Origin of the sequence: Streptosporangium roseum DSM 43021, assembly GCF_000024865.1 — a bacterium.
Lineage (GTDB): Bacteria > Actinomycetota > Actinomycetes > Streptosporangiales > Streptosporangiaceae > Streptosporangium > Streptosporangium roseum.
In genome coordinates this window covers 6,570,657-6,628,172 of the sequence record NC_013595.1, presented here as the reverse complement: position 1 = coordinate 6,628,172, position 57,516 = coordinate 6,570,657, and the positions used below count along the sequence as shown (strand labels likewise).

At 71.5% G+C, this 57,516-nt stretch carries 51 protein-coding genes and 1 pseudogene (2 of these 52 running past the window's edge); 35 read left to right on the top strand and 17 right to left on the bottom strand.

The features are described from left to right. Together SROS_RS29160 and SROS_RS29155 are read right to left on the bottom strand one after the other, a co-directional pair. Nucleotides 1-217: the start of an MBL fold metallo-hydrolase gene (locus tag SROS_RS29160; protein ID WP_012892515.1), read on the bottom strand. The gene continues 425 nt to the left of window position 1, outside the view; only the first 217 of its 642 coding nucleotides appear in the window; its start codon is at nt 215-217; the stop codon falls past the left edge of the window. Continuing rightward, nucleotides 214-1,026: a maleylpyruvate isomerase family mycothiol-dependent enzyme gene (locus tag SROS_RS29155; protein WP_012892514.1), complete on the bottom strand. Its 813-nt coding sequence runs from the start codon at nt 1,024-1,026 to the stop codon at nt 214-216. Before SROS_RS29155 ends, SROS_RS29160 begins: the two co-directional genes overlap by 4 nt. A 232-nt stretch (nt 1,027-1,258) precedes the next feature. Here SROS_RS29155 and uvrA point away from each other — a divergent pair, with 232 nt between their 5' ends. The 13 genes from uvrA to SROS_RS29090 all read left to right on the top strand — a co-directional run bounded on the left by uvrA (nt 1,259) and on the right by SROS_RS29090 (nt 16,155). After that, nucleotides 1,259-4,099 carry an excinuclease ABC subunit UvrA gene (uvrA, locus tag SROS_RS29150; protein ID WP_012892513.1) on the top strand — a complete coding sequence of 947 codons (2,841 nt, stop codon included), beginning with the start codon at nt 1,259-1,261 and terminating at the stop codon, nt 4,097-4,099. Nucleotides 4,100-4,207: 108 nt separating this feature from the next. Beyond that, complete coding sequence (locus tag SROS_RS29145) at nt 4,208-4,609, top strand: Rieske (2Fe-2S) protein (protein ID WP_148269239.1); 402 nt, start codon at nt 4,208-4,210, stop codon at nt 4,607-4,609. A 145-nt stretch (nt 4,610-4,754) separates the two neighbouring features. Further along, nucleotides 4,755-5,210, top strand: a complete 456-nt coding sequence (locus SROS_RS29140) for a Rieske (2Fe-2S) protein (protein WP_012892511.1) — start codon at nt 4,755-4,757, stop codon at nt 5,208-5,210. Nucleotides 5,211-5,348: 138 nt separating this feature from the next. Next, the gene (gene uvrC, locus SROS_RS29135; RefSeq protein ID WP_086012374.1) at nt 5,349-7,262 is read left to right on the top strand and encodes an excinuclease ABC subunit UvrC; all 1,914 of its coding nucleotides are present in this window, start codon (nt 5,349-5,351) and stop codon (nt 7,260-7,262) included. Continuing rightward, nucleotides 7,259-8,131 carry an RNase adapter RapZ gene (gene rapZ, locus SROS_RS29130; protein WP_012892509.1) on the top strand — a complete coding sequence of 291 codons (873 nt, stop codon included), beginning with the start codon at nt 7,259-7,261 and terminating at the stop codon, nt 8,129-8,131. The genes uvrC and rapZ overlap by 4 nt, the downstream gene beginning before the upstream one ends. Further along, nucleotides 8,128-9,063 (top strand): gluconeogenesis factor YvcK family protein, encoded by a 936-nt coding sequence (locus SROS_RS29125; RefSeq protein ID WP_012892508.1) that lies wholly within the window; start codon nt 8,128-8,130, stop codon nt 9,061-9,063. The genes rapZ and SROS_RS29125 overlap by 4 nt, the downstream gene beginning before the upstream one ends. A gap of 93 nt (nt 9,064-9,156) precedes the next feature. After that, entirely contained in the window at nt 9,157-10,137 is a 981-nt protein-coding gene (gene whiA / locus SROS_RS29120) for a DNA-binding protein WhiA (protein WP_012892507.1), read from the top strand. 381 nt (nt 10,138-10,518) lie between these two features. Then, nucleotides 10,519-11,523 (top strand): type I glyceraldehyde-3-phosphate dehydrogenase, encoded by a 1,005-nt coding sequence (gene gap / locus SROS_RS29115; protein WP_012892506.1) that lies wholly within the window; start codon nt 10,519-10,521, stop codon nt 11,521-11,523. Then, nucleotides 11,523-12,710 (top strand): phosphoglycerate kinase, encoded by a 1,188-nt coding sequence (locus SROS_RS29110; RefSeq protein ID WP_012892505.1) that lies wholly within the window; start codon nt 11,523-11,525, stop codon nt 12,708-12,710. Before gap ends, SROS_RS29110 begins: the two co-directional genes overlap by 1 nt. 130 nt (nt 12,711-12,840) lie before the next feature. Next, nucleotides 12,841-13,602, top strand: coding sequence for a triose-phosphate isomerase (gene tpiA, locus SROS_RS29105; RefSeq protein ID WP_043656970.1), 762 nt, complete (start codon nt 12,841-12,843; stop codon nt 13,600-13,602). A gap of 133 nt (nt 13,603-13,735) precedes the next feature. Next, entirely contained in the window at nt 13,736-13,966 is a 231-nt protein-coding gene (gene secG, locus SROS_RS29100; protein ID WP_012892503.1) for a preprotein translocase subunit SecG, read from the top strand. Between the two features lie 95 nt (nt 13,967-14,061). Next, nucleotides 14,062-14,409 carry an RNA polymerase-binding protein RbpA gene (locus SROS_RS29095; RefSeq protein WP_012892502.1) on the top strand — a complete coding sequence of 116 codons (348 nt, stop codon included), beginning with the start codon at nt 14,062-14,064 and terminating at the stop codon, nt 14,407-14,409. A gap of 576 nt (nt 14,410-14,985) precedes the next feature. Then, nucleotides 14,986-16,155, top strand: a complete 1,170-nt coding sequence (locus SROS_RS29090; RefSeq protein ID WP_012892501.1) for a UDP-N-acetylglucosamine--N-acetylmuramyl-(pentapeptide) pyrophosphoryl-undecaprenol N-acetylglucosamine transferase — start codon at nt 14,986-14,988, stop codon at nt 16,153-16,155. A gap of 237 nt (nt 16,156-16,392) precedes the next feature. Here the strand turns inward: SROS_RS29090 and SROS_RS29085 are convergent, their stop codons facing one another. Both SROS_RS29085 and SROS_RS29080 read right to left on the bottom strand, forming a co-directional pair. After that, the gene (locus SROS_RS29085; protein ID WP_012892500.1) at nt 16,393-17,049 is read right to left on the bottom strand and encodes a response regulator; all 657 of its coding nucleotides are present in this window, start codon (nt 17,047-17,049) and stop codon (nt 16,393-16,395) included. 5 nt (nt 17,050-17,054) lie between these two features. After that, complete coding sequence (locus tag SROS_RS29080) at nt 17,055-18,071, bottom strand: sensor histidine kinase (RefSeq protein WP_012892499.1); 1,017 nt, start codon at nt 18,069-18,071, stop codon at nt 17,055-17,057. Between the two features lie 269 nt (nt 18,072-18,340). Here SROS_RS29080 and SROS_RS29075 point away from each other — a divergent pair, with 269 nt between their 5' ends. Further along, nucleotides 18,341-18,613, top strand: coding sequence for a cation:proton antiporter regulatory subunit (locus SROS_RS29075; protein ID WP_012892498.1), 273 nt, complete (start codon nt 18,341-18,343; stop codon nt 18,611-18,613). 43 nt (nt 18,614-18,656) lie between these two features. Here SROS_RS29075 and SROS_RS29070 read toward each other — a convergent pair whose 3' ends face one another. Next, nucleotides 18,657-19,016, bottom strand: coding sequence for a DUF488 domain-containing protein (locus SROS_RS29070; protein WP_012892497.1), 360 nt, complete (start codon nt 19,014-19,016; stop codon nt 18,657-18,659). Nucleotides 19,017-19,375: 359 nt separating this feature from the next. Between SROS_RS29070 and SROS_RS29065 the strand changes: the two genes are divergently transcribed. Continuing rightward, nucleotides 19,376-20,668 carry a serine hydrolase domain-containing protein gene (locus SROS_RS29065; protein WP_148269238.1) on the top strand — a complete coding sequence of 431 codons (1,293 nt, stop codon included), beginning with the start codon at nt 19,376-19,378 and terminating at the stop codon, nt 20,666-20,668. Nucleotides 20,669-20,859: 191 nt separating this feature from the next. Here the strand turns inward: SROS_RS29065 and SROS_RS29060 are convergent, their stop codons facing one another. After that, the gene (locus SROS_RS29060; RefSeq protein WP_012892495.1) at nt 20,860-23,742 is read right to left on the bottom strand and encodes an ATP-binding protein; all 2,883 of its coding nucleotides are present in this window, start codon (nt 23,740-23,742) and stop codon (nt 20,860-20,862) included. A gap of 318 nt (nt 23,743-24,060) precedes the next feature. On the opposite strand from SROS_RS29060, the gene SROS_RS51275 reads away from it, so the two are divergent. After that, the gene (locus tag SROS_RS51275; RefSeq protein WP_012892494.1) at nt 24,061-24,513 is read left to right on the top strand and encodes a hypothetical protein; all 453 of its coding nucleotides are present in this window, start codon (nt 24,061-24,063) and stop codon (nt 24,511-24,513) included. A gap of 103 nt (nt 24,514-24,616) precedes the next feature. Continuing rightward, on the top strand, nt 24,617-24,829 hold the full coding sequence (locus SROS_RS51270) for a hypothetical protein (protein ID WP_043653181.1): 213 nt from the start codon (nt 24,617-24,619) through the stop codon (nt 24,827-24,829). A 3-nt stretch (nt 24,830-24,832) separates the two neighbouring features. Here the strand turns inward: SROS_RS51270 and SROS_RS29045 are convergent, their stop codons facing one another. Together SROS_RS29045 and SROS_RS29040 are read right to left on the bottom strand one after the other, a co-directional pair. Next, a complete protein-coding gene (locus SROS_RS29045; RefSeq protein WP_012892493.1) occupies nt 24,833-26,446 on the bottom strand; it encodes an amidohydrolase in 1,614 nt (537 codons plus the stop codon). 43 nt (nt 26,447-26,489) lie between these two features. Then, a complete protein-coding gene (locus tag SROS_RS29040) occupies nt 26,490-27,890 on the bottom strand; it encodes an NAD(P)/FAD-dependent oxidoreductase (RefSeq protein ID WP_012892492.1) in 1,401 nt (466 codons plus the stop codon). Between the two features lie 166 nt (nt 27,891-28,056). Between SROS_RS29040 and SROS_RS29035 the strand changes: the two genes are divergently transcribed. Beyond that, entirely contained in the window at nt 28,057-29,091 is a 1,035-nt protein-coding gene (locus SROS_RS29035; RefSeq protein WP_012892491.1) for a GNAT family N-acetyltransferase, read from the top strand. A gap of 290 nt (nt 29,092-29,381) precedes the next feature. Here the strand turns inward: SROS_RS29035 and SROS_RS29030 are convergent. After that, nucleotides 29,382-29,837 (bottom strand): annotated as a pseudogene (locus SROS_RS29030) (Clp protease N-terminal domain-containing protein); the annotation flags it as partial. A 358-nt stretch (nt 29,838-30,195) separates the two neighbouring features. On the opposite strand from SROS_RS29030, the gene add reads away from it, so the two are divergent. Further along, nucleotides 30,196-31,224: an adenosine deaminase gene (gene add / locus SROS_RS29025; RefSeq protein WP_012892488.1), complete on the top strand. Its 1,029-nt coding sequence runs from the start codon at nt 30,196-30,198 to the stop codon at nt 31,222-31,224. A gap of 55 nt (nt 31,225-31,279) precedes the next feature. Here add and pgl read toward each other — a convergent pair whose 3' ends face one another. The 6 genes from pgl to tkt all read right to left on the bottom strand — a co-directional run bounded on the left by pgl (nt 31,280) and on the right by tkt (nt 39,507). After that, nucleotides 31,280-32,053, bottom strand: a complete 774-nt coding sequence (gene pgl / locus SROS_RS29020) for a 6-phosphogluconolactonase (protein WP_012892487.1) — start codon at nt 32,051-32,053, stop codon at nt 31,280-31,282. Nucleotides 32,054-32,120: 67 nt separating this feature from the next. Then, nucleotides 32,121-33,032: a glucose-6-phosphate dehydrogenase assembly protein OpcA gene (locus SROS_RS29015; RefSeq protein WP_012892486.1), complete on the bottom strand. Its 912-nt coding sequence runs from the start codon at nt 33,030-33,032 to the stop codon at nt 32,121-32,123. Next, nucleotides 33,033-34,733 carry a glucose-6-phosphate dehydrogenase gene (gene zwf / locus SROS_RS29010; protein WP_245564312.1) on the bottom strand — a complete coding sequence of 567 codons (1,701 nt, stop codon included), beginning with the start codon at nt 34,731-34,733 and terminating at the stop codon, nt 33,033-33,035. Continuing rightward, a complete protein-coding gene (locus SROS_RS29005) occupies nt 34,734-36,362 on the bottom strand; it encodes a glucose-6-phosphate isomerase (RefSeq protein ID WP_012892484.1) in 1,629 nt (542 codons plus the stop codon). It lies immediately after the preceding gene. 5 nt (nt 36,363-36,367) lie between these two features. After that, complete coding sequence (gene tal / locus SROS_RS29000) at nt 36,368-37,471, bottom strand: transaldolase (RefSeq protein ID WP_012892483.1); 1,104 nt, start codon at nt 37,469-37,471, stop codon at nt 36,368-36,370. 2 nt (nt 37,472-37,473) lie between these two features. Beyond that, nucleotides 37,474-39,507 carry a transketolase gene (gene tkt / locus SROS_RS28995; protein ID WP_245564770.1) on the bottom strand — a complete coding sequence of 678 codons (2,034 nt, stop codon included), beginning with the start codon at nt 39,505-39,507 and terminating at the stop codon, nt 37,474-37,476. A 385-nt stretch (nt 39,508-39,892) separates the two neighbouring features. Between tkt and SROS_RS28990 the strand changes: the two genes are divergently transcribed. Both SROS_RS28990 and SROS_RS28985 read left to right on the top strand, forming a co-directional pair. Further along, complete coding sequence (locus tag SROS_RS28990) at nt 39,893-40,846, top strand: heme o synthase (RefSeq protein ID WP_012892481.1); 954 nt, start codon at nt 39,893-39,895, stop codon at nt 40,844-40,846. A 167-nt stretch (nt 40,847-41,013) separates the two neighbouring features. Further along, entirely contained in the window at nt 41,014-42,258 is a 1,245-nt protein-coding gene (locus tag SROS_RS28985; RefSeq protein WP_043653176.1) for a PrsW family intramembrane metalloprotease, read from the top strand. Nucleotides 42,259-42,262: 4 nt separating this feature from the next. Here SROS_RS28985 and SROS_RS28980 read toward each other — a convergent pair whose 3' ends face one another. Both SROS_RS28980 and SROS_RS28975 read right to left on the bottom strand, forming a co-directional pair. Then, a complete protein-coding gene (locus SROS_RS28980) occupies nt 42,263-42,943 on the bottom strand; it encodes a SanA/YdcF family protein (RefSeq protein ID WP_012892479.1) in 681 nt (226 codons plus the stop codon). Between the two features lie 15 nt (nt 42,944-42,958). Further along, nucleotides 42,959-43,948, bottom strand: a complete 990-nt coding sequence (locus SROS_RS28975; RefSeq protein WP_012892478.1) for a COX15/CtaA family protein — start codon at nt 43,946-43,948, stop codon at nt 42,959-42,961. Nucleotides 43,949-44,156: 208 nt separating this feature from the next. Here SROS_RS28975 and SROS_RS28970 point away from each other — a divergent pair, with 208 nt between their 5' ends. From SROS_RS28970 to SROS_RS28905, 14 genes are all read left to right on the top strand, one after another. After that, complete coding sequence (locus SROS_RS28970; RefSeq protein WP_012892477.1) at nt 44,157-45,296, top strand: NAD(P)/FAD-dependent oxidoreductase; 1,140 nt, start codon at nt 44,157-44,159, stop codon at nt 45,294-45,296. Beyond that, nucleotides 45,293-45,634, top strand: coding sequence for a (2Fe-2S)-binding protein (locus SROS_RS28965; protein ID WP_012892476.1), 342 nt, complete (start codon nt 45,293-45,295; stop codon nt 45,632-45,634). The genes SROS_RS28970 and SROS_RS28965 overlap by 4 nt, the downstream gene beginning before the upstream one ends. Next, nucleotides 45,631-47,004, top strand: a complete 1,374-nt coding sequence (locus SROS_RS28960) for an FAD/NAD(P)-dependent oxidoreductase (RefSeq protein WP_012892475.1) — start codon at nt 45,631-45,633, stop codon at nt 47,002-47,004. The genes SROS_RS28965 and SROS_RS28960 overlap by 4 nt, the downstream gene beginning before the upstream one ends. 4 nt (nt 47,005-47,008) lie before the next feature. Continuing rightward, nucleotides 47,009-47,902 carry a dihydrodipicolinate synthase family protein gene (locus SROS_RS28955; protein WP_012892474.1) on the top strand — a complete coding sequence of 298 codons (894 nt, stop codon included), beginning with the start codon at nt 47,009-47,011 and terminating at the stop codon, nt 47,900-47,902. A 95-nt stretch (nt 47,903-47,997) separates the two neighbouring features. After that, a complete protein-coding gene (locus SROS_RS28950; RefSeq protein ID WP_012892473.1) occupies nt 47,998-48,999 on the top strand; it encodes a proline racemase family protein in 1,002 nt (333 codons plus the stop codon). A gap of 5 nt (nt 49,000-49,004) precedes the next feature. Beyond that, on the top strand, nt 49,005-50,387 hold the full coding sequence (locus SROS_RS28945; RefSeq protein ID WP_218919712.1) for an aldehyde dehydrogenase family protein: 1,383 nt from the start codon (nt 49,005-49,007) through the stop codon (nt 50,385-50,387). A gap of 168 nt (nt 50,388-50,555) precedes the next feature. Then, a complete protein-coding gene (locus SROS_RS28940; protein ID WP_012892471.1) occupies nt 50,556-51,725 on the top strand; it encodes a branched-chain amino acid ABC transporter substrate-binding protein in 1,170 nt (389 codons plus the stop codon). Beyond that, entirely contained in the window at nt 51,722-52,615 is an 894-nt protein-coding gene (locus SROS_RS28935) for a branched-chain amino acid ABC transporter permease (protein WP_012892470.1), read from the top strand. Before SROS_RS28940 ends, SROS_RS28935 begins: the two co-directional genes overlap by 4 nt. After that, complete coding sequence (locus SROS_RS28930; RefSeq protein ID WP_012892469.1) at nt 52,612-53,577, top strand: branched-chain amino acid ABC transporter permease; 966 nt, start codon at nt 52,612-52,614, stop codon at nt 53,575-53,577. Before SROS_RS28935 ends, SROS_RS28930 begins: the two co-directional genes overlap by 4 nt. After that, nucleotides 53,574-54,341, top strand: a complete 768-nt coding sequence (locus SROS_RS28925) for an ABC transporter ATP-binding protein (protein ID WP_012892468.1) — start codon at nt 53,574-53,576, stop codon at nt 54,339-54,341. Before SROS_RS28930 ends, SROS_RS28925 begins: the two co-directional genes overlap by 4 nt. Continuing rightward, nucleotides 54,334-55,041, top strand: a complete 708-nt coding sequence (locus tag SROS_RS28920; protein ID WP_012892467.1) for an ABC transporter ATP-binding protein — start codon at nt 54,334-54,336, stop codon at nt 55,039-55,041. The genes SROS_RS28925 and SROS_RS28920 overlap by 8 nt, the downstream gene beginning before the upstream one ends. Before the next feature lie 14 nt (nt 55,042-55,055). Then, complete coding sequence (locus SROS_RS28915) at nt 55,056-56,066, top strand: proline racemase family protein (protein WP_012892466.1); 1,011 nt, start codon at nt 55,056-55,058, stop codon at nt 56,064-56,066. Continuing rightward, a complete protein-coding gene (locus SROS_RS28910) occupies nt 56,063-56,989 on the top strand; it encodes an ornithine cyclodeaminase family protein (protein WP_012892465.1) in 927 nt (308 codons plus the stop codon). Before SROS_RS28915 ends, SROS_RS28910 begins: the two co-directional genes overlap by 4 nt. Before the next feature lie 11 nt (nt 56,990-57,000). Continuing rightward, nucleotides 57,001-57,516: the 5' portion of a GntR family transcriptional regulator gene (locus SROS_RS28905; RefSeq protein WP_012892464.1), read on the top strand. It continues 165 nt past the right edge of the window; 516 of the gene's 681 nt are visible here — the first part of the coding sequence; the start codon lies at nt 57,001-57,003; its stop codon lies off the right edge, out of view.

Here is a 57,516-nt window from a genome sequence, read left to right as displayed (position 1 = left end):
TAGTGATGATCTTGCTGATCGGCCGGTCGCCGATGAGCGCCAGCAGGCGGTCGGCCTCGGCGGCGGCGTCGATGAGCACGCCGTCGCCGGTGTCGTTGCACCGCACCAGGTAGGCGTTGTTGTCGAACGGGCCGACGGCCAGCTTGGAGATCGTCAGAGCGGGCAGCTCCCGCACGTCGGCGGGGCCGCCGACCTGCACGTCACCGGTGTACGTCACGGATACTCCTCGGGCGGGGCAGCGGGCAGGTGAGAAGGCGCGAGCACGGTCAGCCACGGTGGCGGCGCGGGCAGCGGCCCGGCATCGGCCACGGCAGGCCGGTTGCCGCTGGCCCCCTCCGGCATCACTCTAAGCCCCGCTCCCGACGAGCGGCCGGTCAGCCAGCCCAGCAGGGCCCAGGCGTCGCCCTGCAGCACGGGCCCCGATCCGAGCTCCCGCCAGACCTGGTGGTGCTTGTCGCCGTCCTTGACCTCCTCGACCACGATCTCGCTGACCGTGCTGAGCTCGTGCGGCCAGCAGACCATCGCGTCGTGCAGATCCCTGCGGACGAACACCTCCGGCCAGTCGGCGCACTCGTAGCCCGCCCCCAGGTCCACATGGTGCACCTCGACCTCGCGCAGCCGCCGGACCAGCACATACCAGGCCGGATGGCCGGGCGGGCGCATGCCGCCCACCGTCGCCGACCATCCCTCGGCGGGCATCGCGGCGAGCGCCCCGGCCAGCCGCGCCGAGCTCTCCTCCAGGTCGGCCAGCTGCTCCTTCGCCGGCCGTACGGCTCCCGCCTCGATATCCGCGTCGCGTGTCTCCGGATCGGGGTACTGCGGGGTCCGGACGCCGGTCCTGGCCCACGTGGCCAGGTTGACGAGGCTGTCGGCGTTGCGGGAGAGGTGGGTCAGTAGGTGTCCCCTGCTCCAGCCGGGCAACCGGGAGGGGGCACTGACGTCGGCGTCGGACAGCCCGGCGGCGGTGGCGAGAAGACGGGCGGTGGAGCCGGTCAGCTCGGTAGTGAGCGTTTCTATGACATCCATCTCCTCACTCCATCACCGGGGCGGGGGTGGGGGCCAGGGCATAAACCACCGTGTCCCCGTGGTTGGTACACGTGGTCGAACCATCAAGTGGCCCGTAGGGCCCATGGGAAGGCCGTAGTCTGGAGAGGGCGGGGAAACCCTCGGCCCCGAGACGGTGCTCCGAAATTGTCGGACCCCGTCGCTAGTCTTCCCGCGACCGCTCTTAACCTTCTACAACGACGTCGGGACTGCTGTGGCTGACCGCCTCATCGTGCGTGGCGCACGTGAACACAACCTCAAGGACGTCTCGCTGGACCTCCCGCGGGACTCTCTGATCGTCTTCACCGGACTGTCCGGTTCGGGCAAGTCCAGTCTGGCCTTCGACACCATCTTCGCCGAGGGCCAGCGTCGCTATGTCGAATCACTGTCGGCTTACGCCCGCCAGTTTCTCGGGCAGATGGACAAGCCCGACGTCGACTTCATCGAGGGGCTCTCGCCCGCGGTGTCGATCGACCAGAAGTCGACGAGCCGCAACCCGCGTTCGACGGTCGGCACGATCACGGAGGTCTACGACTACCTCCGGCTGCTCTGGGCGCGCATCGGCAAGCCGCACTGCCCGCAGTGCGGCCGCACGATCGCCCGGCAGAGCCCGGAGCAGATCGTCGACCGGGTGATGGAGCTCGCGGAGGGCACCCGCTTCCAGGTGCTCGCCCCCGTGATCCGCGGCCGTAAGGGCGAATACGCCGAGCTCTTCAGCCAGCTCCAGGCCAAGGGCTTCGCCCGGGCCCGCGTCGACGGCACGGTGGTCCGGCTGGACGAGCCGCCGACGCTGAAGAAGCAGGAGAAGCACGACATCGAGGTGATCGTCGACCGGCTCGCGGTGAAGGAGGGCGCGCGCAGCCGCCTCACCGGTTCCGTGGAGACCGCCCTGCAGCTCTCCGGGGGCACGATCACGCTGGAGTTCGTCGACCTGCCGGACAACGACCCCAACCGTGAGCGCTTCTACTCCGAGCACCTCTACTGCCCCTACGACGACCTGTCGTTCGAGGAGATGGAGCCCCGCTCGTTCTCCTTCAACTCGCCCTTCGGTGCCTGCCCCGAGTGCACCGGCCTCGGAGTGCGGATGGAGGTCGACCCCGACCTGATCGTGCCCGACCCGGAGAAGACCCTGGGCGACGGCGCGATCTCCCCGTGGGCCGGCGGGCACACCAGCGACTACTTCGTCCGCCTCGTCGAGGCGCTCGGCCTCGCGATGGGGTTCAAGCTCACCACCCCCTGGGAGAAGCTCCCCAGGAAGGCGCAGAACGCCCTGCTGCACGGCCACGACGAGCAGGTCCACGTCCGCTACAGCAACCGCTACGGCCGTGAGCGCTCCTACTACACCACCTTCGAGGGGGCCATCCCCTGGGTGCAGCGCCGTCATGCCGAGTCCGAGAGCGACGGCATGCGGGAGAAGTACGAAGGCTACATGCGGGAGATCCCGTGCCCGGCCTGCAAGGGGGCCAGGCTCAAGCCGGTCTCGCTGGCCGTCACGGTGGAGGACCGCTCGATCGCCGACGTCTCGGCGATGTCGATCGGCGAGTGCGCGACGTTCCTGGCCGGGCTCAAGCTGTCCGACCGGGACATGCAGATCGCCGAGCGGGTGGTCAAGGAGATCAACGCCCGGATGGGCTTCCTGCTGGACGTCGGTCTCGACTACCTGACCATGGACCGCGCGTCGGGCACCCTCGCCGGCGGCGAGGCCCAGCGCATCCGGCTGGCCACCCAGATCGGCTCCGGCCTGGTCGGCGTGCTCTACGTGCTCGACGAGCCGTCCATCGGCCTGCACCAGCGTGACAACCAGCGGCTGCTGGAGACCCTGATCCGGCTGCGGGACATGGGCAACACCCTCATCGTGGTCGAGCACGACGAGGACACCATCGCCGCCGCCGACTGGGTGGTGGACATCGGCCCCGGCGCCGGCGAGCACGGTGGTCAGGTCGTCGTCTCGGGCACGGTCGCGGAGCTGCTGGCCTCCGAGGACTCGATGACCGGCGCCTACCTGTCCGGGCGCAGGACCATCGCCATCCCCGCCAAGCGCCGCAAGCGCGACAGGAAGCGGCAGATCACGGTGAAGGGCGCCCGCGAGCACAACCTCAAGGGCGTGGACGTGGAGTTCCCGCTCGGGGTGTTCACCGCGGTCACCGGCGTCTCGGGGTCGGGCAAGTCCACGCTGGTCAACGACATCCTCTACAACGCCCTGGCCAAGGAGCTGAACGGCGCGCGCACCGTCCCGGGCCGTCACTCGCGGGTCAACGGGATGGACCTCGTCGACAAGGTCGTGCACGTGGACCAGTCGCCGATCGGCCGCACCCCCCGCTCGAACCCGGCGACCTACACCGGTGTCTTCGACAAGGTGCGCGACCTGTTCGCGCAGACCACCGAGGCCAAGGTCCGGGGCTACCAGAAGGGCCGGTTCAGCTTCAACGTCAAGGGCGGCCGCTGCGAGGCCTGCTCGGGCGACGGCACGATCAAGATCGAGATGAACTTCCTGCCGGACGTCTACGTGCCGTGTGAGGTCTGTCACGGGGCGCGATACAACCGGGAGACGCTGGAGGTCCACTACAAGGGCAAGACGATCTCCGAGGTGCTCGACATGCCGATCGAGGAGGCCCTGGGCTTCTTCGACGCCATCCCGTCCATCAAGCGCTACCTCCAGACGCTGAACGACGTCGGCCTGGGTTACGTCCGGCTGGGCCAGCCGGCCACGACGCTGTCGGGCGGCGAGGCCCAGCGCGTCAAGCTCGCCTCGGAGCTGCAGCGCCGCTCCACCGGCCGGACGATCTACGTGCTGGACGAGCCGACCACCGGCCTGCACTTCGAGGACATCCGGCGGCTGCTGGGCGTGCTCGGCAAGCTCGTGGACGGCGGTAACACGGTCATCGTCATCGAGCACAACCTCGACGTGATCAAGACCGCCGACTGGGTGATCGACATGGGCCCCGAGGGCGGCTCCCGGGGCGGCAGCGTGCTCGCCACCGGCACGCCCGAGGAGGTCGCCCTGGTCGACGACAGCCACACCGGCCGTTTCCTGAGGAAGATCCTGGGTACCTGAGGCCGGATGCGAGGCCGGGCCTCCGCGTCAATATCCTTGACGCGGAGGCCCGGTTTGGCGGGGGACGTTGCGAGAAGGGCTGCAATGAGCGGCAGTGAAGGTTCCGGCATGCCCACACGCAGGCATGTCATCGGCGCCACGGCGGCAGTGGCGTGCGGGGCCGCGCTCACCGGCTGCGCCGGTGGCGGGCCCGGCCCGGGCATCGTGCCGCCGGGCATCAAGGGGCAGGTCATCGCCCAGACCGCTGACATACCGGTGGGCGGCGGCAAGGTCATCACCCAGTGGAAGATCGTGATCACCCAGCCCACCACGGGGGTGTTCAAGGCGTTCACCGCGAGCTGCCCGCACAAGGGCTGCTCGGTCGCCCGGCCCGAGGACGGGATCATCCGCTGCCCCTGCCACGGCAGCGAGTTCGCCGCCGACTCCGGCAAGTGCCTCAAGGGCCCGGCGGGGGCACCGCTGGTCGAGTTCGCGCTGAAGCTCGACGGCGACGGCATTGTGATCGTCTGAGGCCTTTCATCGGAATGGTCGTCCGGGACGGGGCCGGAGACACGCCGAGGGCGTATTTCTTCACAGTTTCCTGATGCCGGGTACGGCATGCTGAATCGGCACCGGGGGCGGCCGTACCTGAAGACGAGGACTCTGGAGGGTGACCATGACTGATACGACACGTCGCGCGGTGATGCTGGGCGCGGGAGGTGCCGGGATGGCCGCGGTGCTGACCGCGTGCTCGGGGTACGGCGAACCCGCCGCCGACAGCGCGTCGGTGGCCGCGGCGCCGGCCTCCTCCGCTCCGGCGGGTTCGGGCGCGGAGGCGGTGGGGGCGGCGGCGCTGGCCAAGACCGCTGACATCCCCGAGGGGGGCGGCAAGGTCTTCAAGGACCAGAAGGTGGTGGTGACCCAGCCGGCCGCCGGGCAGTTCAAGGCCTTCACCTCCGTCTGCCCCCACCAGGGATGTGACGTCGCGACCGTCTCGGGTGGCACGATCAACTGCCCGTGCCACGGCAGCAAGTTCAAGATCGCCGATGGCTCCGTCGCGAACGGTCCCGCCAACAAGCCTCTCGCCGAGAAGGCGATCAAGGTCGAGGGCGACTCCATCACCCTCGGCTGAGCACCGCCCGCGGCGCCGGCGAGGGAGGGGGGACCCGGCGCCGGCGCCGCGGGGGCCCGCGATGCGGGGACGGGTAGGGGTTCCGGAGAAGGGATCCTGTCGGTGAAGGCCGATAGGCTTTCTGGTGTGGCGAGATCTGTGGTTGGTCCGGCGAGTTTCCGGCCGAGTCCGGGGTCGATCCCCGAATCACCCGGCGTCTACCGGTTCAGGGGCGCCGAGGGCCGGGTCATATACGTCGGCAAGGCCAAGAACCTGCGCCAGCGGCTGAACTCCTACTTCGCCGACTTCGCCGGGCTCCATCCGCGCACCCAGACCATGCTCACGACCGCCGTCGACGTCGACTGGACGGTCGTCGGCACCGAGGTCGAGGCGCTCCAGCTCGAATACTCCTGGATCAAGGAGTACGACCCGCGGTTCAACGTCAAGTACCGCGACGACAAGTCCTACCCCTACCTCGCGGTCACCATGGGGGAGGAGTTCCCCCGGGTCCAGGTGTTGCGCGGTGCCAAGCGCAAGGGCACCCGCTACTTCGGCCCCTACTCCCACGCCTGGGCGATCAGGGAGACGGTCGACCTGCTGCTGCGGGTCTTCCCGATCAGGAGCTGCTCGGCGGGGGTGTTCCGGCGTGCCGGGCAGATCGGCCGGCCCTGCCTGCTGGGCTACATCGACAAGTGCTCGGCGCCCTGCGTCAGCAGGGTCACCGCCGTGGAGCACCGGACGCTGGCCGAGGACTTCTGCGACTTCATGGCGGGCAACACCGGCCGCTTCATGAAGCGGCTGGAGCGCGAGATGCGCCAGGCCGCCGCCGATCAGGAGTACGAAAGGGCCGCCCGGCTGCGCGATGACATCCAGGCGCTGCTGAGAGCCATGGAGAAGCAGGCCGTGGTGCTGGGGGAGGGCACCGACTGCGACGTGATCGCACTGGCGGAGGATCCGCTTGAGGCCGCGGTGCAGGTGTTCTACGTCCGCGGCGGGCGCATCAGGGGCCAGCGCGGATGGGTGGTCGACAAGGTCGAGGAAGCCGGGCCCGGCGAGCTGGTCGAGCAGTTCCTGCTGCAGATGTACGGCGACGCGACCCCCGAGGCGCTGCCCAGGGAGGTGCTGGTGCCCGTGCTCCCGCCCGACGCGGAGGCGGTCGCCGAGCTGCTCAGCGAGCACCGCAAGGCCCGGGTGGAGATCCGGGTCCCGCAGCGCGGAGACAAGAAGTCGCTGATGGAGACCGTCTGGCGCAACGCCATGGAGTCCCTGAAGCAGCACAAGCTCAAACGGGCCAGCGACCTGACCACCCGGAGCAAGGCCCTGCAGGAGGTCGCCGACGCGCTCGACCTGGACCAGGCGCCGCTGCGCGTCGAGTGCTACGACGTCTCCCACATCCAGGGCACCGACGTGGTCGCCTCCATGGTGGTGTTCGAGGACGGCCTGGCCCGCAAGAGCGAATACCGCAGGTTCTCCGTCCGCTCCACCGAGGGCGACGTCGCCTCGATCTACGAGGTGATCTCGCGCCGGTTCAAGCGGTATCTGGAGGAGCGCTCGGCCACCGGTGAGCTCGACGCCGAGCCTGGCGCCGAACCGGGCATCGACCCGGAGACCGGCAGACCGCGCAAGTTCGCCTACCCGCCCAACCTGGTCGTCGTCGACGGCGGTCCGGCCCAGGCGGCGGCCGCCCAGCGCGCGCTGGACGAGCTGGGCGTGGACGACGTGGCGGTCTGCGGCCTGGCCAAGCGGCTGGAGGAGGTCTGGCTTCCCGGCGAGGACCTGCCGGTAATCCTTCCCCGGTCGAGCGAGGCCCTTTACCTCCTGCAGCGCGTGCGTGACGAGGCCCATCGATTCGCCATCACCTACCATCGTTCGAAGCGGTCGAAGAGCGTCAAGGAAAGCGCCCTGGACGAGGTTCCCGGGCTCGGTCCGGCCCGCAGGCAGGCCCTGATCAAGCATTTCGGATCGGTGAAGCGGTTACGGGAGGCGACCGCGGCCCAGATCTGCGAGATTCCCGGGATCGGCCCCGCTACGGCCGAGACGATCGTGTCGGCCTTGAAGGGGGAGAACCCATGAACGGAAAAGAGCCAGCGTTCGTCATCGTCACCGGCATGTCGGGGGCGGGACGGAGCACAGCGGCCAAGGCCCTGGAGGACCTTGGCTGGTTCGTCATCGACAACCTGCCACCCGGCCTGCTGTTCGCCATGGCCGAGGAGGCCGGAAGGGTCAACCTGGCCGCCGACAAGGTGGCCGCGGTGGTCGACGTGCGCAGCCTGGCGTTCACCACCGACCTCAACGCCGCGATCGAGGAGCTGGACGGCCGCGGCGTCGCGGTGCGGGTGGTGTTCCTGGAGGCCAGCGACGAGGAGCTGGTCCGCAGGTTCGAGAACGTCCGCCGTCCGCACCCGCTCCAGGGGGAGGGCCGGCTGGTCGACGGGATCGCCCGCGAGCGCGGCATCCTGCGCGAGGTCCGGGCGAACGCCGACCTGGTCATCGACACCTCCAACCTCAACGTCCACGAGCTCCGAGGCAAGATCGTCGCCTTCTTCGGCGGCGAGGACCGGCCGGGCCTGCGGGTCAACGTGGTCTCCTTCGGCTACAAGTACGGCCTGCCCGTCGACGCCGACCTCGTCGTCGACTGCCGGTTCCTGCCCAATCCCCACTGGGTCCCGGAGCTGCGCCCGATGAACGGGCTCGACGCCCCCGTGCGGGAGTACGTTCTCAATCAGCCGGGCGCGAAGGAGCTGCTGGACGCCTATGACGAGGTGGTCGGCATCATCGCGGCCGGCTACACCCGTGAGGGCAAGGGCTACGCCACGCTCGCCGTCGGCTGCACCGGCGGCAAGCACCGCAGTGTCGCCATGGCCGAGCAGATCGGCGGCCGATTGCGTGACCGAGGAGGCATGGAGGTGCAGGTAAGCCACCGGGATGTGGGCCGGGAGTGATCGAAGGTCTCAAGGTCGTCGCGCTGGGTGGAGGACATGGGCTGTACGCGTCGCTGACGGCGCTGCGCAGCGTCACCTCCGAGCTGACGGCGGTGGTCACCGTGGCCGACGACGGAGGGTCGAGCGGCAGGCTCCGCCGCGAGCTCGGCGTGCTGCCCCCGGGGGACCTGCGGATGGCCCTGGCCGCGCTGTGCGGGGACGACGACTGGGGGCGGACCTGGAGCGAGGTCGTCCAGCACCGGTTCCGGAGCGAGGGCGACCTGCACGGGCACGCGGTCGGCAACCTGCTGATCGTGGCGCTGTGGGAGAGGCTCGGCGACACGGTCGCCGGCCTCGACTGGGTCGGCAGGCTCCTGGGCGCGCACGGGCGGGTGCTGCCGATGTCCTCGGTGCCGCTCGACATCGCCGCGGAGGTGGAGCTGGACGGCGAGGTGAGCACCGTGCGCGGCCAGGTGGCCTGCGCGCTCACCCCCGGCCGGGTCCAGGCCATCTCGCTGGTCCCCGAGGATCCGCCGGCCTGCCCCGAGGCGGTCCAGGCGGTCCTGGACGCCGACTGGGTGGTCTTCGGCCCCGGGTCGTGGTTCACCAGCGTGCTTCCCCATCTCAAGGTGCCCCAGCTGGCCGAGGCCCTGCACTCCACCGCGGCGCGCCGTCTGGTCGCGCTGAACCTCGCCCCGCAGCCGGGGGAGACCGACGGCTTCTCCCCCCAGAAACATCTGGAGGTGCTGCGGCAGCACGCCCCCTCCCTGGAGATCGACGTGGTGCTCGCCGACACCGGGGTGGCCGAGGACGGGGAGGAGCTGGCGAAGGCCGCCGCCGAACTCGGCGGGCGGCTCGTCCTGGCCGCCGTGGCCGACCAGGACGGCTCGCCGCGGCACGATGCGCAACGTCTTGCCTCCGTCCTGGACGAGATTTTCCGTGAGAAGCGTTGATCCTGGTCAGCGGTGCTCAGGAGTGCGAGAAACTTCTGTGAGCCTGGTTTATCTCGGGCCGCATGAGGTCTGTATGGGGGAGGACGAACGCACATGGCGATGACAGGTGTGGTCAAGGACGAGCTGAGCAGGCTGCCGGTCCTGAAGCCTTGCTGCCGTAAGGCCGAGGTGTCGACGCTCCTGCGGTTCGCGAGCGGGCTGCACCTGGTGGGCGGCCGGATCGTGATCGAGGCGGAACTCGACACCAACGTCACGGCCAGGCGGCTCATCAAGGACATCGGCGAGGTGTTCGGTCACAAGGCGGAGGTGCTCGTCCTGGCCCCCGCGGGACTGCGCAAGGGCTCCCGCTACGTGGTGCGGGTCTACCGCGACGGGGAGGCCCTGGCCCGCCAGACCGGATTGATCGACAACCACGGCCGTCCGGTCCGCGGCCTGCCGCGCCAGGTCGTCGCGGGGGCGACCTGCGACGCCGAGGCCGCCTGGCGGGGGGCCTTCCTGGCGCACGGCTCGCTCACCGAGCCGGGCCGCTCCATGTCGCTGGAGGTCACCTGCCCGGGTCCGGAGGCGGCGCTCGCGCTGGTCGGGTCCGCCCGGCGGCTGAAGATCCACGCCAAGGCCCGTGAGGTCCGCGGCGTCGACCGGGTCGTGGTCCGCGACGGCGACGCCATCAGCGCGCTGCTGACCCGGCTGGGCGCCCACGACAGCGTGCTGGCCTGGGAGGAGCGGCGGATGCGCCGCGAGGTCCGGGCGACGGCCAACCGCCTGGCCAACTTCGACGACGCCAACCTGCGCCGTTCGGCCCGCGCCGCGGTGGCCGCCGGGGCCCGGGTCCAGCGGGCCCTGGAGATCCTCGGCGAGGAGGCCCCCGAGCATCTGGTGATCGCCGGCCGTCTCCGGGTCGAGCACAAGCAGGCGTCCCTGGAGGAGCTCGGCCAGCTCGCCGACCCGCCGCTGACCAAGGACGCCATCGCCGGGCGCATCCGCCGCCTGCTCGCCATGGCCGACAAGCGCGCCCAGGACATCGGCATCCCCAACACCGAGGCGAACCTCACGGTGGACATGCTGGCTCCGTAGGCGGGTGCACGGCCGCCGGCGGAGCCCGCTCCCGCGTCTCCGGTCCGGTCTCCTTCCGGTCCCGGGCCGCGCAGGCCCGGGTCGCCTCCCTCCGTTCCACGGGCGGGACCGTCCGGACGGCACCCGGGGCGGGCCGCTTCCACGCCGGGAATTTGCCCGTGTCACAGCAGGTCCTGCGGGTATTGCAGACGGTTGGAGTGACGATTCGGGCACTTCGCTTGAACGGTGCGATACCTACTCATGGGTTAAGGAAGAACACACCCCACCCCGCCAGTGGTCTACACCAATTTGGGTCCGATAGGGTTCGTGGTTGAGGTTTCAGCCCGCCCCAAGTCGCCGGTCCGGTGGACCGGCGCACCGACGTACGAGGAGATCGGCACCGTGACCATCCGCGTAGGCGTCAACGGATTCGGCCGCATCGGCCGCAACTTCTGGCGTGCGGTCGCTGCCAGCGGCAAGGACATCGAGATCGTTGCGGTCAACGACCTGACCGACAACGCCACGCTCGCCCACCTGCTCAAGTACGACAGCATCCTCGGCCGTCTGCCGTACGAGGTGAAGAGCACCGCCGACGAGATCGTCGTCGACGGCAAGTCGATCAAGGCCTTCGCCGAGCGCGACCCCGCCAAGCTGCCCTGGGGCGACCTGGGTGTGGACGTCGTGGTGGAGTCCACCGGCTTCTTCACCGACGCCAACAAGGCCCGGGTCCACGCCGAGAACGGCGCCAAGAAGGTCATCATCTCGGCTCCGGCCAAGAACGAGGACGTCACCATCGTGATGGGCGTCAACCACGACAAGTACGACCCGGCCAACCACACGATCATCTCCAACGCCTCGTGCACCACCAACTGCCTGGCCCCGCTGGCGAAGGTCCTCAACGACACCTTCGGCATCGAGAAGGGCCTGATGACCACGATCCACGCCTACACGCAGGACCAGAACCTGCAGGACGGCCCGCACAGCGACCTGCGCCGCGCCCGTGCCGCCGCGCTGAACATCGTGCCGACCTCCACCGGCGCGGCCAAGGCCATCGGCCTGGTGCTGCCCGAGCTCAAGGGCAAGCTCGACGGCTTCGCGCTGCGCGTGCCGATCCCCACCGGCTCGGCCACCGACCTGACCGTCGAGCTCAGCCGTGAGGCAAGCGTCGAGGAGGTCAACGCCGCGTTCAAGGCCGCCGCCGAGGGGCCGCTCAAGGGTTACCTGACCTACACCGAGGACCCGATCGTCTCCTCCGACATCGTCACCGACCCGTCCTCCTGCATCTTCGACGCGGGCCTGACCAAGGTCATCGGCAACCAGGTCAAGGTCGTCGGCTGGTACGACAACGAGTGGGGCTACTCCAACCGCCTGGGCGACCTCATCGAGCTGGTCGGCGCCGACCTCTGATGAAGGATCTGTCTGAGCTCGATGTGAAGGGTCGGCGCGTCCTCGTCCGCGCCGACCTCAACGTCCCCCTCGACGGGGACGTCATCACCGACGACGGACGCATCCGGGCCTCGGTGCCGACGATCAGGGAGCTCGCCGACAAGGGCGCGCGCGTCGTCGTCTGCGCCCACCTGGGGCGTCCGAAGGGCGAGCCGAACCCGAAATACTCGCTGGCCCCCGTGGCGAGGCGGCTGGGCGAGCTGCTGGGCGCCGAGGTCGCCTTCGCGACCGACGTGGTCGGGGAGTCGGCCCAGGGCGTCGTGGACGCCCTCCAGGACGGCCAGGTGGCCCTGCTGGAGAACCTGCGGTTCGAGCCGGGCGAGGAGTCCAAGGACGACGCCCGGCGGGCGGCCTTCGCCGAGAAGCTGGCCGCCCTGGCGGAGGTCTACGTCGGTGACGGCTTCGGCGCCGTGCACCGCAAGCACGCCAGTGTCTACGACGTGCCGCTGCTGCTGTCGCACGCGGCGGGCAGGCTGGTCACGGCCGAGGTCGAGGTGCTCAAGAAGCTGACCGACGACCTCGCCAGGCCGTACGCCGTGGTGCTGGGCGGAGCCAAGGTCTCCGACAAGCTCGGCGTGATCGGCAACCTGCTCACCAAGGTCGACCGGCTGCTCATCGGCGGCGGCATGGCCTACACCTTCCTGGCCGCCCAGGGCTACGAGGTGGGCCAGTCGCTGCTGCAGAAGGACCAGCTCGACCAGGTGCGCGGCTTCCTCAACGAGGCGGCCAAGCGCGGCGTGGAGCTCGTCCTGCCGGTCGACGTGCTGGCGGCCACCGAGTTCGCCGAGGACGCCGAGTACGAGGTGGTCGACGCCACCGCGATCCCGGCCGATCGGCAGGGGCTCGACATCGGCCCGCGCAGCCGCGAGCTGTTCGCGAGCAAGCTGGCCGACGCCAGGACCGTGTTCTGGAACGGCCCGATGGGCGTCTTCGAGTTCGAGGCGTTCTCCGGCGGAACCCGGGCCGTCGCCGAGGCGTTGGTCCAGTCGGAGGCCTTCACCGTCGTCGGCGGCGGTGACTCGGCCGCGGCCGTGCGCAAGCTCGGCCTCCCCGAGGACGGGTTCTCGCACATCTCCACCGGTGGCGGCGCCAGCCTCGAATACCTGGAGGGCAAGACCCTGCCCGGACTCGTCGCGCTGGAGGCATAGGAGTGGACCGACGCAGTGAGCATCACGCCGCCCTGGCGTGCCCCCGGCACGGAGGCACGGCAGGGACCGGCGATTCCGTCAGCACGTCAGGAGCGAGGAGCGACAGGTGACCACGGCGCGCAAACCGCTCATGGCCGGCAACTGGAAGATGAACCTCAACCACCTTGAGGCCATCGCCCACACCCAGAAGCTGGCGTTCGCACTGAACGACAAGGACTTCGACAGGGTCGAGGTGGCGGTTCTGCCACCGTTCACCGATCTGCGCAGCGTGCAGACCCTGGTGGACGGCGACAAGCTGCGGATCGTGTACGGCGGGCAGGACCTGTCGCAGCACGACGGCGGCGCCTACACCGGCGACGTCTCCGGGGCGATGCTCGCCAAGCTCGGTTGCACCTTCGTCCTGGCCGGGCACTCCGAGCGCCGGCAGTACCACCACGAGGACGACGACCTGGTCAACGCCAAGGTACAGGCGGCCTACCGGCACTCGCTCACGCCGATCCTGTGCGTGGGGGAGGGCCTGCCGGTCCGCCAGGCCGGCGACCAGGTGGCCCACAGCGTCTCGCAGCTCGACGGGGCGTTGCGCAAGGTCACCGCGGAGCAGGCCAGGTCCGTCGTGCTGGCCTATGAGCCGGTCTGGGCGATCGGCACCGGCGAGGTGGCCACTCCGGCCGACGCGCAGGAGGTCTGCTCGGCACTGCGTGTCCGACTCGCCGAGCTGTATGACGGCGAGGTGGCCGCCGCTGTCCGTATCCTTTACGGTGGCTCGGTCAAATCTGACAACATCGCCGGCATCATGGCCCAGCCCGATGTGGACGGTGCGCTGGTGGGTGGCGCCAGTCTGGATCCGGGCGAGTTCGTGAAGATCTGCCGCTTCGGCGAAATGTCCGTCTGAGTAGGCCGTTCGGAGGGTACGACTTGACAGCACGTCGTACCCTCTTAGAGCAAGTTTGAATCGTCACGCCATAGGCGTCGTACAAGGGTCGCGCCCGGACGCGGGCCGCGCGTAAATAGGGAACAGGTCAACGGTGACAATCGGAATCTCCATCGCCCTCATCCTGGCGAGCATGCTGATGATCCTGCTTGTGCTGCTTCACAAGGGCAAGGGCGGAGGTCTGTCGGATCTGTTCGGTGGCGGTTTCTCGTCGTCGTTCGGAGGCTCCTCGGTCGTGGAGCGCAACCTTGACCGGCTCACCATCATCACCGGTGTTGTCTGGTTCGTGTGCATCATCGCGCTGGGCCTGCTTCTCAAGCCCTGACCCTTAAGCCCTGACCTGGCTTTTGCGAAGCGTGACAGTGGTTCAGCCCCCCGCATCCAACCGAGCGGCGGGGCCATCGAGCGAGGAGTTCATCCGTGGGTAGTGGCAACGCGATCCGTGGCAGCCGTGTCGGCGCGGGCCCGATGGGGGAGGCGGAGCGTGGCGAGGCGGCTCCCCGTGTAAGGGTCCCGTTCTGGTGCGCGAATATGCATGAGACGCGTCCCAGTTTCGCCAGCGACGCGGCCGTGCCGGAGTTCTGGGACTGCCCCCGGTGTGGTCTTCCCGCCGGTCAGGACGAGGCCAACCCGCCCGCGCCGCCGCGTAACGAGCCTTACAAGACGCACCTCGCCTACGTGAAGGAGCGTCGCAGCGACAAGGACGGTGCCCAGATCCTGGCTGAGGCTCTGGAGCGCCTGCGCTCCTCCTCGCGTCCGATCTACTAGGCACGGCCCGCCGGAGGCCCCCGTGGAACTCGTCCACGGGGGCCTCCGGCATGTCCCGGCGAGGCCGCCCCGGCGGTCCGGCAGGACCGGCCCCCGGCCCCGCCGCACCGGACCCGGCCGTGCCGGCGGGCACCCGGCCGTGCCGGCGGGCACCCGGCACCCGTCCGCGGGAGACCACCGCGCCCGCCAGGAATTGGATCTTCATCGGGAGTCCGGGTAGCGTGCGCGGGGCCGTCGAGCGCTTCGGCGCTGCCGAGACGCACGGATCATCGCAATCCTGGAAGGACACGCACGTATGTGACCTCCTCCCCTCCCTGAAGGGAGGGGGTTCCCACGGTCGCCCGTGAGACTTCCCGCTTCACCGCCAGTCGCCCGCCCGGAAGGATCTCCGTTGAGGTCTTACACCAGCTCCACAGGCGTTTCACCTCTCCGCCGGCCCGGCGGCGAGAGCATTGCCGATCACGCGAGCGGCGGCTTGGTCATCGCCGCCGCCGGACACGTTACCGAATCGCGCGCCGCCGCGCCGCGCTTCCTCCCCCGCCCGAGGGCGCGGGTATCCACGCTCAAGGAGATTTGATGAACGCCGGAAACCATCGCCCCCTGCGAATGCTTGTCACGGGAGGAGGGACCGGCGGCCACACCTACCCCGCGCTGACCACCGTCGCGGCCGTCCGCGAGCAGGCCGCCGCCCGCGGGCTCGACCTCGACGTGCTCTGGGTGGGCACGGCCACCGGCCTGGAGGCCCGCATCGCCGTCGAGCACGGCATCCCGTTCCGGGCGATCAAGGCGGGCAAGCTGCGGCGCTCGCCCAGCCCGCGCGAGCTGCTCACCAACCTCGCCGACATGTTCCGGATCCCGGTCGGGGTCCTGCAGGCGTTCGGCATCGCCGCCCGCTACCGCCCCGACGTGGTCCTGTCCACCGGGGGATACGTGTGCGTGCCGCTGGGGGTCGCCTCCCGGATGCTCGGCCGTCCGCTCGTGATGCACGAGCAGATCACCGCGCTCGGCCTGGCCAACCGCATCCTGGCGCGGTTCGCCACCCGGATCGCGCTCACCCACCCGTCGTCGATCGAGCACCTGCCCGCCTCGGCGCGGGAGCGGGCCGTGGTCACCGGCAACCCCGTCCGGCCCCACCTGCTGAACGGCAACGCCCCGTCCGGCCGGTGGCACTTCCGTCTCTCGCCCGAGCTGCCCCTCGTCTACGTGACCGGCGGCGCCCAGGGGAGCCGCCAGATCAACACCATGATCGAGGAGATCCTGCCCTCGCTGCTCACCCGCGCGCAGGTGCTCCACCAGTGCGGTCCCGACTGGATCGACCAGTTCACGCGGGCCGCGGCGGGACTGCCCGGCGAGCTCGCGGGGCGCTACCAGCCGGTGCCCTACGTCGGCGACGAGCTGGCCCACGTGCTCGCCGCCGCCGACATCGTGGTCTCCCGCAGCGGCGCGGGCACCCTCGCCGAGCTGACCGCGGTGGGCAAGGCGTCCGTCCTGATCCCCCTGATCCCGTCCGCGGGGGACGAGCAGCGCCAGAACGCCCGCTACCTGGTCGAGGCGGGGGCGGCCCGGGCGCTCCTCGAAGGCGGGCCCCAGGCCGGCCAGCTCCTCGCGGAACTCGACATCCTGCTCGCCGACCCGCAGGCGCGCGTCACCATGGCCAAGGCCGCCCGGTCGCTCGGCCGCCTCGACGCCGCCGACGCCCTCGCCCGGGTGATCCTCCAGGAGGCGGACGTCGCCGGATCCAGGTGATCCGCCGCCCTCCGGCCGGACCGGCCCGCGCCCGCCGTACGGCGGGCGGTCGCGCCCGAGCCGGGGACGGGCGGTCGGGGCGGTGAACCGCTCAGCGCCCCCGCGGTGTCCTCGTGCCGCCACCTCTGGCCGGCGCGCCGCCACCGCTGTGGCGGCGTGCCGGTGCCGTCCCGGGGCCTGGCCGGCGGAGATCCGTACCGCGGCGGTTTCGGCGGCGGAACACGACCGCGCCCGGTCTCACGGCTCGACGAGGCCGGCGCGGATGGCGTAGCGGGTCAGATCGAGCCGGTCGCGCATGCCGAGCTTCTGCAGGATGTTCGCGCGGTGCCGATCGACGGTCTTCACGCTGATGACCAGTGTCTCGGCGATCTCCTTGGCGGAGTTGCCCTCGGCGATCAGCTTGACGACCTCCTCCTCGCGGGGCGTCAGGATGCTCTCGGGCACGCGCTCGCCCTGCCGGACGCGCTGCAGGTAGTCACGGATGAGCGCGGTGATCGCGCCGGGATAGAGGAACGGCTCGCCCCGCATCGCCGCCCGGCAGGCCTCCAGGAGGTCACGGTCGGCGACCGACTTGAGCACGTATCCCGAGGCGCCCGCCTTGAGCGACTCGAAGAAGTACTGCTCGTTGTCGTACATGGACAGGATCAGGATGCGGATGCCGGGGGAGCGCCGGGAGATCTCCCGGGCCGCCTGGATCCCGGTCATGCGCGGCATCGCGATGTCCAGGATGGCCAGGTCGACGTCATCGGCGGAGGCGGCCTCGACGGCCTCGGCGCCGTCGGCCGCCTCCGCGACGACCATGAGATCGGGTTCGGCGTCGAGGATCAGCCGTAGCCCGTGGCGGACCAGAGCGTGGTCGTCGGCCAGCAGGATCCGTGTCTTGGGTGTGTCCACCGGGTTCAGCTCCGTTCCGCCGCGTCGGGTATGACCAGGCGTACGTCGGTGCCGCCGCCGGGCGCGGAGGCGAGGGTCAGGCGGGCGCCGATGAGAAGGGCCCGCTCGCGCATGCCGCGGATGCCGGCTCCCTCCTGGAGCGCACCACCCCGCCCGTCGTCGGTGATGCGCAGCGTCAGGTGGCCGGCTCCCGCGGTCAGCGACAGCTCCACACGGGTGGCGTGGGCGTGCCTGGCCACGTTGGTGAGGCTTTCCTGGGCGATCCTGTAGAGGACGAGCTCGACGTCCCCGCTCAGGGCGGGCAGGCCGGGATCCACCCTGCGGGTGACCGGCACCCCGCTGACCGCTGAGAAGTCGCTGCTCAGCGCGCTCAGCGCGCTCTGCAGCCCGAGATCCTCCAGGACGCCGGGGCGCAGCCGGCGGGCGACCTGCCGTACCTCGTCGAGGCTGGCGCGGACCGTCTCCTGGACGGTGTGCAGCTCCTCGCGGAGGTCGTCGGGCGCCCGGTCGGCCGCGCGCTTCAGGCCGAGGAGCACCACGGTGAGGCTCTGGCCGATCTCGTCGTGCAGCTCGCGCGCGATGCGCTGCCGCTCACCCTCCTGGGCGGCCAGCGCGTACGCGCTGGCCGCGCTGCGCTCCGCCTCAAGGCGATCCAGCATCGCGTTGAAGGTGTCGATGAGGTGCGTGAGATCGCCGTTGCCGCTGTCGGTGAGCCGGTCGCCGCTCCGCAGCAGGTCGACACGTTGCATCAGCGCGGCGAGCGCGTCGAGCGGGGCAAGGCTGGCGCGCAGCAGCAGCGCGTTCGCGGCGACGATCAGCGCCAGCCCGACCGTCAGGACCGGCACCTCGGCCAGCAGCACCGGTGAGGACACCGTGGCGGGGGAGAGCGCGAGCACGAGCGTGCCGACCGTGAACACCAGCCCGTTGATCACGAACAGCCGCCGGAACAGCGCTTGCGCGGGGGTCCGCGCGCGTGGCGCGGCCCGCGGCCCGTCGCTCTGCCGGTCGGTGCGGTCGCTCATCTCACCAGCCTTGTCGTCGTGGAGTGCGGTTGTCCATGGGGGCGGCCTCCCATCGTCGCGTACCCCGCCTGCAGGTCCTACCCCGCCCCGAATGGGTGCTGGACCTGATGGTGGCGGGGCGGCGCCACCGCCAGACTGGGGTGACAGGCGCCGCACGCAGGAGGGGACGTGCCGGCCGCGGCCGACGCCGAGCGGTCGCGGCGCGTGTTCCCGATTCACCGAGCCCCCAAGAGATTCACCGAGCCCCCAAGAACGGAGGAGTCCGCGAAGTGGACATCACCCGCACCACCGTGCCCGGCACCGGCACCGTGCACCATTGCGTAACCCGGGGAGGCCAGCGATTCGGTGTCCTGGTGGACGACGCCGACCGCCGCCGGCTCCTCGTCTACGATCCCGCCGACCTCGACGTGCCGCTGCAGTGCATCACCATGGAGCACGACGAAGCCGACCAGGTGGCCGAGATCCTGCACAGCCGCCCCATCCCCGACCGGCTCGCCGCCCTCGAACGCCGGTTCGCCGAGATCGTAGGGGAGGCGCCGTGACCGGCCGCCGCCCGGCGGCCCGGGGCGGGCCGCCGGGCGGGACTCAGGCGGTCGTGAGCCGGTCGCGCAGGTAGTCCCTCAGCACCACGGCGTTGTTGTGCTCGGTGTCCTTGGCCGCGTAGAGAAGCGTGACGGACCCCCTGCGTGCGGCCTCCAGCAGCGGGCGCAGGGCGTCCGGGGCGCGGTCCAGCTCCTGGCGGTAGCGGAGACGGAACTCCTCGAACCGCTCCGGGCGATGGCCGAACCAGCGGCGCAGATCCGGCGAGGGGGCGACGTCGCGGACCCACCCGTTCAGCTTGAGATCCTCCTTGCGGACGCCGCGCGGCCACATCCCGTCCACGAGGAACGCGGCCCCCTCGCCCGGCTCCGCGTCGTACACCCGCCTGATGACGATGTCCCCCATATCCCCTGCCTACCCGTGCCGCCTGCCCCGAAGCGGCCGGGCCGGTCCCGCCCCGTACCGCCGGTACCGTCCCGTACCGCCGGTACCGTCCCGTACCGCCGGTACCGTCCCGTACAGCCGGTCCCGGAGCGGGCGGGCCGGTCCCGCCGTCCGGTGCCGGGGACCGTCCCCGACCGGACGCCGGCCGTGGAGCGCCAGGTGGTCAGCGCCTGCCGCCCGTCCCCTCGACCTCGCGGCACCGGCCGAGGCCGGGCTCTCCGGGTGGCGCATCCGCCTCATGGGACAGGCCATGTGCGACATATCAGGAAGGTCCGTAATATACGGATCTTCCTGATGTGTTTGTGACTTGGGGGCCCAAAGTGACAACCAGCAAGACCAGCTTTACCCGCCGCCGCCTTCTGCAGGCGGGCGCCGGAGTCGTTCCCGCCCTGGCGCTGGGCGCGAGCCCCGCGCGGGCGGCCGCGACTCCGATCGTCAGCGGGGTCGTCCCCGCGGCGCTGGCGGGCTTCGACACCGCGGTGAAGAAGTACATCACCGAGCGCCAGATCAGCTGCGCGCAGCTCGCGGTGGCGCGGAAGGGCAAGATCCTGCTGGCGCGCGGCTACGGCATGTACACCGTCCCCGCCGCCTCGGGCACCGGTGTGCGGAGCGGGATAGCCCGCTACATGCGCGTGCAGCCGACCTCGCTGTTCCGGGTGGCCAGCCTGAGCAAGCACCTCACCTCGGCGGCGATCATGCGGCTGGTCCAGGACGGCAGGCTCAGCCTGTCCGCGCCGGTCACCACGGTGCTGGGCCTGTCGGCCGAGGCCGACCCCCGGATGGAACAGGTGACCGTGCTCCGCCTGATGCAGCACCTGGGCGGCTGGGACCGCGCCACGTCCAAGGACCAGCTCTGGATCGACCACACGATCTCCGCCACGCTGGACGTCCCGCTGCCGATCAGCCACGCCGACATCATCCGCTACGCCACCGCGCGGCCGCTGGACTTCGACCCCGGCTCGAAGATGGTCTACAGCAACTACGGCTACATGCTGCTCGGCCGGATCATCGAGAAGGTCTCCGGCATGAGCTACGAGTCCTACGTCAAGCAGAAGCTCCTGGCGCCCGTCGGCATCACCCGGATGCGGCTGGGCCGCAGCCTCAGGGCGGAGTCTCCCGCCGGCGAGGTGAACTACTCATCGAAGTACACCGCCAAGTCGGTGGTGGACACCTCCGGCGCCGTCGTGCCGTACCCCTACGGGGGCTTCAACATGCCCAACCAGGACGCCAACGGCGGCTGGCTGGCCTCCGCCGTCGACATGGTGAAGTTCGCCATGATCTTCGACGCCGCCGGCCCCGTGCTCAACGCGGCCTCGATCGCCAAGATCTTCGCCAAGCCCGAGACCGGGGTCAACGCGGGCGGGTCGTGGTACGGCGGCGGCTGGTGGGTGCGCTCGAACGGCAGCGGGCTCAACACCTGGCACAACGGCTCGATGCCCGGCACGTTCAGCTTCCTGGCCCGGATACAGAACGGCGTCAGCTACTGCGCCGTGTTCAACCGCCGCGAGGAGGAGGGCACGCTCGACTTCGACGCGATCGACCCGCTGCTCGGCAAGGCGACGGGCACCGTGACCGCCTGGCCGTCCACCGACCTCACCCCGAACTACTTCTGACGGCGGGGTCCGGCCCTCTCCGGCGGCTCCGGTCCCGGCACCCCGGCGACATGTCCACAGAGGGCGGGGGCCGGAGCAGGCTCCGCCCTCCGGACACGCCGCAGGCCGTCTCGCGGCCGGAACAGGGGATCCCCCGATGTCCATCCCGCCCGCCGATCACGTGTCCCGGGGGTCCCCGGAGCTCCGGAACGTCACGGTGCCATGCACGCGAGGTCGATGACATCCTCGGTCCTGGCCCCCCGCTCGAAGGCGGTGGCGTAGGCCTGTTCACCAAGCGCGCGCCGCACCAGGCGGTCGGCCTCGGCGTGGGCGTCGTGAAACGGCCGCAGGCCGGTGAGCGCCACACCGGTCGTGCGCCGCAACTGGTGCGCGGCGCCGAGCAGCTCGGCGGCGTGGCCGTGGTGACCGGCGGCGGCGATGGTCCAGGCGAGCGTCTCAAGCCCCCACACGGGTCCCCAGCGATCGTCGATGTCGTGCTGGTGGCGCAGGCAGTCGCGGAACAGGGCGGCGGCCCGTACGGGGTCGCCGTGCCGCAGTTCCGTGAGACCGAGCTCCCACAGTGCCCAGGAGTGGGCCCAGGCCCCGCCGCGTGCTTCGGCGTCGGCCAGGTATTCGCCACAGGCGGCGACCGCGGTGTCCCGGTCCCCGAGGAAGGCGGAGGCCATGGCCCAGAGCATCGTGGCCATGTGGGCGTCACCGGTCGCGCCGGCTCTGAGGAAACGGTCTCTCGCCTGTGCCAGCAGGGAGATGGCCCGTGGGTCCCCGTGGACGAGCAGCGCGTGGGCACCCTCGATGTAGGTGACGGCGGCGGGGACATCGTCACCGGGGAGCCGCGAGGCCAGGTGGCGGCAGCGGGCCAGGAGGCCGTCGGCGCCCTGCCTGTCGCCCTGGCAGAGGGCGATCCAGGCGACGAGGGCCACTGCGCCGACCTGGAGCGGGTCCGGCGGGCACGGAGACAGGGCGAGCCCGCGCTCCAGCCAGTGGCGGCCCTCGCCGATGGTGCTGCTGAAGAACCAGCATCGGGTCCGGGTGAGGTTGACGGCGATCTCCAGTCCGCTCTGGGCCTCGCCCGGCTCCGTGGCGCAGAAGTCCAGTGCCGCCCGCAGATTCGGCAGTTCCCGCCGGAGCCGGGACAGCCACTCGACCTCGCGGGGGCTGCACCAGTCGGCCGCGGCCTGTGCGGCCATGCTCCGGTAGTGGTCACGGTGGCGCCGTCGCACCACGGTGTCCTGACCGAGGTCGACAAGCCGTTGCCTGCCGTACTGGCGGATGGTCTCCAGCAGGCTGTAACGCGTCCTGCCGCCAAGGGTGCCCACGATCAGGATCGACTTGTGCGCCAATCCCGCCAAGACGTCCATGACGTCCTGGCGGTCGATGCCCGCGCCCGAGCACACCGCCTCGGCCGCTTCCAGGTCGAACCCGCCGGAGAAGACCGACAGTCGCGCCCATAGCAGCCGCTCGTGCTCGGTGCACAGGTCGTGGCTCCAGCTGACGACGCCTCGCAGGGTGCGGTGGTGGCGGGGAGCGCCCTGGGCACCGTTGTCGGCCAGCAGCTGGAACCGGTCGTCGAGCCGGTCGAGGATCTCCTCCGCGGAGAGTGTGCCCAGCCGGACCGCCGCCAGCTCGATCGCCAGAGGGATGCCGTCCAGCCGCCCGCACAACTGCGCGACGACGCCGCAGTTGTGTCGCGTGATCCGGAAGTTCGGAGCCGAGGCCGCGGCGCGGTCGACCAGCAGCGTCACCGCCTCGTAGTGCGTCAACGACGGCCCGGCGTCCTCGCCCGCGGGCGGGGTCACCGGCGGCATGGCGAGGGGAGGCACCGGCAGGACGTGCTCGCCCTGGACCCCGAGCCGCTGCCTGCTGGTGGCGAGCACGCGCAGACCGGGGACCGCACGCAGGAGTGCGGCCACCAGCGTGGCGGCCGCGTCCACCATGTGCTCGCAGTTGTCCAGCACCAGCATCGCCCGCCTGTCGCGGAGATGTCCGGCCAGGACGTCCACGCAGGGGCGCGCCGACTGGTCGCGGACTCCGAGCGCCTGGGCCACCGCCCGGTCGAGCAGTTCGGGATCGGCCAGCGGGGCGAGGTCGGCGAGCCACACCCCGTCCGGGAACGCGTGGGACACCTGTGCCGCCACCCGCAGCGCCAGCCGGGTCTTGCCCACCCCGCCCACACCGGTCAGCGTGACCAGGCGGCTGCTCTCCAGCAGCCGCCCGGCGTCGGCGAGCTGCCGCCCCCTGCCCACGAACGTCGTCATCTCCGCCGGGAGGTTTCCGGACGCCGGCGCGCCGTGGCCGGAGCCGCCCGCGACGGCGAGCGCGGGATCGCCATCCAGGATCCGCCGATGCAGATCCCGCAGCTCTGCGCCCGGATCGACGCCGAGCTCCTCGACGAGGACCTCCCTGACGGAGTGGTAGCACCGCAGGGCCTCGGCCTGGCGTCCCGACCGGTACAGCGCCAGCATCCGCTGCGCCCAGAACCGCTCCCGGAGCGGATGCCCGGCGGTCAGCTTCCGCAACTCGGGAACCACCTCCTCGTGGCGGCCCAGCGCCAGGTCGGCCTCGATGCGTGACTGGAGCGCGTCCAGCCTGCGCTCGGCCAGCGCGGGCGCGACCTCCCGCCGCAGCGCCTCCGACTGCACGTCCTGCAGGGGTTCCCCGCGCCACAGCCGCAGCGCCTCCCCCAGCAGCGCCGATGCCTGTTCCATGGCGTCCGCCGTGGCCGCGGCCCTGGCGCGGCGTGTCAGGGCGTCGAAGCGGTGCAGATCGAGCCCGTCGTCGGCGACTCTGATCAGGTATCCCCGCGGGCAGGTCAGCAGGGGACCGTCGTCCCCGGCGCATCCCAGAGAGCGGCGGCTCCGCATCACGTAGTTCTGCAGGGTGTTCAGGGCCCCGCCGGGCGGGTCGTCTCCCCACAGGCGGTCCACCAATGTCTCGACGGGGACGACCTCGTTGGCGTCGAGCAGCAGCGACACGAGCAGCGTCCGCAGCTTGGCCGCCCGGATCGGCACGGGAACGCCGTCCCTCAGCACCTCGAACGGCCCCAGAACCCTGAAATCGAAACCCGGCCTCACCATCTTCACTACGTAATGTAATCACATAGTCTCGTTGAGTAATTAGGGATGCGCGTCAAGAGGGCCCGGGGAAGCGGCAAGCGCTCGGCATGGCGACCCTCGGCGGGCGCCCGGCGTGGCGCGCCGGAACGGGGTGGGCGAGGTCGGCCGGAGCCGGCGGCACTCCTGGGGGCGCGGTCGGCCGGGAGGCATCGATGATGACACTGAGTAGTCATCGAGTGACTGTCGGGTGACCGGCGGGTGAGCAGCCTGCGGCACGGTGTCCGGTGGTGGCAGGGCGCACACGCCCAGCCGACCGTCACTCGACAGGGAGGGTATTCCATGCTCAAGCGCACAGCCGGAACCATGGCGGCACTGATCACGGCGGTGGTGGTGGCGACCTCGGCCGGTGCCGGCGCGGCCTTCGCCGACGGAGCCTCGTTCTCCCGGGAGCTCACGGCCGTGGCGCAGGCCGCAGGCGTCTCGGAGGAGAGGGTCCACTCCATGGCCGTGTCGCTCGTGAACAGCGACCCGGAGGACGACTACCGCTTCCCCGACGAGGTGTTCGCCGAGGCTCCGCGCTCCTGGGGAGCGGTCGTGGCGTTCGTCAAGAGGTTCTGGCGTCAGATCGTCGACGCGGCCAAGGCCGCGGGGGAATGGGCCTGGTGGAAGGCGGGCCAGTGCGCGACCGGTGCCGTGTCCGAGATCTCGGACAAATTCCATGGGGACCTGAGCGATCCCGAAGCGGTGGTGGCCGTGGGCGTCTACGGATGCCTGAAGCGCCTGCGCGGCTGATCGCCTCGTCTCCCGGGCGGCACCCTGATCTCCGGACGAGGGGGCCGCCCGCCGTGTCGAGCAGGGACAGCACGGCCGGGGGCGTGAACCCCCAGGTGACCCTGTGCTCGGCGGCGAAACGCTGCAGCCTGGCCGGGTCGGTGCGGTCGGCGTCACCGGCCAGCTGCACCGCCCCGCCCACGGCCAGCGGCACGAACAGGTCGAGGACGGAGGCGTCGAAGCCGGGGGGCCGGTGATCGCGAGGACCGGTCCGACGGTGCCGGTGGCAGTGGTCGGAGCCGGCCTCGGCCGCCTCGTTGCTTTCCTCTCGTGGTAAAGGTCAGCGGCGGTAGACCTGCTCCCCGCCGACGAACGTCATCGCCACCTCGGTCCGCCAGATGTCGGCCGCGGGTTCGGCGAACGGGTCGCGGTCCAAGACGACCAGGTCGGCGCGGTTGCCCGGGGTGATCGTGCCGGCGTCGTCGTCGTGGTTGATCCACGCCGAGCCGGCGGTGTAGGCGGTCAGCGCCGTGGCCAGGTCCAGGCTCTGGCCGGGCAGGAACGGGGTCTGCGCCGTCGGGTAGTCCGCGTGCACCGAGCCGCCCGGCTCGGTGCGGTTGACCGCCACGTGCATGCCCTGGATCGGGTCGGCGATGGAGACCGGCCAGTCGCTGCCCGCGCAGAACCGGGTCCCCGCCCGCTGCAGGTCGGCGAACGGATACTGCCAGGCCGAGCGCTCGTCGCCCAGGAACGGGATCGTCAGCTCGTCCATCTGGGCGTGGTGGGTGGCCCACAGCGGCTGCAGGTTGGCCGTCACGCCGAGCGCGGCGAACCGCGGCACGTCGGACGGTTCGATGATCTGCAGGTGCGCGATGTGGTGCCGGTTGGCCGGGTCGGTCCCCTCGAAGCTGTCCAGCGCCTCGCGGACGGCACGCTCGCCGATCGCGTGGAAGTGCACCTGGAAGCCGTGCCGGTCCAGCTCGGCGACATACTCCTTCAGCAGGGCGGGGTCCACGTAGGACAGGCCGGTGCCGCCGCAGCGGCAGTAGGGCTCGATCACCGCGGCGGTGAAGTTCTCGGTGATGCCGTCCTGCATGATCTTCACCGAGGTGGCGCGGAACCGCTCAAGGCCCTCGGCGGCCTCGCGGCGCTCCATGAGCTCGGGGATCTGCTCGGCGCCGCGCGCGCGGTCCCACCAGAGCGCGCCCACGACCCGGGCCTTCAGCCGCCCGGAGGCCGCCGCCGCGATGTAGGTGGGCAGCTGGTCGTCGGAGCCCGCGTAGGAGCCGACGATGGCGTCCTGCCAGCCGGTGATGCCCTGGGAGAACAGGTGGGACTGGGCCTCCACCAGCGCGTCGGACAGGTCCCGCGCCGTGGGGCGCGGGGTGAGCAGGCCCACCAGGTCCATCGCCCCCTCGTGCAGCACGCCGCTCGGCGTGCCGTCCGCGTCGCGCTCGATCCGGCCGTCGGCGGGGTCGGGGGTGTCGCGGGTGATCCCGGCGAGCTCCAGCGCCCGGGTGTTGACCCAGGCGGCATGGTGGTCGCGCTGGATCAGGTAGACCGGGCGGTCGAAGGAGTCGAGCTGGGAGCGGTGCGGGAGGCCGCCGGGGAAGGCGGCCATGTCCCAGCCGCCGCCGTCGATCCACTCGTGGCCGGGGTGCGACCGGGTGTAGGCGCCGATCCGCTCCAGATACTCCGGCAGGCCGTAGACCTCGGCCAGGTCGCACTTGGCCCGCTCCAGACCGGCCTGGACCGGGTGGATGTGGGAGTCGGTGAAGCCGGGGGTCAGCAGGCCGCCGTCCAGGTCGACGGTCTCGTGGCCCGGGGCCGCGCGCCGTACGACGTCGGACTCGGCGCCCACGGCGGCGATCCGCCCGTCGCGGACCAGCACCGCCTCGGCGAAGGCGTCGGCGGCGAGGAAGGCCCGCCCGCCCCGGAACAGGATGTCGCTCACTCGGTCACCACAGGGATGTCGTACGGGCAGGTCATGACTCTCCTCAGCGTCCGGTGATGGTGTCGGCGACGCGTGCCAGGACGGAAGTGCGGCCGAGCCCGGCCTTCTCCCTCGCGTCGGCCCGCCGGTACAGGTCGTACATGGTGTGCACGCCGATCCATCGCAGCGGTTCCACCTCCCAGCCTCGCACCTTGCGGTCCACCCAGGGCAGCGTGGTCAGCTCCGTGTCCTCGCGCAGGATCAGGTCGCGCAGGGTACGGCCGGCCAGGTTGGCGGTGGTCACCCCGTGCCCGGTGTAGCCGCCCGCCCAGCCGACCCCGGTGGCCGGGTCGACGTGCACGGTGGCGCACCAGTCGCGGGGCACGCCCAGCACCCCGGACCAGGCGTGCGCCACCCTGGAGGCCCTCAGCGCGGGGAACATGCCGGTCAGCAGCTCCCACAGCGCATCGACGGTCCACTCGTGGGTGTGGCCCCTGTCGTCCACGCGGGAGCCGTACAGGTAGGGCTTGCCGCGCCCGCCGAAGGCGATGCGGCCGTCCGCGGTGCGCTGGGCGTACATGTAGTAGTGCGCCATGTCGCCGAGCAGCTCGCAGCCCTCCCAGCCGATCGCGTCCCACAGGTCGCCCAGCGGCTCGGTGACGATCATCGAGCTGTTCATCGGCAGCCAGGCCCGGTGGTACTGCTTCAGCTCGGCGGTGAAGCCCTCGGTGGCGCGGATGACGTAGTCGGCGCGGACCGTGCCGTACGGCGTGCGGGCCTCGCGCGGGACGATCTCGGTGACGGGGGTGCGCTCGAAGATCTCCACCCCCAGGTCGCGCACGGTCCGCGCCAGGCCGCGGACCAGTTTGGCGGGCTGGATCCGGGCGCAGTGCGGGCTCCAGATCGCGCTGACCGCCCCGTCGACCCTCAGCCGGCTCTCCCGCTCGGCCGGGTCCAGCAGCCGGACGTCCTCCTCGGTCCAGCCCCAGTGGCGCTCGTGGGCGAGCAGCTGGTGCAGCCGCCGGTCCTGGGCGGCGTTGGTGGCGACCGTGGTGACGCCGCCCTTGACGATGTCGGCGTCGATTCCCTCGTCCCCGGCGACCGCGACGACCTCGTCGATCGTGTCGAACATGATCCGCTGGAGCCGCCTGGCAGCGTCCACGCCATGGGTCCGCGCGTAGCGCTCGGGGGTGCCCGCCAGCTCGCCCACCAGCCAGCCGCCGTTGCGCCCGGACGCGCCGTACCCGGCGAACTCCTTCTCCAGCACCACCACTCGCAGGTTCGGGCTGGCCTTCTTCAGGTAGTAGGCGGTCCACAGGCCGGTGTAGCCGGCGCCGACGATCACCACGTCAGCGTCACGGTCGCCGGGGAGGGGCTCTCCGGCCGTGGGGATGCCGAGGGAGCGGTACCAGAAGGAGACATCTCCATTGACGAAGTCCCCAGCCAGGGGAACACGCGTGCTCATGGCCTCATATCCTGCTATATCCGTCAATTAGAGCGCACCTTCCGACGGAAACCGTTGTAGAACCGCATCATGAGTGATCTTCTCCGACGTAACGGCGGGCTCACTCATGTGTAGCAGTCCTGTAACAGGACTCCGTCAGGCTGTACTCGACGGAGGGAGCGTTCTGATGGGGTTTCTGAGGATTCGAACGACGGTGGACGAGCGGCCGGGACGGCTGGCCTCGCTGGCCGCCGCGCTGGCGGAGAAGGGCGGCAACATCCTGGGCATGAGCGTCCAGTCCGACACGGACGGCACCGTGGACGAGTTCGTGGCGGAGATCCCCGCCGGTCCCGAGGCCGTCCGGGAGGCGCTGGAGGCGGCCGGCGGACGCCAGGTCAAGGTCGTCGCCGCCACCGCCCACCAGCTCACCGACGAGCCCACCCGCGCCCTCCTGCTCGCCTCCCGCCTGCGCGCGATGCCCTGGCGCCTGCCCGAGCTGCTGGGGGAGCTGCTGCGCGCCGACGACTCCCGCTGGGTCTACGGTTCGGACATGAGCGACCTGCCCGACCCGACGCTGCTGACCGTGCCGGTGGCCCCGCGCCGCGCCATCCGGGTGCGCCGGGCGGAGCTGCCCTTCACCCTGACCGAGGCCGCCCGGGCCGCCTCCTTCGTACGGCTGGCGCAGCCCCCGCCCCACCAGCCGGCGGGGACCGAGCGGGCCGTCAAGCTCTCCGACGGCACCGAGGCCCAGGTCCGCCCGCTCACGCCGCTCTACCGCGAGGCGGTCCGCGACCTGCACGACCGCTGCTCGCCCGAGGCGCGCCGGTTCCGCTACTTCACCTCCATGCCCATGCTGCCGCCCCGCGTCTTCGACCGGCTCTGCGACCGCACCCGCGGCCACTCGCTGGTCGCCGGGCACGACGGCCAGGTGGTCGCGCTGGCCAACCTGATGTTCACCCCCGACCCCGGCATCGCCGAGATGGCCTTCCTGGTCGAGGACCGCTGGCAGGGCAGGGGACTGGGCGCGGCGCTGGCCAGGATGATCGTCGGGGAGGCCCGCGACCTGGGCTTCGCCGAGGTCAAGGCCACCCTCCTGTCCGACAACGTGCGCATGCGCAGGCTCCTGGTCTCGCTCGGCGCGACCCTGGGCTACACCGAGGACCCCGGCGTGGTGGAAGCCAGGCTGGCCGTGGGCGTGATGGCGACGGCATCCCCGAGTTGAACCCATCACCAGGCCCGACCGGTTCGAGATCACTCAGGGGCCTCGGACCGGAGAGGCCGCATTCCGGGGCGGGTCGCTGCGACGGCCCGCCCCGGGAGATCCTCCCGGGGCGCCCGCCCGGCGCCTGCCCGGGGTGACCCGCCGGTCCGGGAGCCCTACCCGTCGCGCGGGCCCGGGTCCGGGGGCACGCCCATGGCGTCCAGCCGGCGCTCGATCCGGTCCAGGCTCTCCTGGATCCGCTCCAGCTTCGCGCCGGACGAGGGCCCGAGACCGTAGAAGCCCTCCTCCGTGGTCAGTGGCCGGTCGGGGCCGCGCCGCCCGATGAGCGTGATCACCTGGGCGCGTACGGCCTCCAGCCGGGCGCCCTGCCTGGTGAGCGCCTGGGCCGCCACGCCCTCACCCTCGCGGATCAGGCCGAGCAGGATGTGCTCGGTGCCGATGTAGCTGTGGTGCAGGTTGAGGGCCTCCCGCAGGGACAGCTCCAGCACCTTCTTGGCGCGCGGGGTGAACGGGATGTGGTCGGGCGGGGTCTCGTCGCCCCGGCCGATGATCTCCTCGACGTCGCTGCGCACCTGCTCGCCGCCGATGCCCGAGGCCTGCAGCGCGCGGCCGGCGACGCCGTCCCCCTCCCCGAGCAGGCCGAGCAGGAGGTGCTCGGTGCCGATGTGGTTGTGGCCGAGCCGCCGGGCCTCCTCCTGGGCCAGAACCACGACACGGCGGGCACGGTCTGTGAAGCGCTCGAACACGAGTGGCCTCCGTGGGGGTGCCGAGTTTCTAGCACCCACTATGCGCCAGGTTTCGCGGTAAGGGAGGCATGGTGACGCAGAATCCTTTTCCGCCCTCCGTGGACACGCCGCCGGTCGCCCTTCCCGGACACGCGGGTGGCTTTCCCGGACACGAGGTCGCCCTTCCCGGACACGCGGGCGGCCTCCGGGACGGGTGGGGCCGCCGCGCCGGACGCCGCTCCGGCCGGTCGGCTGTCCCCGGCGTCCGCCGGGCCGCTCCGGCCGCCGGATCCGCCGTACGGGACAATTCTTACATTTACATGTGAGATTAATGCCCTATATCTACCCTGCGCCACCACGGCGTGCGTAAGGTCTCGGCATGACGATCGACGCCTTCATCGACGCGCTCCCCAAGGTCGAGCTCCATGTCCACCTGATCGGCTCCGCCTCCGTCCCCACCGTGCTGGAGCTCTCCCGGCGCCACCCCGGCAGCCGGGTGCCCGTCACAGAGGAGGAACTGCGCGACTTCTACGCCTTCCGCGACTTCCCGCACTTCGCCGAGGTCTACGGGGCGGTCAACGCCCTGGTCCGCACCCCCGAGGACGTGGCGACACTGGTGCTGGGCCTGGCCGCGGACCTGGCGGCGCAGAACGCGCGCTACGTCGAGCTGACGGTCACCCCCTACGCCCACCACGTCGTCGGCATGCCGATGCGCGAGGTCACCGAGGCGCTCGACCTGGCCGCCCGGCGCTCCGCCGGCGAGCACGGCGTCCGGGTCGGCTACATCTTCGACATCCCCGGCGAGTACGGGGCCGAGGCGGCCCGGGTGACGCTGGACCACGCTCTGCAAGAACCTCCCCAGGCATTGGTAGGTTTCGGCATGGGCGGTATCGAGCAGGAACGCCCGCACCACCGGGACGCCTTCAGGGACGCCTTCCGCGCCGCCACCGCCGCCGGGCTGCGGAGCCTCCCGCACGCGGGTGAGATGAGCGGCCCGGAGACCATCTGGGAGGCACTCGACGGCCTGGGTGCCGAGCGGATCGGCCACGGCATCGCCTGCCTGGACGACCCGCGGCTGGTCGCCTACCTCCGCGACACCCAGATCCCCCTGGAGGTCTGCCCCACCTCCAACGTCTGCACCGGCCAGGTCGCCCACATCAGCGGGCACCCCCTCCCGCGCATGCTGGAGGAGGGCCTGTTCGTCACGCTGAACAGCGACGACCCGCCCATGTTCGCCACCACCCTGAGCGACGAGTACCGGATCGCCGCCGGAGTCTTCGGCCTGGACCGGCGGGCGCTGGCGGGACTGGCCCGCAACGCCGTCAACGCCTCCTGCCTGGACGCGGAGGGCAGGCGGGGGATCCTCGCCGAGATCGACGCGCTGGCCGAGGCCCCCGAGACGACCTGACCCCCGCCGTGCTCACAGGCTCGGCGGGGGTCGATGGCTCGGGGACTTCAGGGGCTCAGGGGGAGGAGAGCCGACCCAGGGACGACGGGATCTTCGAGGCGGCCGCCCTGTCCAGCAGGAACAGCGTCTGCCGGCGGCCGCGGGCGCCGGCCGCCGGCACCTGCATCGGCCCCGAGTCCGACAGCGCCAGCCGTACGGCTCCCGCCTTCTCCTCGCCGGCGGCGATCAGCCACACCTCGCGCGACCCCTGGATGACCGGCAGCGTGAGCGAGATGCGGGTGGGCGGAGGCTTCGGGGAGCCGTGCACCGCGACCACCGGGCGCGTCTCGTACAGCGCCGGCATGCCCGGGAACAGCGACGCCACATGGCCGTCCGGGCCCATTCCCAGCATCATGACGTCGAACGACGGCGCCGGACCGTGGTCCTCGGGACGCGCGGCCCTGCGGAGCTCATCGGCGTAGGCCTCGGCCGACTCCTCGGCGGTCATGCCCGAGTCGGGGCCGCGCATCACGTGGACGCGGGCGGGGTCGACGTCGACATGGTCGAGGAGGGCCTGGCGGGCACCGGTCTCGTTGCGCTCGGGATGCCCGGAGGGCAGGAAGCGCTCGTCGCCCCACCAGATGTCCAGGTTGCGCCAGTCGATGGCGTCGCGGGCCGGGCTGGCGGCGATCTCCGCCAGGGTGGCGATGCCGACGGTGCCACCGGTCAGCACCAGCGAGGCCGAGCCCTTGCCCGACTGCACGTCGACGGTGCGGGTGATCACCCGGGCGGCGACCGCCTTGGCGAGCATGTCGGCGTCGCGATGGATGATCACGTTGGGAACGCTCACGGGACTTCTCTTTCAACGTGCTTTCGAGGACAGAGCGCCCCGCGGCCGGCCGCGGGGCGCTCACAGGTCAGGACTTGTGCGTCCGGGCGAGACGCCGGATCGCGGCCTCGTAGATCTCGTCGGGGTCCAGGCGCCGGAGCTCCTCGGCGAGCAGCTCCGACGTCGGGCGGCGGGTCAGCGCCACCCGGCGGTCCGGCTGGCCCGGACGGGACAGCGTGGCCAGGCGGCCGTCACCGCGGCTGATGGAGATGTCGCCGTCGGCCGTGACGAGCCTGACCGCGGTCAGGCCGGGACCGGCCGACTCGGAGACCTTCACCGGGGCGCCGAGGCGTTCGCTGAGCCAGGCCGCCAGCAGCAGGGCGCTGGCGTGGCCGGGCACGGCCTCCACGAACCCCTTCTTGACCTTGCCCACCGGCTGGTCGAAGGCTGCGGCCAGCAGGCTCCGCCACGTCGTCAACCGGGTCCAGGCCAGGTCGGTGTCACCGGGGACGTAGCCCCGGGCCCGGCCGGTGATCGCCTGCACCGAGTCGGCCGCCGACCGCGCGTCGACGATGCGGCGCTGGGCGAGCATGCCGATCGAGTCCTTGGCCGGCACGTCCGGGCAGTCGCCCGGCCACCAGACCACCACGGGGGTGTCGGTGAGCAGCAGCGGACCGACCACCGAGTCGGCGTGCTTGGTGAGCTCGCCGTACAGGCGCAGCAGGATCACCTCGCCCGGGGTGGACTCACCGAACCGCAGCTCGGCGTCGAGCCGGTTGGGCTCCTGCGGGTCGCGGGGGATGACGACCAGTATCCGGGAGGGGTGCTCCCTGGCCGCCTCGGTCGCCGCCCGGACCGCGTCGTACTGGTTGCTCTCGTCGGAGACCACCACCAGGGTCAGCACCATGCCGACCGCGGGGGTGCCCATCTGGTGGCGCAGCTGGGTGAGCTGGGAGGAGATCTTCGACGCGGTCGTGCCGCTGAGCATGAAGCTCGCCATCTACAGTCTCCTCCACGCGCGCCCGTCGCGGGCCATCATCTCGTCGGCCGACGCCGGGCCCCACGTGCCCGCCGGGTACTCCTCCGGCGGACCCTGGGTGGCCCAGAAGTCCTCGATCGGATCCAGGATCTTCCACGACAGCTCGACCTCGCGCTGGTGCGGGAAGAGCGGCGGGTCGCCGATCAGCACGTCCAGCAGCAGCCGCTCGTAGGCCTCGGGGGAGGACTCCATGAACGACTCGCCGTAGGCGAAGTCCATCGAGACGTCCCTGACCTCCATGGCGGTGCCGGGCACCTTGGAGCCGAACCGCACCGTGATCCCCTCATCCGGCTGCACCCGGATGACCAGGGCGTTCTGCCCCAGGATCTCGGTGTCGTCCTTGCTGAACGGCAGGTGCGGCGCGCGCTGGAACACCACGGCGACCTCCGTCACCCGGCGGCTCAGCCGCTTGCCGGTGCGCAGGTAGAACGGCACCCCCGCCCAGCGGCGGTTGGCGATCTCCAGCTTGATGGCGGCGTAGGTCTCGGTGATGGAGTCCGGCGAGATGCCGTCCTCCTGTGTGTAGCCGACGACCGGCTCGCCGCCCTGCCAGCCCTCCCCGTAGCGGCCGCGCGCGGTGGCCTCGGCCAGGTCCTGCGGCAGCCGGACGGCCTTGAGGACCTTCTCCTTCTCCCGGCGCAGCGAGTTGGCCTCGAACGACGTCGGGTCCTCCATCGCCACCAGCGCCAGCAGCTGGAGCAGGTGGTTCTGGATCACGTCCCGGGCCGCGCCGATGCCGTCGTAGTAACCCGCCCGGCCGCCGATGCCGATGTCCTCGGCCATCGTGATCTGGACGTGGTCGACGTAACCCCGGTTCCAGATCGGCTCGAACAGGTTGTTGGCGAACCGCAGCGCCAGGATGTTCTGGACGGTCTCCTTGCCCAGGTAGTGGTCGATGCGGAACACCGAGCTCTCCGGGAAGACCGCGCTGGTGATCGCGTTGAGCTCCTGGGCGCTCTTCAGGTCGTGCCCGAAGGGCTTCTCGATCACCACCCGGCGCCAGGACCCCTCGGGTCCGTGCGCCAGACCGGTCCGCTTGAGCTGCTCGACCACGACCGGGAAGAACTTCGGCGGCACCGAGAGGTAGAAGCCGTAGTTGCCGCCGGTGCCACGGGTCTCGTCGATCTCCTTGAGCATCATGGCCAGCGCGTCGAACGCGCCGTCGTCGGTGAACTCGCCCGGGCAGAAGAAGATGCCCTCCGACAGCTGCTTCCAGACCTCCTCGCGGAAGGGCGTCCGGGCGTGCTCCTTGACGGCGTCATGGGTGAGCTGCGCGAAGTCCTGGTCCTGCCAGTCGCGACGGGCGAAGCCGACCAGGGAGAAACCCGGGGGCAGCAGCCCCCGGTTCGCCAGGTCGTAGATCGCCGGCAGCAGCTTCTTGCGCGCCAGGTCGCCGGTCACGCCGAACAGCACCAGCACGCAGGGCCCCGCCACGCGCGGCAGGCGCTTGTCGCCCGGGTCGCGCAACGGGTTGGCGGCCACCACCTCGTCGGTGGTGGAGGCGATCGCGGCCGCCGAGGCGGCCGCCACGGACTCCTCGGCGTGTGCCCCGGCGGTGTGGTGCGCGCCGTCGGAGTGCGCGTGGCCGGTCTCCGCCACGTCACCCTGCGCCACGTCACCCTGCGCGGGATCGGCCCGCACCACGGAGCGTTCCTTGCTCATTCAGACCTCCCGCGCTGCCGCGAGCAGACGTGCGACACCGGCCGCACGATCGGTCAGGTGCAGCCGTACGGTGGGACGCCCGCGCCTGGCCAGCGCGCCCTGGTCTCCCAGGGCCTGCGCGAGCTGGAGGCGGCCCAGGGTGTACGGCTTGCCGGGCACCTCGACGTCCTCCTCCACGGCCCCGGTGATCTGCAGGAACACGCCGTTCTGCGGACCGCCCTTGTGGTACTGGCCGGTGGAGTGCAGGAACCGGGGGCCCCACCCGAAGGTGATCGGCCGCTCGGTCCGGACCGCGAGCTGCGCGCGCAGCGTGGCCGGGTCGGCCGCGCTCCACGCCTCGGTCATCTCCTCGAACGAGGCTCCCTCGGCGTGGGGCGCGTCGAACGCCGCCTCCCGGTCGAGGTAGGCCATGATCGCGAGATAGCCGTCGGAGGGGATGGCCTCCAGCAGCCGGGTGAACACGTCGGACAGGTCCTTGGGGGCCTCCGAGCCGGGCAGCTCGCCGTACACCTCGACCGGGCCGTCGACCAGGATCGGGGTGCCGACCGGCAGCTCCGGCTGGTCGAGCAGCTTGCCGGTGTTCTCCTTGGACTCGGCCACGTTCGGCTGGTCGAACGGGTCGATGCCGAGGACGCGGCCGGCGACGGCCGTGGCGTACTCCCAGACGAGGAACTGCGCGCCCAGCGGGCCGCTGACGGTCAGGGCGCCGTCGGAGTCGATCCCGGCGACCAGCTCGTCGCCGGCCTCGCCCGGCTCGGCGCCGACGACCGGCAGGATGCCCTTGCCCTGCTTGCCGGTGGACTCGGCGACCAGCTGCTCGATCCAGTCGGGCAGGCCGTTGATCTCCGAGAGGCTGTCCTCCAGCACGAGCTTGTCGCGGCCGGAGAGCGCGGCGGCGCCGAGGGCGGCGCCGAGGTCCAGGCCGGGGTTGCCCTCGGCCTGCGACAGCAGCGGCTGCACGGCGGCGGCGTCGTCGAGCAGCCGCTCCACGTCCGCCCCGGCCAGCGCGCTGGGCACCAGGCCGAACGCCGTCAGGGCGCTGTAGCGGCCGCCCACGTTGGGGTCGGCCAGGAAGACCTGGTATCCCGCGTCCCGGGCGGTCTGCTCCAGCGGCGACTCCGGGTCGGTGACCACGATGATCCGCTCGGCCGGGTTGATCCCCGCGTCGCGGAAGGCCTTCTCGTAGATCCGCCGGTGGCTGTCGGTCTCGACGGTGCCGCCGCTCTTGCTGGCGACCACCAGGATCGTGCGGTCCAGCCGGTCGTCGAGCGCCCGGCGCACCTGGCCGGGGTCGGTCGTGTCGAGCACGGTCAGCGGCACGTCGGCGGTGGCGGTGATGACCTCGGGAGCGAGCGAGGAGCCGCCCATGCCCGCCAGGACCACGTGGTCCAGGCCCTCGGCCCGGACCCGCTCGACGAGCTTGCCGAGCTCCGGCAGCAGCTCCCTGCTGGTCCGGGAGAGGGTGAGCCAGCCGAGGCGGATCGCCGCCTCGGGCTCGGCCTCCGGGCCCCACAGGGTGGGGTCGCCTGCGGCCAGGGCCTCGTGGACCCCTTCGGCTGCGAGCCGTCGGGCGGTCTCCGCGGCCTGCTCGGCCGGCTTCTCCTCGCCGAACGTCACGGACACTGACATGGGGTTCACGCCTTCCGCAGCTCGGCGGAGACGGTGGCCAGGAGCTCTTTCCAGGACGCTTCGAACTTCTCCACGCCCTCCTCCTCCAGCACCCTCACCACGTCGTCGTAGTCGATGCCGGCCTCCTTGAGCGCGGCCATGGTGTTCCAGGCGTCCTCGTAGAAGGAGCGGATGGTGTCGCCGGTGATCCGGCCGTGGTCGGCCTCGGCGTCGAGGGTCTTCTCCGGCATGGTGTTGACCGTGCCCGCCGTCACGAGCTCGTCGACGTAGAGGGTGTCGGGGTAGCTCGGGTCCTTGGTGCCGGTGGAGGCCCACAGCGGGCGCTGCGGGTGGGCTCCGGCGGCGGCCAGCGCCTGCCAGCGCGGGGAGTTGACCACGTCCTCGAAGGCGGCGTAGGCGAGGCGGGCGTTGGCGACCGCCGCCTTGCCCTTGAGGGCCTTGGCCTCGGGAGTGCCGATCTTCTCCAGACGCTTGTCGATCTCGCTGTCGACGCGGCTGACGAAGAAGGAGGCCACCGACTCGATGCCGGCCAGGTTCAGGCCGTTGGCCTGCGCGCGCTCCAGGCCCGTCAGCCAGGCGTCCATCACGGCGCGGTAGCGCTCGAGGGAGAAGATCAGCGTGACGTTGACGCTGATGCCCTCGGAGATCGCCTGGGTGATCGCGGGCAGGCCCTCGACCGTGGCAGGGATCTTGATGAACAGGTTGGGCCGGTCGACCATCCACCACAGCGCGCGCGCTTCGGCGACGGTCTTGTCGGTCTCCCTGGCCAGGCGCGGGTCCACCTCGATCGAGACCCGGCCGTCCACGCCGTCGGTGGCGTCGTAGACCGGCCTGAGCACGTCGGCGGCCCAGCGGATGTCGTAGGTGGTGATGGCGCGCACCGCCTCCTCGACGTCCACGCCGCGCACGGCCAGGTCGTGGAGCTGGGTGTCGTAGGCGTCGCCCTTGCTCAGCGCCGAGGCGAAGATCGTCGGGTTGGAGGTGACGCCGACCACGTACTTCTCGCGGATCAGCGACTCCAGGTTGCCGGTGCGCAGGCGCTCGCGGCTGATGTCGTCCAGCCAGATCGACACGCCGTGCCCGGAAAGGCTCTTCAGGATCTCACTCATGATCAGTTTCCTGTCGTCTCGCCCTTGTCGGCCCCGGTCCGCGCGAGGCTGGCCTTGGCGGCGGCAGCCACTCGCTCGGCGGTGAGGCCGAACTGCTCGTAAAGGGTCTTGTAGGGGGCCGAGGCACCGAAGTGCTCCAGGCTCACCACTTCCCCTTCGTCTCCCACGAACTCCCGCCAGCCCAGCGCGATTCCCGCTTCGACGGCGACGCGCGCGCGGACCGCGGGGGGCAGCACCGTCTGCTTGTAGGCCGAGTCCTGGGCCTGGAACCACTCCACGCACGGCATCGACACGACCCGGGCCGGGATGCCCTCGGCTTCCAGCAGCTCACGGGCCTGCACGGCCAGCTCGACCTCGGAGCCGGTGCCGATCAGGACCACCGCGGGCTGGCCGTTGGAGGCCTCCTCCAGGACGTAGGCGCCCCGGGCGACCTTCCCGGCGTCGGCGGTGCCGGCGTAGACCGGGAGGTTCTGCCGGGTCAGCGCGAGCGCGGCGGGGCGGTCGCCGTGCTCCAGCACGGTCCGCCACGCCGCGGCCGTCTCGTTGGCGTCGGCCGGGCGGACGACGTCCAGGCCCGGGATGGCGCGCAGCGCCCACAGGTGCTCGACCGGCTGGTGGGTCGGGCCGTCCTCGCCCAGGCCGATGGAGTCGTGGGTCCACACGTAGGTGACCGGCAGCTTCATCAGCGCCGCGAGCCGTACGGCCGGGCGCATGTAGTCGCTGAAGACCAGGAACGTGCCGCCGTAGGGGCGGGTGCCGTTGTGCAGGGCGATGCCGTTGAGGATGGACCCCATGCCGTGCTCGCGGATGCCGAAGTGCAGCGTCCGGCCGTAGCGGTTCCCGGGGAACTCCTTGGTCTGGTACTCCTCGGGGATGAAGGACGGCTCGCCCTTCATCGTGGTGTTGTTGGACTCGGCCAGGTCGGCCGAGCCGCCCCACAGCTCGGGCAGCACGGGCGCGAGGCTGTTGAGCACCTCGCCGGAGGCCTTGCGGGTGGCGATGGAGGCGCCGGTCTCGAAGACCGGCAGCGCCTCGGTCCAGCCGGTCGGCAGCTGCCGCACGCTGATCCGGTCGAACTCGGCGGCGCGCTCGGGGTTGGCCGACCGCCAGCTCTGGTAGGCCTTCTCCCACTCGGCGTGGGCGGCCCGGCCGCGCTCGACGACCTCGCGGGCGTGCTCCAGGACCTCGGCCGGGACGTCGAAGCTCTTGGCAGGGTCCTGCCCCATGACGGTCTTGGTGGCGGCGATCTCCTCGGCGCCCAGGGCCGAGCCGTGGGCCTTGCCGGTGTTCTGCTTGTTCGGCGCCGGCCAGCCGATGATGGTGCGCAGGCGGATGAACGACGGCCGGTCGGTCTCGGCGCGGGCGGCCTCCAGGGCCTGGTGCAGCGCCTCGACGTCCTCGGTGTAGTCGCCGTCCTTGGTCCAGTCGACGGTCTGGACGTGCCAGCCGTACGCCTCGTAGCGCTTGGCGATGTCCTCGCTCAGCGCGATCTGGGTGTCGTCCTCGATGGAGATGTGGTTGCTGTCGAAGACGACGACCAGGTTGCCCAGCTTCTGGTGGCCGGCGATGGCGCTGACCTCGTGGCTGACGCCCTCCTCGATGTCACCCTCGGAGGCGATGCACCAGATCATGTGGTCGAAGGGGCTGGCGCCCGGCGCCGCGTCCGGGTCGAACAGCCCGCGCTCGCGGCGGGCGGCCATGGCCATGCCGACGGCGTTGCCGAGACCCTGGCCGAGCGGGCCGGTGGTGGTCTCGACACCGATGGTGTGGCCGTGCTCGGGGTGGCCCGGGGTCAGGCTGTCCCACTGGCGCAGGGCCTTGAGGTCGTCCAGGGACAGGCCGTAGCCCGACAGGTACAGCTGGATGTACAGGGTCAGGCTGGTGTGACCGGCGGAAAGGACAAATCGATCCCGACCCGCCCATGTGGGGTCCGACGGGTCGTGCCGCAACGTCTGCTGGAAAAGCAGGTACGCGGCGGGCGCGAGGCTCATCGCGGTGCCGGGGTGACCCGACCCCGCCTTCTCTACCGCGTCCATCGCCAGGGCCCGTACGACGTCGACCGCCTGACGGTCCAGGTCGCTCCATTCAAGGGCTGGCACGAGTTCGCTGCTCAAGTGCTCGATCTCCGGATCTAGTCGTGTGATGGTGGCGCCGGTTTGGCATTTCCCGCCCACACCGGACCCTAACGGGTCGGCCTTGCTACCGTTGCGTAGGCCGATCCGGGGCGAGTCCACAGGAGTGGTGATCAGCGTGGACGGAACCCCCGTGAGGCGTCCCGTCCTGCCGTCTCCGCACCCCATGCCGGAACCGGCCACCCCAACAACTAGAGTTGAGTATTCAAGGCTGGCTGGTGCCCGCATTCACGGATTCGCTCTAATCAGAGGTTACGCGTTGACCCCGCACGTGCTGGAAGCGCCTTAGATGGTGCTGACCGACAAGCAATCGACGGCCCCGTCCGCGACGGGCACGGCAGACACCGTCGCGCCGCGCTCGTTCGGCGACGTCGTGAAGGCCTATGTCGCCCTCACCAAGCCGCGGATCATCGAGCTGCTGCTGATCACGACGCTGCCGGTGATGTTCCTGGCCGCCCGCGGTCTGCCACCGCTGTGGATCGCCGTCTCCACCCTGGTGTTCGGCACCCTGTCGGCGGGCAGCGCGAACGCGCTGAACTGCTACATCGACCGTGACATCGACGCCGCGATGCGCCGTACCCGGCGCCGCCCGCTGGCCCGCGACCAGGTCCCGCCGGCCAACGCGCTGATCTTCGGCGTCGTCCTCGGCGTGCTGTCGACTCTTGGTCTGGGGTTGACGGTGAATTGGCTCGCGGCCGGCCTGTCGCTGGCGGCGAACCTGTTCTACGTCCTCGTCTACTCGATGATCCTGAAGCGGCGGACCTCCCAGAACGTGGTGTGGGGAGGCCTGGCGGGGTGCATGCCGGTGCTGATCGGCTGGGCCGGTATCACGGGCAGCCTCGACTGGGCCCCGCTGGTGCTGTTCGGCGTGGTGTTCTTCTGGACCCCGCCGCACACCTGGACCCTCGCCATGCGCTACAAGGAGGACTACGCCGCGGCGAAGGTCCCCATGCTCCCGGTGGTCGCCACCGAGCGCCGCGTGGTGCTGGAGAGCATCGCCTACACCTGGGCGACGGTGGCCTGCTCGCTGCTGCTGTGGCCGATCGCCGGGACCACCCTGCTCTACCCCGCCGTGGCCGTCGTCCTCGGCGCCGCCTGCCTGTGGGAGGTCTACCGCCTGCTCGGCCGGGTCAACGCGGGCAAGACCGGCGTGGACCTGCGCCCGATGCGCTTCTTCCACTGGTCCAACGCCTACCTGGCGCTGCTCTTCCTCGCCGTCGCCGTCGACTCGATGCTCGTCTGAGCGCTCCAGGTACGGCATGCGCCCCCGCGGCCTCGCCCTTTCCCGGCCCTCCTCCGCGCCCGTGACGCCCGGCCCCCCGATCCGCGTGACGGCGGTGTCCCCGGGTGGCCGCCGGCCGCGGGAGAGGGAGGGGGGACACGTCGTGTTTGATCGGTTACGGTTGCCACATGGCAAGCCGTGATCCTCGGTGGGTGTTCAAGGACCGCCCGTCTGTCGCACTGATCGCCGGTCTTGTCGTGACCGGTCTGTGCGCGCTGGCGTCGTTCTCGTTCGACGTGCTGAACGGTGACCCGGTCTACTTCTTCATCGCCCTGGCCCTGGCCCTCGCCCCGGTCCCGGTGCTGCTGGCCGCCGTGCTCGCGCTGGACCGCATGGAGCCGGAGCCGCGGAGCAACCTGATCTTCGCGTTCGCCTGGGGGGCGGGTGTGGCGGTCCTGGTCGCGGGCCTCGTCAACTCCTTCAACCTGATCTACATCGAGAACACCGTCCGGCTGGGCTATGACAGCTCGCGCAACATCGCCGCCACCTTCGGCGCCCCCGTGGTCGAGGAGACGATGAAGGGGCTGGTCCTGCTGGGCCTGCTCAGGTTCAAGCGGGCCGAGCTCGACGGGCCCACCGACGGCATCATCTACGCCAGCATGGTCGGCCTCGGCTTCGCGATGAGCGAGAACGTCAGCTACTACGTGGCCGCGCTCGACGACATGGGCGCGCAGGGGCTGGCGGTGACCGTCGTGCTCAGGGGGATCCTGTCGCCGTTCGCGCATCCGCTGTTCACCTCGATGATCGGTGTCGCGGTGGCCTACGCCGCGCAGCGCCAGGGCCGGGGGCGGGTCGTGGTGATCGCGGCCGGCTGGATCGGCGCGATGCTGCTGCACGGGATCTGGAACGGCTTCGCCTCCTACGTCGGCATCGGCGGCCTGGCCGTCGCCTACGTGCTGCTGATGATCGTGCTTTTCATCCTCATCGGGATCGTCTTCCGCGACCGCAAGCGCATCGTCGCCCTCATCCAGACCTACCTGCCCGCCTACCAGGCGACGGGGCTGGTCGGCCCCTACGACGTCGCGATGCTCTCCTCGCTGCCGGGCCGCCGCCAGGCCAGGCAGTGGGCCAGGACGAACGGCGGCCGGGCCGGGCTGCGGGCGATGAACGACTACCAGCTCGCGGCCACCGAGCTCGGCCTGCTGCACGAGCGGGCCAGGCGTCACATGATCGGTGAGCGCACGTTCAACGAGGAGCAGCACGCGCTGCTGGAGTGCATGGCGGGCGCCCGCGCCCACTTCCCGGTGCCGGCCGGGCAGGCGTCCCCGGACGCCCGGGGCTACGCCCCGCCCGGCTACGCCCCGCCCGGCTACGCCCCGCCCGGCCCCGCCCCGCAGCCTCCGCCCGGCGCGGGCCCCTCGCCGTACCGGTAGGAGCTCAGCCCGGCCGGAGGACGGCGTCGAGGGTGGTCTCGCGCGGCCCGGGGAAGACGGGGGCGGAGTCGAGGACCACCGAGTCGAGGAAGCCCTTCGCCGAGGCGAGGAACTCGCGGGCCGCGTAGGAGTAGGTGGAGACCCAGCGCCGGGCCGAGTCGTCGCCGACGCCGAAGGTCTCCAGGCCCGCCGCACGGCACAGCGCGACGGCCCTGGGCAGGTGGAAGACCTGGGTGACCACGGTCAGCCGGGTGGCCCCGAACACGTCGCGGGCCCGCACGCACGAGTCCCAGGTGTCGAAGCCCGCGTAGTCGAGGACGAGCGCGCCGGCGGGGACGCGGCGGGCGAGCAGGTAGTCGCGCATCACGGTGGGCTCGTCGTAGCCGGCACGGCTGTTGTCGCCCGACAGCAGGATCGCCTTCACCTTGCCCGCGCGGTACAGCTCGGCGGAGATGTCCAGTCGCCTGGCCAGCATGGGGGAGGGGGTGGTCCCCCATGCCGCCGCGCCCAGGACCAGCGCCACCGGAGCCCCGGGGACCCCGCTCATCCAGCCGGGGGCGGAGTCGGCGACCGCCCGGTGCCCGGAGCTGGTCAGCCACGCCCAGGTCAGCGGGGCGACGGCGAGCACGCTCAGCAGCACCGCCGCCTGGTAGGAGCGGCGGAGGGTCATGCGTGACAGCGGCATCCGGCCATTGTCCGGCTATGCGGGGACGGAGTCGAGCCTGTCCCCGCGGGCGGTCTGGGTGCCCAGCGGCCCCCGTGTCCGCATCGCGAACACCACCCGCAGCGTGCAGATCCACACCAGCGTCGAGCCGAGCACGTGCAGGCCGACCAGGAACGCGGGCACGGCCAGGAAGTACTGGACGTATCCGATGATCCCCTGCGCCAGCTCCACGGCCAGCAGCGTCAGCGCCGCCCGCCGCGCGGGAGCGGGCGCGCCGGTCACGCGCAGTGCGAACAGCAGGGCGAAGGTGAGCCCGACCACGACGTAGACGACGTCGGCGTGGATCCTGGCCACGACCTCGATGTCGAACGGGAACCGGGAGGCCATCTCGTCTCCGGAGTGCGGTCCGGTGCCGGTCACCACCACGCCCGCGACGAGCAGCACGGCCACCGCGGCGGTGAGCACGTGGCCGAGCATGCGGATGTCGCGGCGGACCAGCGGCTCCGGCGCCGCGTCGCCCTCCCGCGAGCGGGCGTAGAGGGCGACGCAGGCGGCGATCAGGCCGATGGAGATCAGGAAGTGCATGCCCACGGTGAACGGGTTGAGCACGCTGTGCACGACCACGCCGCCCCAGAGCCCCTGCGCGGCCACGCCGATCGGCTGCAGCCAGGCGAGGCGGACCAGGTCCCGGCGCCGGGGCAGCAGCCTCACCGCGGCGAGCAGGCAGGCCAGGCCGACGGCCAGGACCAGGAAGGTCAGCAGCCGGTTGCCGAACTCGACGGCCATGTTGATCGGGGAGATCTCGCCGTGGGCGATCGGGACGAAGCTGTCGGGGGTGCACCTGGGCCAGGTGGGGCAGCCCAGCCCCGACTTGCTGACCCGGACCGCCGCGCCGGTCACGGTGATGCCGGCGTTGACGACCACCGCCACCAGCGCCCAGCGGCGCAGGGTGGCGGCCGTGGGGGACCACAGGGACCGCGTCAGGTTCACGGTTTGCCGACGGGCCTGGTCAAGGAGGTGCTTCACGGCTCACATGTTAGGCGGCGAGGGGGACGGTCCCGTCGCGGGCCCATGCGCTCGCCCTGAGATGATCTGCTCCCGTCCGTACGGCTTGTGCGGTGTACCGCCGGGTATGGGTCGGCTGAACTGGCGGAACGGCGGGGCCGCCCAATTGATCCGCACAACAGTATGTGACATAGTACTGGTGGGTCAGGTTGCGGGAGTGAGGTGAGTCATGCCGGACGTCGTGGTGATCGGCGCCGGAGTCGTCGGGGCCGCGTGCGCGTACTACGCGGCGCGTGCCGGGCTGGACGTGGTCGTCGTCGACCGCGGGCCCGTGGCGGGCGGCACGACCGGCGCGGGAGAGGGAAACGTCCTGGTCTCCGACAAGGAGCCGGGTCCCGAGCTCGACCTCGCCCTGCTCTCCAACGGCCTCTGGCGCGAGCTGGCGGAGCTCGACGGCTTCGAGTTCGAGGCCAAGGGCGGCCTGGTGGTCGCCGAGACCGGCGAGGTGCTGGAGGCGCTCACCGGCCTGGCGGGCAAGCAGGGGGTCGAGCACACGGTGGTCGCCTCCGGCGGGCTCAACGACTACGAGCCCCACCTGGCAGGTGGCTTCGCCGGAGGCGTGTTCTACCCGCAGGACGCCCAGGTCCAGCCCATGCTGGCGGCGGCCAGGCTGATCCGGCGGGGCGCCGACAGCTTCGGCCGCGGCGCCCTGATGCTGCGCACCGGTGTCACGGTCACCGGCTTCCTGCGCGACGGCGACCGGATCGGCGGCGTCACGACCGACCACGGCGACATCCTCGCCGGAGCCGTCGTCAACGCCGCCGGGACCTGGGGCGGCGAGGTGGCCGCCATGGCCGGCGTGCACGTCCCGATCCTGCCCCGGCGCGGCTTCATCCTGGTCACCGAGCCGTTCGACAGGCCGCTGATCAGGCACAAGGTCTACACCGCCGCCTATGTCACCAACGTGGCCAGCGACTCGGAGGGCCTGGAGACGTCCGCCGTCGTGGAGGGCACCCCCTCGGGGCCGGTGCTCATCGGCGCCAGCCGCGAGCGCGTCGGCTTCGACCGCACGGTCTCCGTACCGGTGCTGGAACGCCTCGCCCGCCAGGCCGTGGAGCTGTTCCCGGCGCTGGCCGACCGCAGGGCGATCCGGGCCTACTGCGGCTTCCGGCCCTACTGCCCCGACCACCTGCCGGTGATCGGTGAGGACCCCCGGGCCCCCGGCCTCCACCACGCCTGCGGCCACGAGGGGGCGGGCATCGGCCTGGCCCCCGCCACCGGCCACCTGATCGCCCAGTCGCTGGCCGGTCTCCGCCCCGACCTCGACCTCACGCCCTTCCGCCCGGACCGCTTCGAGGAGCGCCGATGAACCAGCCGTACGACCTCGTGCGAGCGCGGCCAGAGCCGGAGTTCGAGATCAGCGTGGACGGCGCCCCCGTCCCGGTGATCCCCGGCCAGACCATCGGCGCCGCCCTGCACGGCGCGGGCATCCGGTCGTGGCGCACCACCAGGATCGGCGCCCGCCCGCGCGGGCTGTTCTGCGGCATCGGCGTCTGCTTCGACTGCCTGGTCACGGTCAACGGCAGCCCGTCCCTGCGGGCCTGCCTGACGGAGGCCCGCCCCGGAGACCGGGTGAGCACCGGTGCGCCGGCGGGACGGGACGGGACGGGCGGCGGCGAGGGCGAGACGACGGTGAACGGCCGGTGAAGCCCCTCTACGACCTCGCCGTCATCGGCGCGGGCCCGGCCGGGGTGGCCGGCGCGCTCACCGCCTCCTTCGCCGGGCTGGACGTCGTGCTGATCGACGCCGCGCCCAGGCCCGGAGGGCAGTACTTCCGGCACCTGCCGCGAGGCTTCAACGCCCAGGCGCCCGGGGCCCTCCACCACGGCCTGGACAGGTTCACCCGGCAGTGGGAGACGTTGCGCGCCCGCGCCGACGTGCTGCTCGGCCACAAGGTCTGGGCGGTCGAGCGGGCCGACGGGACGGTGACCGTACGGTGCCTCGAGGGAGACCGCGAGGAGCGGCCCCGCACGGTCACCGCGCGCGGGCTGCTGATCGCCACCGGCGCCCACGACCGGCCCCTGCCGTTCCCCGGCTGGGACCTGCCCGGCGTGCTGACCGCCGGCGGCGCGCAGGCCCTGCTCAAGGGCAACCTCGTCGTGGCGGGCCGGAAGGTCGTGGTCGCCGGGACCGGCCCCTTCCTGCTCCCGGTCGCCGCCGGCCTGGCCGAGGCGGGCGCGGACGTGCGCGGCGTCTACGAGGCCAACGGCCGGCTCGGGCTCGCCAGGCACCCGCTGCTCGCCGCGGGCAAGGCCGGCGAGGCCCTCGGGTACGGCGCGAGCCTGGCCCGGAACCTGGTGCCCTACCGCGGCCGCCACGCGGTGATCGCGGCGCACGGCGGGGACGCGCTGACCCACGTCACCGTGGCGAGGCTGGACTCCGCCTGGAGGCCGGTCTCGACGAGGACCGTCGAGTGCGACACCCTCGCCTACGGCTACGGCTTCGTCCCCCAGCTCGAACTGCCGGTCCAGCTCGGCTGCGCGACCCGCGCCGACGCCGACGGCAGCCCCGTCGTCACCGTGGACGGAGGGCTGCGCACCAGCGTGCCCGGCGTCTACGCGGCGGGGGAGTCCACCGGTGTCGGCGGAGCCGTGCTGGCCGAGGTCGAGGGGCGCATCGCGGGCCGGAGCGCCGCCGCGGACCTGGGCCGGCGCGTCCCGCCCCTGCCCCGCCTGTCCCGGCGCAGGGACCGCCTGGCGGCCTTCGCGAAGGTGCTGCTGGAGGCCTACCCGGTACGGCCGGGCTGGCAGGGGTGGCTCCGTGACGACACGCTGGTCTGCCGCTGCGAGGAGGTGCCCCTGTCGGCCGTGCGCGAGGCCCAGGACCTGGGCGCCACCGACGCGCGCTCCGTCAAACTGCTGGCCCGACCCGGTATGGGCTGGTGCCAGGGCCGTATGTGCGGCTACGCCGTGGCATGCCTCGCCGGTGAGGATCCCGCGGCACCCCGGCGTCCGATCGCCCAGCCCATCCGGCTGGGCGACCTCGCCGCAACGACCCGATCCCCCTTGGAAGGATGATCCAATGACGACCCGTGTGAAACCCTGGCGCGGCGTGATGGTGGCCACCGCGCTGCCTCTTGGCGAGGACCTCTCGGTCGACTTCGACGCCTACGCGGAGCACTGCCGGTGGCTGGTCGCCGGCGGTTGCGACGGCGTGGTGCCGAACGGCTCGCTGGGGGAGTACCAGACCCTGACGCCCGAGGAGCGGGCCAAGGTCGTGGAGACCGCGGTGGCGGCCATCGGCGGTGACCGGGTCATGCCGGGGATCGCCGCCTACGGGGCGGGCGAGGCCCGCCGCTGGGCCGAGCAGGCGCGCGACGCGGGCTGCCAGGCGGTGATGCTGCTCCCGCCGAACGCCTACCGGGCCGACGAGCGGATCGTGGTGGAGCACTACCGCGAGGTGGCCAAGGCTGGCGTGCCGGTGGTGGCCTACAACAACCCCCTCGACACCAAGGTCGACCTCACCCCGGCGCTGCTGGCCCGGCTGCACGCCGAGGGCCTGATCGTGGCGGTCAAGGAGTTCACCGGCGACGTCCGCCGGGCCTACGAGATCGCCGAGCTCGCCCCGGAGCTGGACCTGCTGGTGGGCTCCGACGACGTGCTGCTGGAGCTGGCCCTGGCCGGCGCGGTCGGCTGGGTGGCCGGCTACCCCAACGCGCTGCCCGAGTCCAGCGTGGCCCTGTACAAGGCGGCCCTGGCCGGGGACCTGACCACCGCGCTCCCGCTCTACCGCGCGCTGCACCCGCTGCTGCGCTGGGACTCCAAGACCGTGTTCGTGCAGGCCATCAAGCTCTCCATGGACCTGGCCGGGCGGAAGGGCGGCCCGTGCCGCCCGCCGCGGCTGCCGCTGGTCCCCGAAGAGGAGGCCCTCGTCCGCGCCGCCACCGAGAAGGCCCTGGCCGAAGGCCTGCGGTAACCGGGGCCGGTCGTCCGCACTCCGTGGCCGGGCGCACCATTGAGTGCGGCCGGCCACGGGCCCGAAAGGCAGCTCACCCCCTGCGAGGAGTATCAATGAGGACGAAACGGGTCTTCCATGCGGTGGACTCCCACACCGAGGGCATGCCCACCCGGGTGATCACCGGGGGAGTGGGAGTCATCCCCGGTTCGACCATGGCCGAGCGCCGCGAGCACTTCCTGGCCGAGATGGATCACGTCCGGACCCTGCTCATGTACGAGCCGCGCGGTCACTCGGCGATGAGCGGGGCCATCCTGCAGCCGCCGACCCGGCCCGACGCCGACTACGGCGTGCTCTACATCGAGGTCTCCGGCTGCCTGCCGATGTGCGGCCACGGCACCATCGGCGTCGCCACCGTCCTGGTGGAGACCGGGATGGTCGAGGTGGTCGAGCCGGTCACCACCATCCGGCTGGACACCCCAGCCGGGCTGGTCGTCGCCGAGGTGCGGGTCGAGGACGGCGCCGCCACCGCGGTGACCATCACCAACGTGCCCTCCTTCAGCGCCGGCCTGGACCGCACCGTCAAGGTGCCCGGCATCGGCGAGGTCACCTACGACCTGGCCTACGGCGGCAACTTCTACGCGATCCTGCCGATCGAGTCGGTCGGCCTGCCGTTCGACCGGGCACACAAGCAGCAGATCCTCGACGCGGGCCTGGCGATCATGGACGCGATCAACGAGCAGGACGAGCCCGTCCACCCGCTGGACGCGGGCATCCGCGGCTGTCACCACGTGCAGTTCACCGCCCCCGGCTCCGACGCCCGCCACTCCAGGCACGCGATGGCCATCCATCCCGGCTGGTTCGACCGCTCGCCCTGCGGCACCGGCACCAGCGCCCGGATGGCCCAGCTCCACGCCCGGGGCGAGCTCCCCCTCGACACCGATTTCGTCAACGAGTCGTTCATCGGCACCCGATTCGTCGGCCGGCTCGTCGAGGAGACGGAGGTGACCGATCTGCCCGCGGTGGTTCCGACCATCACCGGGCGGGCATGGGTCACCGGCACCGCCCAGTACTTCCTCGACCCCCGTGACCCGTTCCCCGAAGGTTTCCTGCTTTGACAAACGTGATCAATTTGATCGAGAGCCGTTCCCCGCACAACCCGGCCGACCTGGTCGCCTCCTTCCCCGCGGCGGGGGAGGCGGGCGTCCAGGCCGCGGTCCGGCTGGCGCAGGCCGTACAGCACGACTGGGCGTCAAGGAACGCCGCCGCGCGGGCCACGGCCCTGGCGCGGGCCGCCGACGCGGTGGAGGGGGCGGCCGACGAGCTGGCCGCCCTGGTGGTCCGCGAGGTCGGCAAACCGGTGACCGAGGCGCGCGGCGAGGTCGCCCGCTCGGTGTCGATCCTGCGCTACTACGCCCAGCAGGTGTTCGACCCGGTCGGCGCGGTCCACGAGCCGTCGGGCGCGGGACTGCTGTTCACCCGGCGGCGGCCGCTCGGCGTGGCCGGTCTGATCACGCCGTGGAACTTCCCGCTGGCCATCCCGCTGTGGAAGGCCGCGCCCGCGCTGGCGTTCGGCAACACGGTCGTGCTCAAGCCCGCCCCGCAGGCGCTGGCGTGCGCGCTGCGCCTGGCCGAGCTGCTGAACCTCAACGAGTTCCAGGTCGTGCCCGGCGACGCGGAGGAGGGCGCCGCGCTGGTGGAGGCCGCCGACGTGGTCTCCTTCACCGGCTCCGCCGCCGTGGGCGCGCTGGTGCGCGAGGCCGCCGTACGGCGCGGCGTGCCGGTGCAGGCCGAGATGGGCGGGCAGAACGCCAGCATCGTGCTGCCGGACGCCAACCTGGAGGCCGCGGCCGCCCAGATCGCGGCGGCCGCGATGGGCTTCGCCGGGCAGAAGTGCACGGCCACCAAGCGGATCATCACGGTCGGCAACGGCGACGAGGTCCGCGAGGCCGTGCTCGCGGCGGTGGCCAAGCTCGGCTTCGGCGACCCGTCCGACCCCGGCACGGCCGTCGGCCCGCTGATCGACGAGGCGGCCCGCGACCGGGTCGTGGACGCGGCGGCGGGCGCGATCGCCGCGGGCGGCCGGATCCTGACCGGGGGCCGCGCCGTGCACAGCCTCCAGGAGGGCGGGCTCGGCGGCTGGTATGTGGAGCCGACGCTCGTGGACGGCCTGCCCGCCGACCACCCGCTGGTCTGTGAGGAGGTCTTCGGGCCGATCTGCGTGATCCAGGACGCCGCCTCGGTGGACGAGGCGGTGGCGCTGGCCAACGGCGTCCGGTACGGCCTGGCCTCGGCCGTCTACACCAGCGACCTGGACAGGGCCCTGGACCTCGGCGCGCGGCTGGACACCGGCCTGGTCAAGGTGAACGCCCCGACCAGCGGCGTGGACTTCTACCTGCCGTTCGGCGGGGAGAAGGACTCCAGCTACGGAGGCCGGGAGCAGGGCAAGGCGGCCCAGGACTTCTACACCTCGACCCACACCGTCACCATAAGCCCGGCACGCTGAGGGCCTGCCGTCCGTAGAAGGGGCATCCCCGCCCGGGGATGCCCCTTCGCGTATCCGCACGATGGGCGGATAAAAGATGTGTGAAGTTTAACGGTCTTGTTTCGGCCCTTGACGTGGACATTCACAGATAGTGCAATGTCACATATCATTATTTGTGAGGAGCCGCAAATGCGTGCCATCCCCCTGAAGTCCTTCGCGTCGCTGGCCGTTGTCGGCCTCCTGGTCACCGGATGTGGTCAGGGCCTGCTCGGCGGCGGCGACGGCGACAAGGCCGCCACCGCGGACGACCCGATCGTCCTCGGCATGCTGATCCCCCAGTCGGGCAGCGAGGCCGCCATCGGTCCCTATATGAGCAACGCGGCGCAGCTGGCGCTCGACGAGATCAACGCCAAGGGCGGAGTCCTCGGCCGCAAGCTGGAGCTGAAGACCGCCGACGACGCCTGCGACGCCCAGTCGGCGGCGGCCGGAGCCAACAAGCTGGTCACCGAGGGTGTGGACATCTCGGTCGGAGGATACTGCTCCGGCGCCACGCTGCCTACCCTGCCCATCTTCGGCAAGGCTAACATCCCGATGATCATTCCGGCGGCCAACTCCCAGGAACTGGTCGACCAGAAGCTCAAGCACGTCTTCCTGATCAACGGCACCGGCTCCCAGCAGGCCGGGGCGGCGGAGAAGTGGATCGCCAAGCAGGACGCCAAGAGCGTCGTGCTGATGCACGACAACACCAGCTACTCCAAGGACATCGCGCTGCGCACCAAGGCGCTGCTCGACGCCCCCGCCGGTGCCGAGGCCGTGCTCGTCGAGACGGTCACGCCCAAGGAGAGCGACTACAGCGCCAACATCACCAACGTGCTGGCCAAGAAGCCCGACTTCGTCTACTGGACCGGCTACTTCCAGGAGGGCGGCCTGATCGCCCGCCAGCTCCGCCAGGCCGGATACAAGGGCTCCATCATGGTCGGCGACGGCTCGGTCTCGCCCAAACTGGTCGAGATCGCCGGGGCCGAGGCCGCCGAGGGCCTCTACGCCACGATGACCCAGACCCCCGACACGCTCGAAGGCGCCGAGGGCTGGATCGCGGCCTACAAGAAGAAGTACAACGCCGACCCCGGCCCATACTCCAACCAGGCCTACGACGCCGTGCGGCTGGCCGCCGAGGCCGTCACCAAGGCGGGCGGCACCGACGGCGCCAAGGTCATCTCCGCGCTGGAGGCGATCGACGGGTTCTCGATGTTCTCCGGGCCGCTGAAGTTCACCCCCGAGCACACGCTGTCCAACGGCGGCTTCCAGATCCTCGTCGTCAAGGACGGAAAGATCACCTTGCAGGACTCTCTCAAATGACACAGCTCGTCTGGAACGGCCTGTTTGTCGGCTCGTTCTACGCGCTGGTGGCGCTGGGCTACAGCATGGTCTACGGGATCATCAAGCTGCTCAACTTCGCCCACGGCGACCTGTACATGCTCGGCGCGTTCGTCGGCTTCGCCATCCTCGGCGCGGTCGGCGGCGTGTCCTCCTCGATGGCGCTGCCGCTGCTGCTGGTGGTACTCCTGGCGACCATGGTCCTCACCGGCCTGGCCGGGGTGGCACTGGAACGGATCGCCTACCGGCCGCTGCGCCGCGCGCCCCGGCTCTCCCTGCTCATCACCGCGGTCGGCGCGTCCTTCGCCCTGGAGTACGGCATGCGCGCCGCCGCCGGGGCCGACCCGCGGGTCTACCCGGTACGGCTCGGCGGCACCTCCGTGGAGGTGCTCGGAGCCCGGCTGACCCTGCAGCAGCTCGTCCTGGTCGGAGTGGCCGTCGTCCTCATGATCGGGCTCAACCTGCTGATCACCCGGACCCGTGAGGGCCGGGCCATGCGGGCCATCGCCCTCGACCCGCGCACCAGCTCGCTGATGGGCATCGACGTGAACGCGGTCATCTCCCGGACCTTCTTCATCGGCTCGGCCCTCGCCGGGGCCGCCGGGGTGATGGCGGGGGCCTACTACGGGAAGATCGACTTCCTGATGGGCTTCCTGATCGGGCTCAAGGCCTTCACCGCGGCCGTCATCGGCGGCATCGGCAACATCCCCGGCACGATGCTCGGCGGGCTGCTGCTCGGGCTGCTGGAGTCGTTCGGCACGTTCTGGCTGGGCGGCGAGTGGCGCGACGTGTTCGCCTTCGGGGTGCTGATCCTGTTCCTGACCGTGCGGCCCACGGGCCTGCTCGGCGAACGCGTGACGGAGCGAGTATGACCGGCACGACCAAGGTTCGCCGGGTCGGCGCCGCCAAGCCCCCGACCCGTGCCTCGAAACTGCTGCAGAACAGGTGGGCCGGGATCGCCGGCCTGCTGATCGCGCTCCTGGCGCCGTTCGTCAACGCCAGCGGCTACGCGCTGTCGGTCATGACCAGCGCGGCCATCTTCGTGATGCTCGCGGCCGGGCTGAACATCGTGGTCGGCTACTGCGGCCTGCTCGACCTCGGCTACGTCGCCTTCTTCGCGGTCGGCGCCTACACCAGCGGGGTGCTGTCCACCCGCTTCGACCTGCCGCTGCTGGTCACCGTGCCGGCGGTCATCGTGGTCACGGTCATCGCCGGGATCGTCATCGGCGCGCCCACCCTCCGGCTCCGCAGCGACTACCTCGCCATCGTCACCCTCGGTTTCGGCGAGATCATCCGGATCACCGCGAACAACCTGGACGTCACCGGCGGGCCCTCGGGCATCTACGGCATCCCGCACCTGACCGACAGTCCGGTGGTCTTCTACTACGTGACCGTGGTGGTCGTCTCCCTGGCCGTCCTCGGCGCGGCCCGCCTGGGCCGCTCCCGGCTCGGACGGGCCTGGCGGTTCGTCCGCGAGGACGAGGACGCCGCCGAGGCCATGGGTGTGCACACCTACCGGGTCAAGCTCGCCGCCTACATCGCCGGAGCGGTCTGGGGCGGCCTGGCCGGCGTCCTGTTCGCCGCGCAGCTGTCGGCGATCTCCCCGACCAGCTTCACCTTCCTGCAGTCCGCGCTGGTCCTGATGGCGGTCGTGCTGGGCGGCATGGGCTCGATCCCCGGTGTCGTCATCGGCGCCGTCGTGATCAGCATCCTGCCGGAGATCCTGCGCGACCTCGCCGACTACCGGTTCTTCATCTTCGGCGTCCTCCTCATCGCGGTCATGATCCTGCGTCCGCAGGGGCTGTGGCCCGCCCGATCCAAGGAGGTCTCGTGAGCCTGCTGAGCGTGGAGGACCTGCGCCTGTCCTTCGGCGGACTGCTGGCCATCGACGGGCTCACGTTCTCGGTGGGCGAGGCGGAGATCGTCTCCGTCATCGGCCCCAACGGCGCGGGCAAGACGTCGGCCTTCAACTGCGTCACCGGCTTCTACCGTCCCTCCTCGGGCCGGATCACCCTGCGGGGCAAGGACCTTCCCGGGCTGCGGCCGTCGGCCATCGCGGGCCTCGGCGTCGCGCGCACCTTCCAGAACCTGCGCCTGTTCGGCGAGCTGTCGGTCCTGGACAACGTGCGGGCCGGATCGCACCTGTGGCTCAGGCAGAGCGTGTTCGACGCCCTGCTGCACACCCCTCGCTACCGCCGCTCCGAACGCGAGTGCACCGAGCAGGCCCACCACTGGCTGGACTTCGTCGGCCTGAGCGGTGACCGCTACAGCGAGGCCCGCAACCTGCCCTACGGCGAGCAGCGCCTCACGGAGATCGCCAGAGCCCTGGCCCGCCGCCCCGACCTGCTCCTGCTGGACGAGCCCGCCGCCGGGCTCAACCATGGGGAGAAGGCCGAGATGCTCGACCTGATCCGGCGGATCCAGGCGCTGGGCGTGGCGATCGTGCTCATCGAACACGACATGGGCCTGGTCATGGAGGTCTCCGAACGCGTGGTCGTGCTCAACTTCGGCAAGGAGATCGCCGACGGCCGCCCGGAGGACGTCCGCCGGAACCCCGCCGTCATCGAGGCCTACCTCGGGAGTGACGCCCATGCTTGAGATCCACGGACTGGACGTCCACTACGGCGGTGTGCACGCCCTGCGCGGCCTGTCCCTGACCATCGCGCCGGGGGAGATCGTCGCCCTGCTGGGCAACAACGGCGCGGGCAAGACCACCACGCTGTCGGCGGTCTCCGGCCTGGTGCGCTCCACCGCCGGGAAGGTCGTCTTCGACGGACGGGAGATCACCAGGGACAGACCCCACAAGATCGCCGAACGCGGCCTGGTGCACGTCCCCGAGGGCCGCAGGGTCTTCAGCACCCTCACCGTGCACGAGAACCTGCAGCTCGGCGGCTACCTGGTCCGCGACCAGGCCGAGATCCGCAAGCGGATCGAGCGCGTCTACGAGCTGCTGCCCCGCCTGGCCGAGCGGCGCGCCCAGCAGGGCGGCACGCTGTCCGGCGGCGAGCAGCAGATGCTCGCCATCGGCCGGGCCCTGGTCACCGGGCCCCGGCTGCTGCTGCTCGACGAGCCCTCCATGGGCCTGGCCCCACTGGTGGTCGCCTCGGTGATGGAGCTGATCGCCGGGATCAACGCCGAGGGCACCTCGGTGCTGCTCGTCGAGCAGAACGCCACCGCGGCGCTCAAGATCGCTCACCGCGGCTACGTGATCGAGAACGGCGAGTGCGTGCTGGACGGCCCCGCGGCCGACCTGCGCGAGGACGCCCGGGTGGTCGAGGCCTACCTCGGCGGAGTATGACGGGACGGGGAACGATGATCCAGACGATCGACTACCACACCGGCGGCGAGCCTTTCCGGATCGTCACCTCCGGTGTGCCCGACATCCCCGGAAGCACGGTCCTGGAACGGCGCGAGTCGGCGGCGGCCCCGGAGATCGACGGCGTGCGGCGGCTGCTCTGCCACGAGCCGCGAGGGCACGCCGACATGTACGGCTGCTTCCTCGTCCCGCCGGACGACGCGGGAGCCGATCTCGGCGTGCTGTTCTGGCACAAGGACGGCTACTCCACCGCCTGCGGCCACGGCACCATCGCGCTCGGGGTCCACGCCGTGGAGAGCGGCCTGGTCGAGGCCGATCCGGACGGGGAGACCGACGTCGTCGTCGACGTCCCGTCCGGCAGGGTGACGGCCCGGGTCCGCTGCGCGGCGGGCCTGGTCGAGGCCGTCACGTTCCGGAACGTGCCCTCCTACGTGCTCGCGCGGGACATCGAGCTGGGCCCGCTCGCCGGGGCGGATGCGTCCGCGGCGGGCTCCGGGACCGGTCCGCTCGCCGGTGTCAGGGCCGACGTCTCCTACGGCGGAGCCATCTACGCCTCGGTCCCGGCCGCGGCGCTCGGGCTGAGCGTGGCGCCCGAGCACCTCACCGAGCTGATCGCGCTCGGCCGGGCGGTGAAGGCGGCCCTGGCCGGGCACCCCGCCTCCCGGCACCCGGGCGACGACCGGCTGTCGGGGATCTACGGCGTCATCTTCCACGAAGAGCTGGGCCCCGGGCACCAGCGCAACGTCACCGTCTTCGCCGACGGCGAGGTGGACCGCTCGCCGTGCGGCTCCGGCACGGCCGCCCGGCTGGCGCTGCTGCACGCCGACGGCTTCACCGGCACGCTCGTCCACGAGGGCATCGTGGGAACCTCCTTCCGGGCCTGGGTCGCCGAGGTGACCGAGGAGGGGATCGTCCCCGAGGTGGAGGGCATGGCCTACCGCACCGGTGAGCACCGCTTCACCCTGGATCCGCGCGATCCCGTCGGCACCGGGTTCGCCCTCCGATGAGCGCGCTGCCCTACCTGGACGGGGAGACCCTGCGCGAGCTGGTGCCGATGGCGCGGGCCGTGCAGGTGCTCCAGGACGCGCTGCTGGCGGGGCTCGACCCCGAGGACACCCCGCTGCGGCCCGTCGTGGAGGTCCCCGCCGGGCAGCTGCTGCTGATGCCCGCCGCGTGGGGCCGTCACGTCGGGATCAAGGTGGCCGGGGTGGCCCCGGCCAACCCCTCACGTGGGCTGCCCCGGATCCAGGGCGCCTACCTGCTGATGGACGGGGAGAGCCTGGCGCCGCTGGCCATGATGGACGGCGTCGCCCTCACCTCGCTGCGCACCCCCGCCGTCTCCGCGCTGGCCGTACGGCATCTGGCCGGGTCCGGCGCCTCGGAGATGGCGGTGTTCGGCGCGGGACCGCAGGCGTGGGGGCACGTGGAGGCCTTCCGCGCGGTCCGGCCGGTGCGGCGGGTGAGCGTGATCGCCCGGGACGCGGCGAAGGCGCGCGCCTTCGCCGCCCGGTGCGCCGCCGAGGGCCTCCAGGCCGATACGGTGGCCGATCCCGGACAGGCCGACCTGATCGCCTGCTGTACGACCTCCAGGACTCCCCTGTTCGACGGTAGGCTCACCCGGGATGACGCGACCGTGGTCGCGGTCGGCTCCCACGAACCCGATGCCCGGGAGGTCGACGACGATCTCGTCGCGCGTGCCACGGTGGTCGTCGAAGCCCGCAGTGCCGCTCTCGCCGAGGCAGGAGACCTGATCATCCCGTTGCGGAACGGTACGATCACCATTGGTCACCTCGCCGGCAACCTCGGGGAACTGGTCGCCGGCACGGTGCCTCGCGGTCCGGGGCCCCGGCTGTTCAAGAGCGTGGGCATGGCCTGGGAGGACCTGGTGGTGGCGGCTGCCGCCTACGAGGCGTGGATGCGAGTGAGATGAGAGGCGCGGGAATGGCTCCTTCGGCGGAGGACCGGCTCGACCTGCCGGTCGTGGGCGAGCGGCAGAGCCTGCGGGAGCAGGTGGCCCACGCGCTGCGGGCCGCCCTGATCACCGGGGAGATGCGGCCGGGGGTGGTCTACTCGGCGCCGGTGCTGGCCGCCCAGTTCGGCGTCTCGGCGACGCCGGTGCGCGAGGCGATGCTCGACCTGGCCAAGGAGGGCCTGGTCGAGGCGGTGCGCAACAAGGGCTTCCGGGTCACCGAGCTGTCCGACCGCGACCTGGACGAGCTCACCGAGATCCGCCGGCTCATCGAGGTGCCCACGGTGGCGCGGCTGGCCGACCGGGCCCGTGCGGAGAGCTTCGAGCTGCTCCGCCCGGTGGCCCAGCAGATCGTCGACGCGGCCGAGCGCGGCGACCTGCTCGCCTACGTGGACGCCGACATCCGCTTCCACGTGGAGCTCCTCGCCCTGGCGGGCAACGCGCACCTGGTGGAGGTGGTGCGCGACCTGCGTAAGCGGGCCCGCCTG

Coding starts and splice junctions, on each gene's coding strand:
- SROS_RS29155 (WP_012892514.1), bottom strand. CDS start 1,026: ATGGATGTCATAGAAACGCTCACTACCGAGCTGACCGGCTCCACCGCC.
- SROS_RS29015 (WP_012892486.1), bottom strand. CDS start 33,032: ATGGCGAGCTTCATGCTCAGCGGCACGACCGCGTCGAAGATCTCCTCC.
- SROS_RS29070 (WP_012892497.1), bottom strand. CDS start 19,016: ATGGGGGACATCGTCATCAGGCGGGTGTACGACGCGGAGCCGGGCGAG.
- rapZ (WP_012892509.1), top strand. CDS start 7,259: ATGAACGGAAAAGAGCCAGCGTTCGTCATCGTCACCGGCATGTCGGGG.
- SROS_RS29080 (WP_012892499.1), bottom strand. CDS start 18,071: ATGAGCGACCGCACCGACCGGCAGAGCGACGGGCCGCGGGCCGCGCCA.
- SROS_RS28990 (WP_012892481.1), top strand. CDS start 39,893: ATGGTGCTGACCGACAAGCAATCGACGGCCCCGTCCGCGACGGGCACG.
- tpiA (WP_043656970.1), top strand. CDS start 12,841: ATGGCCGGCAACTGGAAGATGAACCTCAACCACCTTGAGGCCATCGCC.
- SROS_RS29040 (WP_012892492.1), bottom strand. CDS start 27,890: ATGAGCACGCGTGTTCCCCTGGCTGGGGACTTCGTCAATGGAGATGTC.
- SROS_RS28915 (WP_012892466.1), top strand. CDS start 55,056: ATGATCCAGACGATCGACTACCACACCGGCGGCGAGCCTTTCCGGATC.
- SROS_RS28950 (WP_012892473.1), top strand. CDS start 47,998: ATGAGGACGAAACGGGTCTTCCATGCGGTGGACTCCCACACCGAGGGC.
- SROS_RS28920 (WP_012892467.1), top strand. CDS start 54,334: ATGCTTGAGATCCACGGACTGGACGTCCACTACGGCGGTGTGCACGCC.
- tal (WP_012892483.1), bottom strand. CDS start 37,471: ATGAGTGAGATCCTGAAGAGCCTTTCCGGGCACGGCGTGTCGATCTGG.
- SROS_RS28910 (WP_012892465.1), top strand. CDS start 56,063: ATGAGCGCGCTGCCCTACCTGGACGGGGAGACCCTGCGCGAGCTGGTG.
- SROS_RS28955 (WP_012892474.1), top strand. CDS start 47,009: ATGACGACCCGTGTGAAACCCTGGCGCGGCGTGATGGTGGCCACCGCG.
- SROS_RS29140 (WP_012892511.1), top strand. CDS start 4,755: ATGACTGATACGACACGTCGCGCGGTGATGCTGGGCGCGGGAGGTGCC.
- SROS_RS29090 (WP_012892501.1), top strand. CDS start 14,986: ATGAACGCCGGAAACCATCGCCCCCTGCGAATGCTTGTCACGGGAGGA.
- SROS_RS28985 (WP_043653176.1), top strand. CDS start 41,014: ATGGCAAGCCGTGATCCTCGGTGGGTGTTCAAGGACCGCCCGTCTGTC.
- SROS_RS29110 (WP_012892505.1), top strand. CDS start 11,523: ATGAAGGATCTGTCTGAGCTCGATGTGAAGGGTCGGCGCGTCCTCGTC.
- SROS_RS51275 (WP_012892494.1), top strand. CDS start 24,061: ATGCTCAAGCGCACAGCCGGAACCATGGCGGCACTGATCACGGCGGTG.
- SROS_RS29145 (WP_148269239.1), top strand. CDS start 4,208: ATGCCCACACGCAGGCATGTCATCGGCGCCACGGCGGCAGTGGCGTGC.
- SROS_RS29060 (WP_012892495.1), bottom strand. CDS start 23,742: ATGGTGAGGCCGGGTTTCGATTTCAGGGTTCTGGGGCCGTTCGAGGTG.
- SROS_RS28970 (WP_012892477.1), top strand. CDS start 44,157: ATGCCGGACGTCGTGGTGATCGGCGCCGGAGTCGTCGGGGCCGCGTGC.
- SROS_RS28980 (WP_012892479.1), bottom strand. CDS start 42,943: ATGCCGCTGTCACGCATGACCCTCCGCCGCTCCTACCAGGCGGCGGTG.
- SROS_RS28930 (WP_012892469.1), top strand. CDS start 52,612: ATGACCGGCACGACCAAGGTTCGCCGGGTCGGCGCCGCCAAGCCCCCG.
- tkt (WP_245564770.1), bottom strand. CDS start 39,507: ATGGACGCGGTAGAGAAGGCGGGGTCGGGTCACCCCGGCACCGCGATG.
- zwf (WP_245564312.1), bottom strand. CDS start 34,733: ATGAGCAAGGAACGCTCCGTGGTGCGGGCCGATCCCGCGCAGGGTGAC.
- whiA (WP_012892507.1), top strand. CDS start 9,157: ATGGCGATGACAGGTGTGGTCAAGGACGAGCTGAGCAGGCTGCCGGTC.
- add (WP_012892488.1), top strand. CDS start 30,196: ATGACGATCGACGCCTTCATCGACGCGCTCCCCAAGGTCGAGCTCCAT.
- SROS_RS29005 (WP_012892484.1), bottom strand. CDS start 36,362: ATGTCAGTGTCCGTGACGTTCGGCGAGGAGAAGCCGGCCGAGCAGGCC.
- SROS_RS28940 (WP_012892471.1), top strand. CDS start 50,556: ATGCGTGCCATCCCCCTGAAGTCCTTCGCGTCGCTGGCCGTTGTCGGC.
- SROS_RS28935 (WP_012892470.1), top strand. CDS start 51,722: ATGACACAGCTCGTCTGGAACGGCCTGTTTGTCGGCTCGTTCTACGCG.
- SROS_RS29035 (WP_012892491.1), top strand. CDS start 28,057: ATGGGGTTTCTGAGGATTCGAACGACGGTGGACGAGCGGCCGGGACGG.
- SROS_RS28965 (WP_012892476.1), top strand. CDS start 45,293: ATGAACCAGCCGTACGACCTCGTGCGAGCGCGGCCAGAGCCGGAGTTC.